Consider the following 57671-nt stretch of genomic DNA (forward strand, 5'->3'; position numbering starts at 1 on the left):
CGACGGTGTTGCCGTCATCGCACTCGTCGACGCCGGCCTGGACGATGCCGTCGCCGCACTCGGCGATCGTGCACGCATTCGTGCAGGCGTCCGTGTTCACGGTGTTGCCGTCGTCGCACTCGTCGACCCCGGCCTGGACGATGCCGTCGCCGCACTCGGCGATGGTGCACGCGTTCGTGCACGCGTCCGTGTCGACGGTGTTGCCATCGTCGCACTCGTCCACGCCAGCCTGCACGAAGCCATCGCCGCACTCGGCGGTCTGACAGGTCGTCAGGCACGCGTCCGTATCGGACGTGTTGGCGTCATCGCACTCCTCCACGCCCGCACGCGTGAAGCCGTCGCCACACTCGGCGGACTGGCACGTGTTCAGACACGCGTCGGTGTTGGAGGTGTTGGCGTCGTCGCACTCCTCGACGCCGGCCTGCGTGAAGCCGTCGCCGCATTCGGCGGTCTGACAGGTCGTCAGGCAGGCGTCGATGTTGGACGTATTGCCGTCATCGCATTCCTCGACGCCGGCCTGCGTGATGCCGTCGCCGCACTCGGCGACACTGCAGGCGTTCGTGCACGCGTCGTTGTTGTTCGTGTTGCCGTCGTCGCACTCCTCGACGCCCTCCCGCACGAAGCCGTCGCCGCAGACCGCGATCGTGCAGTCGTTGGTGCACGCGTCGGTGTTGTCGGTGTTCTGGTCGTCGCACTCCTCGTCGAGCGGACCCTGCGTGACGCCGTCACCGCAGAACTCGACCTGGCACTCGGAGCTGCAGCCGTCGTTGTTGTTCGTGTTGCCGTCGTCGCAGGTCTCGCAGTTCAGCCCGTTGAACAGGATGTCCTGATCCGTGCCCGTGATCGAGGCTCCGACGAGTGGATCGTCGGAGTGCCACACCACCAGCCAGCGGCCGGCGTCGCTTGTCTCGATGTACGGGAACAGGTCCTGCGGCGTGCCGCCCTGCTCGCCGACGTTGACGGTGGCCGGATCGGTCCAGGTGGCGCCGGCATCGTCGCTGGCCGCAGCCACGATGTCCTTGGAGCCGCCCGGCGAGGTGAACGCCTCGGTCTGCCAGGCGGCGCGGAACGTGCCCGCGCCGTCCGCGGCGATCTCGACCGCGCCGTTGCTGCCCACGTCGGTGTCGGCGTCGTTGTTGAGCGGCGCCGCCGGCGTCCAGGTAGCGCCGGCGTCGGTGGACACCGAGTAGAGGATGTCGTTGTCGGAGCCGATGGTGCCGCCGAGCGTGTTCTGCGAGCGCCATGCGACGATCCAGTCGCCGAGTCCGTTGGTTGCAAGCGACGGCTCGTCGTCGAGCTCGGGTGTGCCCGGCGTGGCATCCGTCACGCGCACCTGCGGCGACCAGGCAAAGGTCGGCGCGGTGGCCGTGGCCGCGAAGATCTCGAAGTCGGTGCCCTTGGTTCCGCCGAGGTTGTCGTTGGAGTGCCAGCTGGCGACCCAGACGCCGCTGCCGTCGGTGGCCAGGCTGACCGAGCCTTCCTCGCTCGGGTTGCCGGCCACGACCGGATCGAGCGCGTTGCTGTTGAGCGGCGCCGCCGTCGACCACAGGCCGCCGTCGTTCGAGCTGACGGAGAACGCGATGTCCCGATCGCCGCCGAACTGCGTGGTCGCCCAGCCGACCACGAAGTGCGTCTCGTCGGCCTCGATGTCGGGGAAGCGATCGAACGTCGAGCCGCCGCCGTTGCTGTTGAGCACGGCCGGTGCCGACCAAGTCGCGCCGTCATCCGTAGACACCGCGTAGAAGATGTCGCTCGTCGTCGTGACGCCGCCGATGGTACGGTCCCAAACGGCGATCCAGGTGCCGTCCCCGTCGGTGGCGATGTCCGGACGCTCGTCGCTCGAGTTGCTCGCGTCGCCGGCCGCATTGGTGTTGAGGGCGGCCGGAGTCGACCACGTGAACCCATCGTCCGTCGACACCGAATAGAGGATGTCGAAGTCGGTACCGAAGGCGCCGCTGGCCTGCCAGACGGTGATCCAGGTCCCGCGGCCGTCGTCGACGGTGCGGGGGCGCGCATCGAGGGCCGAATCGGCCGTCATGCTGGCGTTCAGCGGAGCGACCGTTCCGAAGTCCTCGCAGACCTGGACGATCTCGTCGCCGCAGATCGGCAGCGTGCAGGCGTTGGTGCACTCGTCGTCGTCGATGTCGTTGCCGTCGTCGCACTCGTCGACGCCCGCCTGAACGATGCCGTCGCCGCACTCCGCGATCGTGCACGCGTTCGTGCACGCGTCCGTGTTCACCGTGTTGCCGTCGTCGCACTCGTCGACGCCCGCCTGGACGATGCCGTCGCCGCACTCGGCGATCGTGCACGCGTTGGTGCAGGCATCGGTATCGACCGTGTTGCCGTCGTCGCACTCGTCGACGCCGGTCTGGACGATGCCGTCGCCGCACTCGGCGATCGTGCACGCGTTCGTGCAAGCGTCGTTGTCGTTCGTGTTGCCGTCGTCGCACTCGTCGACGCCCGCCTGGACGATGCCGTCGCCGCACTCCGCGATGGTGCACGCATTCGTGCACGCGTCCGTGTTCACCGTGTTGCCGTCGTCGCACTCGTCGACGCCGGCCTGGACGATGCCGTCGCCGCACTCGGCGATCGTGCACGCATTCGTGCAGGCATCGGTATCGACCGTGTTGCCGTCGTCGCATTCGTCGACACCCGCCTGGACGATGCCGTCGCCGCACTCGGCGATCGTGCATGCGTTGGTGCAGGCGTCCGTGTTCACCGTATTGCCGTCATCGCACTCGTCGACGCCGGCCTGGACGATGCCGTCGCCGCACTCGGCGATCGTGCACGCGTTGGTGCAGGCATCGGTATTGACCGTGTTGCCGTCGTCGCACTCGTCCACCCCGGCCTGAACGATGCCGTCACCGCACTCGGCGATCGTGCACGCGTTCGTGCAGGCATCGGTATTGACCGTGTTGCCGTCGTCGCATTCATCCACCCCGGCTTGGACGATGCCGTCGCCGCACTCGGCGATGGTGCACGCATTGGTGCACTCGTCCGTGTTCACCGTGTTGCCGTCGTCGCACTCATCGACGCCGGTCTGGACCACGCCGTCGCCGCACTCGGCGATGTCGCACGTGTTCAGACACGCGTCGTTGTTGTTTGTGTTGCCGTCGTCGCATTCGTCCACGCCCGCCTGCACGAAACCGTCGCCGCACTCGGCGGTCTGGCAGGTGTTCAGGCAGGCGTCGGTGTTGGACGTGTTGGCGTCGTCGCACTCCTCGACGCCCAGCTGCGTGAAGCCGTCACCGCACTCGGCGGTCTGACAGGTGGTCAGGCAGGCATCGGTGTTGGAGGTGTTGCCGTCGTCGCACTCTTCGACGCCGGCCTGCGTGATGCCGTCGCCGCACTCGGCGATGGTGCACGCGTTGGTGCAGGCATCGTTGTCGTTCGTGTTGCCGTCGTCGCATTCCTCGACGCCGTCGCGAACGAAGCCGTCGCCGCACTCGGCGACTTCGCAGTCGTTGGTGCACGCGTCGGTGTTGTCGGTGTTCTGGTCGTCGCACCCCTCGTCGCCGTTGGTCGTGCCGTCGCCGCAGAACTCGATCTGGCAATTCTCGTCGCAGCCGTCGCCGGCGGCCGTGCCGCCATCGTCGCAGGTCTCGCAGGTGATGCCGTTGAAGAGGATGTCCTGGTCGGTGCCGTTGACCGAGGAGCCCACGAGCGGATCGTTCGAATGCCAGGTCACCACGGTGCGGCCCGCGTCGCTGGCGTCGATGTGCGGGAACGCGTCCTGCGCCGTGCCGCCCTGCTCGCCCGCATTGACGACCGCGGGCTCGGTCCAGACCAGGCTGTCGTCGGTGGTTGCCGCGCCGACGATGTCCTTGGCACCGCCCGGAGCCGTGAAGGCCTCGGTCTGCCACACGGCGCGGAAGACGCCGTTGCCGTCGCCGGCCACTTCGACCGAGCCATTGCTGCCGGCGTCGGTGTCGGCGTCGCCGTTGAGGGCGGCCGGCGCCGCCCAGGACGAGCCGTCGGCGGAGGTCGAGAAGAGGATGTCGTTGTCGCTGCCGATGGTGCCGCCGAGGGTGTTCGCCGACCGCCAGGCGATCAGGAACAGGTCGTCGGTCGCCGCGATCGACGGCTCGTCGTCGAGCTCGGGAGTGCCCGGCGTCGCATCGCTCACGCGCACCATCGGGCTCCATGCAGAGGGAGAGCCGGCCGAGGCCGACGCGAAGATCTCGAAGTCGGTGCCCTTGGTGCCGCCCAGGTTGTCGTTCGAATGCCACGTCGCCACCCAGAGGCCGGCGGCGTTGACGGCGATCGAGACCGAGCCTTCCTCGCCCTTGTTCGGCGCAACCACCGGCTCGCCCGCATTGCTGTTGAGCGCTGCCGGCGCCGACCAGGTCTGGCCGTCGTCCGCGGAGAACGAGTACGCGATGTCGCGATCCCCGCCGAACTGCGAGGTGGTCCAGCCTACCGCGAAGAACTCGTCGTTGGCCTCGACGTCGGGGAAGCGGTCGAAGGTCGCGCCGCCGGTGCTGTTGAGCAGCGAGGGAGCGGACCAGGACGCGCCGTTGTCGGTCGAGCGCGAGAAGTAGATCTCGGAGGTCGCGTCGCCATTGGTGCGACGGTCGAAGACCACGACCCAATTGCCGTCCTCGTCGGTGGCGATGTCGGCGCGCTCGTCGTTGGTGGTCACAGGATCGGCGGCGCCGCCGATGGGATCGAGGAGTCCCGCCGGAGACCAGGTCTGGCCGTTGTCGGTGGAGACCGAGAAGAGGATGTCGAAATCGCTGCCGGCAAAGCCCATCGCCTGCCAGACCGTAATCCAGACGCCATGCTGATCGTTGGCGGTCTTCGGGCGCGCGTCCACGCCGCTATCGGTCGTCGCGTTGCTGTTGAGGACGCCGACGGCGCCGAATTCCTCGCAGACCTGGACGAAACCGTCGCCGCACTCGGCCGCCTCGCAGGCGTTGGTGCACTCATCGGTGTTGACCGAGTTGCCGTCGTCGCATTCCTCGACGCCGAACCACGGGAAGCCGTCGCCGCATTCGGCGTCGTTGCACGCGTTGGTGCAGGCGTCGTTGTTGCTGGTGTTGGCGTCGTCGCACTCCTCCACCCCGGCCTGCTCGAAGCCGTCGCCGCATTCCGCGGTCTGGCACGTGTTCAGGCACGCGTCGGTGTTGGAGGTGTTGGCGTCGTCGCACTCCTCGATGCCGGCCTGCGTGAACCCGTCGCCGCATTCGGCGGTCTGGCAGGTGTTCAGGCAGGCGTCCGTGTTCGACGTGTTGGCGTCATCGCACTCCTCGACGCCGGCCTGGGTGAAGCCGTCGCCGCACTCGGCGCTCTGGCAGGTGTTCAGGCAGGCATCGGTGTTGGAGCTGTTGGCGTCGTCGCACTCCTCGCCCGGCTGGGTGAAGCCGTCACCGCACTCGGCGATGGTGCAGGCGTTGGTGCAGAGGTCGTTGTTGCTCGTGTTGCCGTCGTCGCACTCTTCGACGCCCGCGCGCACGATCCCGTCGCCGCACACCGCGTTGTCGCAGGCGTTGGTGCAGGCGTCGTTGTCGTTGGTGTTGCCGTCGTCGCACTCTTCGCCGAACTGGACCTTGCCGTTGCCGCAGATTTCGTTGTCGCAGTCGGCATCGCAGCCGTCGCCGTTGGTGGTGTTGCCATCGTCGCACTGCTCGTCGGTGTCGTTGACGACCTGGTCGCCGCAGAACTCGTCGATGCAGAAGGCGTTGCAGCCGTCGCCCGACATCGTGTTGCCGTCGTCGCACTGCTCGATGCCGTCGATGCCGCCGTCGCCGCAGCTCGAGATGACCGTGATGGTGCAGGTGACGTTGTTGGTGCAGGCGTCCGCAACGGAGCCGGCGGGGGCGGCCACGCCGTCGTCCGGGTGCAGCGTGAGGTTGTAGACGCCGACGTCGGTCAGATCCGGGTCCCAGTCGATGTCGCTGCGCGAGGGGTTGCCGGGCGTGTTCATGAACACCAGGCCCTTGGCCTGCGCACCGCCGTCGGCGATCAGCGTAACGGTCGTGGTCTGCCCGTCCTCGGGGCTGATGTAGTCGAGCGCCAGGTCCACGTCCTGGTCGGGGAAGGAGACGTCCACGGTCACCGAGCAGGTGTTGCCGGCGTTGGGATTGGGCGAGAACAGCGGAATGGGAAGGATGTTGTTGTTGGGGCCGGACTCGGCGCAGAAGCAGGTCCAGAAGCCGTCGAGGAAGTCGACGCCATCGGTGGTGCCGAAGGGGCCGTCGTAGGCGTTGCCGTCCTCGTCGAACTCGCCGATCTGGAACGAATTGAGCGTGTCGCCCTTGTTGCCGCCGACGTTGGCCGGCGCGCCGCCGAAGCCGTTCACGCCGCCGGAGGCGTCGCCGGCGGTCCAGTCCATGTTGTTGAAGATGAAGCAGATGGTGTTGCCGAGGCCCATGGTCGTGTTGGTGCCGTCGGAGATCGCCACCTGGAAGGTGTTGAGCTTGTTGCCGTTCTCGTCGAAGTAGCCGACGTTGTCCCAGGTCGTGACCAGCGCGTTGGGCAGGTGCTTCTGCCAGACGCGGCCGACGTCGCAGGTCTCGTCACCGGTATCGACGTCCGCCCACCACGGAGCGACCATCGTGACCTTGCCGCGGTCGACGCCGGCGAGATCGGGAATCGGGAAGCCCGTGGGCGTGCCGGGGCTGAAGTCCTCGTCGAACGACAGGTTGCCGTTGTTGTTGATCCACGCCGTGACGAAGTCCTTGTTATAGAAGGGGAAATTGAAGTTCAGCGGCACCTGGGCCGAGTCGTCGTCGTTGTTCTGGCCGGCGTCGTGCGCGAAGCCGTCGCCGACTCCGGGGCCGTCGCCGAAGAAATCGACGAGCGCAAAGCCGCCGTCCAGCGGGAAGAGAAGGTTGGTGGGGTCTCCGCTGTCGGGCGCCACCGGACATTGCGGATCCAGCGTCGTGGTGCTCGCGAGCAGCGTCGAGCTCACCGCCACCGGAAACGACGTCGTCGAGGACAGTCCTCTCGTCGTCGCGTTCTTGCTCTCGCCTGCCGGCGCCTGGGTCGGCCATCCGCCGACCAGCTCGCCCTTGTAAGGAATCGGGCGGCCGATCAGATCCCGCTTGTCGATATCGTCCTGCGCTTTGGCAACGCCGGCCAGGACGGAGAGGAACGAAGCGAGCGCAACTACAGACCTGAAATTCATGAAGACCCCCAAGGTCTTGTTTCCGGAAGCGGCCTCCGGACCCGACCAACAAAGCGCGCGGAACCCCCCGCGAGCCAAAACGAGACAGAAGCTCGAATATCGACCGCAGGAGTCGATCCTGTCAAGCAATGGCACGGCCGCGTGTCGGACGCGTCAGGGCTTGAAAAGAGCTGCCTGCAAATCGCCCCTGGTATAAATCGGTACTGGCCGGGCTAATCAAGGCTCACGGCCGGTAACGGCAAAATATTTATGGACTTTTCCTGGACCGGCGCGTGCAGCAATGCACCTTTGGCCGCCGTGCCGGCGCCTGTTCAGGAGGCGACGGTGTCCTCGCCGCCGTCGACGCCGATGACGGCGCCCGATATCCATTGAGCGCCCGGCTCGGCCAGCAGCGCGACCACGGACGCGACGTCCTGCGGCCGGGTCAGGCGGCCCCCGGGATTCAGCCGCCGCGCCGTCTCCATCATCTTCTCGTGGCCGCCGATGCGGCGAAGGGCCGGCGTATCGGTGACCCCTGCCCGAAGCGCGTTGACCGTGATGCGGCGCGGGCCGAGCTCGAGCGCGAGCTGGCGAACGTACGCTTCCAGAGCCGCCTTGGCGGCCGAGACCATCCCGTAGGCTGCCGTGGCGCGCGCGGCTCCGGCCGAGGTCATGGCCAGGATGCGGCTGCCCTCGCCGAGCAGCCCCGCCCACACCAGATCCTGCGTCCAGTAGACCAGCGAGTTGGCCATGACCTCCAAGGTCATGGCGATCTGCGCCGGCCGGGCCGATTCCTTCGGCGACTCACCGACCAGCGGCGATAGCGACCCGAACGCCAGCGAATGGAAGAGAAGGCGAAGATGGCCTGGCCCGCAGCGTTCCTTCAGGGCCGCCACGACCTCGGAGCGGCGCTCGGGATCGGCCGCATTGACGTTGAAGAACAGGGTATCGACTCCGGCCTGCTCGCAGGCCTGGCGAGTCTCCACCGCCGCCGCAACCGTCGAGCGCCGGTCCAGATGCACGCCGCAGACATGATAGCCCTTGGCAGCCATCGTTCTGCACACTGCCGATCCGAAACCGCTCGACGCACCCAGCACGACGATCCAATCTCGCGCCGCATCGGTCATTTTCCCGACGGTAGGTTCGCGGGGACGAAGCCGCAAGCGCAGCCGCTGCGTGGACCTGCGATTGCACGTTTGCTATACCGGCGCCCACTCGCGGTAGCGGTCCCGCCCGCGCCCCTCGACATAGAAGGAGGATTGCATGGCTGAGGAAGAGAAGACTCCGCAACAGGAGCTCAAGGAAAAGACCTGGCAGGCCGCCAACAACATCGTCGTCGCGGCAGCGCTCCTCGGAGGCGGCTACTTCATCGGCTACTGGCAGTACGGTGACGCTCCCGCCCTTCGCGACAAGGTCAAGCAGCAGCAGGACCGCATCGTCGACCTGGAGAACGAGCGCGAGACGGTAAGTACGCGCCTGGCGAAGGAAACGCGCGACAAGGAAGTGTGCGACAAGGAGCTCAAGAGCGCGCGCGACGCTTCCAAGGCCGCCGGTGCCGCGGCCGCCGCGCCCGCTGCGCCGGCCGCCACTCCGCCGCCGGTCGCCATCGAGTAGGCGCGCCTACAGGTAGGGAACGAAGTTCCGCAACGCCTTGAGCAGCGCCTCGACGTTGGGATCGGCGTCGCTCACCTCCAGCATCGCTTCGTAGTACGCCCGGACCCGGGTCGTGTCCTGGCTTTCGATGGGCAGCGAGAGGTGGCCTTCCACCTCTCGCAGCATCGGCTGAATCTCCAGCTTCGATTCGATCGGCATGTCCTCGGACACGGCCACGACCAGCTTGAGCCGCCCGAGGATCTTGGCGGCCATCTCACCATCGGACAGTTTCTGAACCATCGCCTGCCTCGCTTGCCGACGAGCCGCCGCGTCAGCTGCCCCCGTCAGCTGCCCTGGATCTGGCGCTTCCAGTCCAGCACCTTGGCCTTGGCCGCCGCCTCTTCGGCTTCGGGGATGCGACCGGCCCGTTGATAGAACACGGACAGGTTGGTGTAGGCGAGCACGTCCTCGGGATCGAGGTCGATGATGCGCCTGGCGCACTCGATCGCCTGCTCGAACTCGCTGCGCGCCATGTGGACCATCGCCTTGCCCAGAATCGCGTCCTTGTAGGTCGGGTCCAGGGCAATGGCGCGCTCGAAGCGGTCGAGCGCCTCGTCGTGCCGCCCCTCGCCGTGCAGATCGGAGCCTTCGAAAAACAGCTCCTCGACTTCCTCGTCATGCTCGCCCATTCGGCCGCCCAGGCTACTCGCCCTGGGTTTCGGTGCAATGAAGGGCGTTGTTACAGTCCGCGCCGTGATCGAGCGCGTCCGCGACTTCATCGAGGGCTGCATCGGCGGCCAGGACCGGCCAGGGCGGTTCGAGGAGCTGGCGCTCGAGGTGTTCGCGCACCAGTTCGAGCGCGTTCCGCTGTACCGGCGCGTCTGCGAGGGCCGGCGCCTGCGGCCGGGGAAGGTCTCGCACTGGATGGAAGTGCCGGCCATTCCGGCCGATGCCTTCAAGGACGAGCTGGCGCCGGAGGACGACGCCGTACGGATCTTCCTGAGCAGCGGGACCACGCAGGGCGCCGAGCGCCGCAGCCGTCACGCCGTCGGCGCCGCCAGTCTGGAGCTCTACCGTCGCTCGTCCATGGCTCACTTCTCGGCGATGGTGATGCCGGACCGGCCGGGCGAAATGGACGTGCTCATCCTCGGTCCGACCGTCCTCACACATCCGCAGTCCTCGCTCGGCCACATGTTCGAATGGGCGGCGGGGGAGCATGGGGGTGCGGAGGCGCCGATGATGGCGCTGCGTGGCGACGGTCATCTCGACGTCGAAGGGGCCGTGCAGTGGCTCGAGCGTGCGGCCGCCGGCACACGCCCGGTGCTGATCCTCGCGCTGACGTCGGCCATCACGGCCGTGTTCGAAGCGCTGCGCGCGCGGCGCCTCGAGCTGCGTCTTCCGGCCGACAGTCGCCTGGTGGACACCGGCGGGCGCAAGGGCGGCCGCGCGCTGTCGCGCAACGGCATCCTCAAGGCGGCGTGGCGCTTTCTGCACATTCCGGCCTACCTCTGCACGAGCGAGTACGGCATGACGGAGCTGCTTTCGCAGCTCTATGACGATGCGCTGCGCAGCCGCTGGTCGGGACTGCTGACGCCGCGAGCGAAAATGGCGCCTGCGTGGTGCCGGGCCCAGGTCGTGGATCCGGCAACGCTGCTGCCGGTGGCGCCCGGCGAGCGGGGGCTGCTTCGGTACTTCGACCTCGCCAACGTCGAGAGCGTCTCGGCCATCCAGACGCTGGACGTCGGATTCGAGGTCGGCAACGGGATCGAGGTGGCGGGCCGTGCGAGCGCGGCCGAGAGTCGTGGCTGCAGCGCGCTGGTATCGGTGCTACAGGCGGGATCGACGACGTGAAGAGCACTCCCCACATCTCCTTGCCGCAGCCGTCGCCGACGACGATCGGCGGCATCTCGCGCAGCGGCCCCGTAAGCGTTCCCGTCTCCACCGCCGCCGCCATGGAACAGGCCATTCGCGAGGCCAGCCGCGCCAGGGCGCACGTCATCGAGACGATGACGACCGCCGAAATCATCGAGATCCTCGCCGCAGCGGCCAACGCGTGGCGCCAGCCGCACTACGGGCCGCGCGCGCGGCTGCTGTCGCTGCTGGCGCGCGACCTGCGCATGCCGCTGGCACTGCTGGACAAGGGCCTGGAGGCGATCTTCGGTGCCGTCAGCGAGCGCGAGCTGCGCCGCATGGTGGAGAACGAGAGCGAGAACCCGCTCGCGCTGGATGAGCCGGTCGAGTGCGGCCGCGTGGCGCGGCTGCTCGGTCCGCGCATCGTCTTTCACTCGCTGGCGGGAAATGTCCCCGGGCTCTCGATTCCGCCCATCGTCTCGGCGCTGCTGGCGCGATCGATCTGCATCGTGCGCGACAGCGACCGCCAGCCGCACCTGACCGCCGCGTTCCTGTCGACGCTGGCCGACTTCTCGCGCGACCTGGCAGCCATGGTCATCCCTGCGTCCTGGCGCGCCGGCGACATGGGGATGGAGAAGCTCATCTTCGAGCAGGCCCAGCGCGTGGAGCTGACCGGCTCCGACAGCACCATCGCCTCGATGGTCTCGCGCCATCCGCGCCGGCCCATCGTCACGCGCGGCTCGCGCGTCAGCGTCGGCGTGGTGCCGCGCCAGTCGGACACGGACCAGTGGAAGGACGGCTTCGCCACCGACATCGTCATGTACGAAGGCATGGGCTGCCTGACGCCGCACGTGATCTTCGTCGAGGGAGACGAGAAGCGCGGCAAGCGCCTGGCGCGCCTGCTCGGCATCGCGCTGTCGCGCTACGAGGCGCTGTACCCGCGCATCCCGCGCGAGATGGCGCTGGAAGCGCGCCGACGCAGCTTCCTCGACGCCGCCGAGATGATGGCCGCGCGCGACCGTGACGACATCCTGCAGAGAGGCCGCGGCGACGCCTTCGTCGTACACTACCATCGCGATGCACCGGTCGTGATCGGGCCGGGACTGCGCTGCATCGTCGTCGCCACGGTCGAGGACCGCGCCGATCTCTACGATCGCCTGCGCCGCAGCCATGCCCCGCTGGCCGCCGTGGGGCTGGGCCTGGAAACGGATCACCCCGCCTACCCCGACCTCGCTCACAGCCTGGAGAGCCTCGGCGCCACGCTGATCTGTGCGCCCGGCCAGATGCAGGCACCGCCCATCGCCTGGGCGCAGGACGGACACCGCCGCCTGGCGGACCTGCTCGAATGGCGCACCGTCGAAGACGGCCTCGGGTCTTGAATCTGCCGTTTTTCGGCTGACTGCGGACACACCAGCGGCGTCTCGCCGGTCGCGCGATGTGCTGGCGGTCGTACCAGGGTTGACGCGACTCCCGAAGAGACCGCGGTTACAGTTCAAAACGTCCCTTCCTACGACCCGCGCCAACCCATAAGGTCCGGCCGTGTCGGTTCACCGTCTCGGCGCTGCCGTACTGCTGGCTCTTCTGGCTCACGACCCGTCGCCCGCCGCCGCCGCACCCGTCTTTGCCGACTCGGCCGACGACGTCTGCTCGCCGACGGCAGATCCGTGCGTCGTCAGCGAGCCGGTCGACGTCGTCATCAACAGCACGCTCGACTTCGGCCTGCGCGACGTCGTGCTCGAATCGCAGGGACGCTTCGAAACCGAGGGACCAGGGCGCATCACCGTCCGTTGCGGCAGTCTGACCGCCAACGTCGCGGGGAACGCGTTCGTGCTCAGGCCATCGCCGGGCAAGCTGGCGTATTCGCCCGATCTGGTTCTGGAGGCGCGCAAGCAGTGCAACGCCGGCAGCCGACCGTGTCTGGACACGGACGATTGCCAGCTCGGCGCCTGCTCCGCGCGCCGCTGCACACAGAAATCCACGCTGCTTTGCCAGGCCGACACCGACTGCGAGCTCGGTACCTGCATTGCGCCAGGCCAGCCGAACGCGCGCCGGTGCAGCGGCAGGACCTCCGTCCGATGCGACACCAATGCCGACTGCGGCGGCGGCTCATGCCCCGAGCAGCTGACTTGTCAGGGTTCTGCGGCTGCGCCGGTCGCCTGCGCAACGAATGCCGACTGCCACTTCGGCTCGTGCGCGAACGGCTCGGGAACCATCGACATCGCCGGCGGCATTCACGGATGGGGCACCGATGGCACCAATTTGTTGTTCGATGCCGCCGGCGACATTCGGCTGCGCGGAGCGGTGCAGATCGCCGTCGACCCTGCGACGGGCAATGGCGGTCTCGTCAGGCTGACGGCTCCGCTCGGCAGCGTATCCATTCTCGCTCCGCTGCATGCCGAAGGATACTACGGTGGCCTGCTGAACGTGAAGGCGGGGATCGATGCCGAGCTTTCGGGGCCGATCGTGCTCAACGGCGATGACGAAGGCGGCTCCGTCGAGATCGCGAGCGGCCGCGACATCGTCGTCGGCGACGACATCATCGCCAACGGAGCCATCAATGGAGCCAGTGGCGGCTTGATGACGCTGGCAGCAGGGCGGGACGTGCGCGTGACCGGAGGCGGCGACAGCAATCGCACGTTGATTTCGGTCGACGGCGCCGATCCCGACGATGGTTCCTCCGACGGCGAGGCCGGCGAGGTCGAGATCGTGGCTGGGCACGAGATCGCGCTCGAGACGTTCGGTCGCATCACCGGCCACGGCGGCCAGCCTGGCGGCGGAGGCGGATACGTGACGCTGGAAGCGACCGACAGCATCGTCGTTGCCGGCTCGATCATCGTCAGCTCCAACGGCATGCTCGGCTATCCGGGCAAGATCTTCCTGGAAAGCGAGGGCGACATCACGGTCACGCAGACCGGCGTTCTCAATTCCTCCAGCACGCTGCACGCGCCTGCCGGCGAGATCGGTGTAACGGCCGCCGGCACCGCCTCCATCGACGGCTCCCTCCTCAACGGCGGCGCCCAAGGCGTCGACATCAATGTTTCCGCGTGTAGCGTCATCGTGGGTCCAGACGGCAGGCTGCTGCACAAGGCGGAGCAGGGCGACAACAACATACGCGCCGGGACGTCTCTGGTCGTCCACGCCGGGGGATCCATCAAGAGCGGGCACGGGAGCAACACGCTGAGAATGGGGCCGCATGCGAGCCCGCCGACCATCGAGGGCCTGGTGAACCCCGCGTTCGTCGAAGGCGTCTTTGCCGCACCCGTCTGCCCACTGCTGTGCGGCGACGCATCCGAGCCCTGCGACGACGGCGTCGACTGCACCTTCGAAAGCTGCGACGGCGACGTCTGTGTCAGCACGCCCGACGATCAGGTGTGCGACGACGGTGTGTTCTGCAACGGTGAGGAGCACTGCAGCCTGCAGGGGTGTCAGAGCGGCCAGCTGCCCGATTGCTCGCATAGGAACACCGACTGCCAGACCGGCGCCTGCAGCCAGGAGCAGGACCATTGCATCGCTGTGGCCGTAGACGACCTCACGCCCTGCGACGACGGCGACGCATGCACGCTGTCCGACCACTGCCTCGGCGGCACCTGCGCCGGCTCACCGGACGATGACTGCTTCGGCTGCGGAAACGCCGTGGTCGACGAGGGCGAAGACTGCGATGACGGCGACGACGCCTTCGCAAGCGGTGACGCCTGCGCGGCCGACTGCCACGCCGTGCCGTGCGGCTTTCCCTTCGGTGCAGGCCAGACATCGCCGACGGCCGCAGCGGCCCTGTACGTCCTCAAGGCCGCGCTCGGCCTGGTGCCTTGCGCGCTGAGCGTGTGCGACACCAACGGCAGCGGCAGCCTCAGCGCTGCCGATGCGCTCGTGCTGCTGTGGTATGTGGTGGGTCGCGACGTGGCGCTGCAGTGCCCGGTGTGAACTTGCGCTCCTGCACCGATACACCGTGTCCGTGACCGGACGCCGAACTCCCCTGACCGCCGGCGAGCAGTTCGCCGCCTTCCTTCGCCACGTCGCCCAGACCTCGGATTCGCCGCTCGGGCTGGTCATCGAGCGCGCCGATGGCTGCACGTTGCACGCTGCCGGCGGTCGCGAGTTCCTCGACCTGCTGGCGGGCATCGGCGTGGCCGCACTCGGCCACGGCAATCGGCGCGTACTCGACGCCATCGCCGAGCAGGCGGCGAAACATCTCCACATCATGGTCTACGGCGAGATGGTGCAGGAGACACAGGCCGCGCTGGCAAGACGCCTGGCGGGCCTGCTGCCGCGCTCGCTCGACAGCGTCTACTTCACCAGCTCGGGCACGGAGGCCATCGAAGGCGCGCTCAAGCTCGCGCGCAAGGCCACCGGGCGCACGCGACTGCTGTCCTTTCATGGCGGCTTTCATGGCGACACGTTCGGCTCGCTGACGATGGGCGGCAACGCGCTCTACAAGACTCCGTTCGAGCCGCTGCTCGGCGACTGCGCGCAGATCGACTTCAACGACGTGCAGGCTTTGCAATGGATCGACGAGCGCATCGCCGCCGTGCTGGTCGAGCCCGTGCAGGCCGAGGCCGGCGTGGTGCTGCCGGCGCCGGGTTACCTGGCGGCGATGCGCGCGCGCTGCAGCGAAGTCGGCGCGATGCTGATCTTCGACGAGGTCATCACCGGCATGGGGCGCACGGGACGCATGTTCGCGTTCGAGCACGACGGCACGGCCGCGGTACCCGACATCCTCGTGCTGGCCAAGGCTCTGGGCGGCGGCATGCCGCTCGGCGCCTTCATTTCGTCGCGACAGCGCATGTCGTCGCTGGCGCACGATCCGCCGCTGTCGCACGTCACGACTTTCGGCGGCCATCCGGTCAGCTGTGCCGCGGCGCTGGCTGCGCTCGAGGTGATGATCGAGGAAGACCTGCCCGCGCGCGCCGGCCGCCTGGGCACCTGGTTCGGCGAGCGGCTGCGCGCGCGGCTGCGACCGCCGCATGTCGTGGAGGTGCGGCAGGCGGGCCTGCTTCTGGGAATCGAGATGGCGAGCGCCGACATCGCCGCCGAGTTCACGCGGCAGTGCCGCAGCGAAGGACTGCTGCTGGGCTGGACGCTGCATGATGACCGCGTCGTGCGGCTGGCGCCGCCGCTGGTGATCAGCGAGGCCGAGCTCGACGATGCCTCCCTGCGGATGGAGCGGGCGCTGGCGCGCGTAGCCGCCGAAGAAGGCGCCGCCGACCGCGTAACCAATGGTTCGGGCGACAAGGCCCGCTAGTGGAGCGGGCGCGGCCTGCGCGACCCACCGCGCACGTCGCGGCGAAAGCCCAGGCTGGCATCGCGATCAGGCCTCGGACAGCACGGCGGCGTGCACCCACCGCGCCGCTACGCCGACGGCGCCGGCGGTGCCGAGTGCTGCAGCAGATACTCGGTGATGAACTGGTCGATGTCCCCGTCGAGCACGGCGTCGGTGTTGCCGACCTCCACGCCGGTGCGAAGGTCCTTGACCAGGCGATAGGGCGCAAGAACGTACGAGCGGATCTGGCTGCCGAAGGCGACGTCGACCTTCTGCGTGCCGAGCTCGGCCAGCCTCTGCTCCTGCTTTTGCCGCTCCATCTCGTAGAGGCGCGCGCGCAGGATCTTCATCGCCAGCGCCTTGTTCTTGTGCTGGCTGCGCTCGTTCTGGCAACTGACGACGATGCCGGTGGGGATGTGCGTCAGGCGCACCGCCGAGTCGGTCTTGTTGACGTGCTGGCCACCGGCGCCGCCTGCGCGGAACGTGTCGATGCGCAGGTCCTCGTCCTTGATGTCGACCTCGATCGTATCGTCCAGCTCCGGCCACACCATCACCGAGGCGAAGGAGGTGTGCCGGCGCCCGGCATTGTCGAACGGAGAGATTCGCACGAGACGGTGGATGCCCGCCTCGGCGCGCATGTAGCCGTAGGCGTACTCGCCTTCGATCTGAATGGTGGCGGACTTGATGCCGGCGCCTTCGCCGGGCTGCTCGTCGAGCAGCTTGGGCGTGAAGCCGCGCCGCTCGGCCCAGCGAAGGTACATCCGCAGCAGCATCTCGGCCCAGTCCTGCGACTCGGTGCCGCCGGCGCCCGGGCGGATCTCGACGATGGCGTTGGTGATGTCGTACTCCCCGGCGAGCATCTGCTGCAGCTCGATCTCGCCGATCTGCTTCTCGCAGACCGGAAGCTGGCGCTCGAGCTCGGTCAGGGCATCGGCGTCGCCCTCATCGGCCATCTCCAGGTACAGGCCGACGTCACTGACGGAGGTTTCGAGTTTACGGAAATGCTCGATTTTCGAGCTCAGCGTCGAACGCTCGCGCAGGATGGCGCCGGCCTCGTCGCGATTGTTCCACAACGACGGATCCTGACTGCGCTGGTCGAGCTCTTGAAAACGCTTGTCGAGGGCGGCGACGTCAAAGCCGCCGCGCGAGCAGGGCCAGTCGTCCCTGCAGGGCGGTTACACGCTCCCGGATCTCGGGCTCCACACGGGCCATCGAGGGAACATGCCGAAAAACGGGCACGGGCACAATGCGGGCCGCCCGCCTTGCGCGTCGCGCGATGCGGGGTACCCACCCTGGTTCACGTCGCGCACCAGAATGCGGCGACGTATTTCTCTTGCAGTTGCGTCATGACGGGCAATTGAGCGAGCCTTCGTCGAGCAGGCCGACGGCGATGCGCAGCATGAAGAGCGCGTCGCTGGCCTGAACCGTGCCGTTGCCGTTGACGTCGCAGACGCTGAGTGCGCACGAAAGAGCTCCGACGGCCGCGCGCAGCACGAACAGTGCATCGGTGGCCGTGAAGTCCCCGTCGTCGTTCGGATCGCCGCAGTCGGCGCCGGCAAGCGTCGTCGTGGTGACGGGCGAATCGTCGCAGTCGACGCTGATGACGCTCGCCGTCGGCGCCGGGTCGATGTCGTTGCCGGACTTGTCCTTGGCGAAAAAGAGCTCGACGGTGAAATCCGCAGCGGTGGGAAGATCGTTCTCCGGCGCCGCGAAGTTGCAGGCGCCCAGCTCGATGAAGTCCTTGTTTCCGGCGCTCCCTCCGGATCCGGCTTTGCTGCGCGAACCGCGAGCCACCGTGGCAGCAGCAGTCACTTCGGCCTTCGCTTTCTTCGTCTTCCCCGGCTTCTCGGCCGCGCCCGCGGCCGAAGCTTCGCCCGCCGCAGCCTTGCCGCCGCCGGCCGCCGCCGTGGCTGCCGCCTCCTGCGCCGGCCCGAGGACCGTTGTGCTGGTGGTCGTGCTGGTGGACGTCGACGTGCTCGTGGACGTCGAGGTGGACGTGGAGCTGCTCGAGGTCGAACCGAAGATGCGGTCGTCGAAGAATGCGGAGACGAAGCGCTGCAGGTCCTCGAGGACGTCGAAGAAGGACGTGAACCCGAAGTTGCCGGATGGGGTGCACTGCACGTTCTGCTCGGTGCCGACGAAGCGGCCATTCGCCTTCTCGTAGTGCAGCCCTACGTCCACGCTGCTGATTCGTCGCTGGCGCTGGACGCCGAAGAGCACGGTGCAGATCTTCTCGCCCGGCGGCAGCATCGTGCTGGTGACGGCGCCGCCCGCGCCGCCGCCCTCATGGCCGGCCGTGCGCGCGCGGTCGACCGTGGTGATGTGACGCTGCTCGGTCGAGGAAGACGGAGACTCGTTGGGAACTGCGACGATCGACAGGACGACGGTGGAAACGAATGCGGCGATTCGCATGCGGAGGCCCCCTCCTACGATGATGGCCGAAAGCTAACGAGTGGCACGGCGGCAGACAAGGCTCGCTCGCTTGCGGCAAACCGCAATCCGACTGCTGTTTCGGGAAAACGTCGGGCGCGGCCGGCGTTCGGCCGGCGAAGGTGCCGACCGCATAGACCAGGCGGACTTCTCCCACGGGATGCAGGGCAAGCCCGGGGTGTCGCCAGCTCCCGTCAGGCGCGGACGCGGGCGCCGGCGCGGACTCGCATCGCTGCCAGCAAGGCCAGCACCGCCATGCAGGCGTAGAGAAACACGTCTCCGTACTCGCGGTAGAATGACCAGCTCCTGCGCATGAGCACCGTCTCCACCGCCACGTCGGGCTCGAACAGCGGCGTGACCGGCCCGACGTGGCCCTGCGCCGTGATGAACGCCGATATGCCCGTATTGGTCGACCGCACCATCGGCATGCGATTCTCCACCGAACGCAGAGCCGCCATCGCAAGGTGCTGATCGGGAGCGGCGGTGTCGCCGTACCACGCGTCGTTGCTGATGTTGACGAGGAAATCGATGCCTTCGACGGCAAACCGCCGAGTCAGAGCCGGGAAGATGCCCTCGTAGCAGATGAGCGTGCCGAACCGTGCCGGTCGAAGCGATGCATTCTCGGCGCCGTCCACCGACGGCAGGGCCGTGATCGGCGCCGACTCGAAGACGGTATGCTCGGTGCCGCGACCGAACTCGCCGACGGCCTGCACCGCGATGTCCACCCAGCCGAACAGCCCGTGGAGCGGAATGTACTCGCCGAAAGGCACGAGCTGGATCTTGTCGTACGGCCCCTGGACCGAGCCGTCCGCGCGCACCAGCCAGGCCTGGTTGTACGGCGTGGGCTGATCATCGTCGCCGAGTGCCAGTCCTGGCGCGCCGACGAGCATGTCCACACCGCGCCGTCTGGTGAACTCGGCCAGACGCGAGGTGCGTTCGTCGAGGCTGAAGTAGAACGGCAATGCCGCTTCGGGCCAGACGAGCAAGCGCGCGCCCTGGTCGGCCGCCTGCTCGGACAGATCGAGGTAGCGCTGCAGGATCTGGTCCTGGTACTGCACATCCCACTTCTGACTCTGCGCCACATTGCCCTGGACGACGCCCACGCGCAGCGCGCCCTCGTACGGCTGCGCGTCGAGCATGCGGATGCGCAGCGACCCGTATGCGAACAGCAGTGACGGCACGCTGACGGCAACCAGGATCAGCGCCCATGCCGGCGCCGCCGCAGTGAAAGTCGCCAGCAGCTGTCGGGACCGGCGTCGCTGCACGCGCACCCACAGCTCGGCCAGCGCCACGTTCGTCAGAACGATTCCCGCGGAGATCCCGTAGACGCTGGTCCACTCGGCGATCTGGACGATCGGCAGGTAGTCGATCTGCGAGTATCCGAGCGAGTTCCACGGGAAGCCCGCGATGAAGAACGTGCGCATCCACTCGACGACGACCCACACCACCGGCGCCGCCAGCAGGCGGCTGATGCGGGCCGCCGCCAGCCACTCCAGCCCCGCCGCGAAGAACGTGAAGGAGTAGGCCGCAACGGCGGCAAGCAGGAACCAGATGACGGTGGCGAGCGCCGGAGTGATGGTCGTGAAATTGCTGATGGTGTCGGGGATCCAGTAGAGCGTGGCAAGGTAGAAGACGAAGCCGGCGACCCAGCCGAAGCCCGCGGCAGCGCGCACCGACTGCCGGCGCAGCCCGATCAGCAGCGGCACCAGTGCGAACCACGCGACCCAGCCGAGCCACACGCGCGGAAAGGCGAGCGTCAGCAGCGCGCCGCTGGCGGCGGCGAGCGCGATCTTCTGCAGTCGCAGCGACGGCCTCATCCGGTTGCGCAGCCGATGCCGCGATCGTGCAGGGCAAACGCGAGGCGCCGCTCCTCGGCCTGCATCACGCGCGCATCCTCGTCGACCTCGTGATCGAAGCCGAGAAGATGGAGGAGGCCGTGAAGGATGAGGCGCGCCAGCTCCTCTTCGTCGGTCCAGCCGCCGTCGCGGGCCTGCACGCGCAGCTTCTGCGCGGAGACGACGACGTCGCCGAGAAGGCCGCTGGCAAGCGGGAGCCCTTCTCCTTCGAGCTGCGAAAAGGACAGGACGTCGGTGGCTTTGTCTTTGCCGCGCCACTGCGCGTTGAGCTCGCGGATGCGCTCGTCATCGACCAGCACCACCGTGAGCTCGCAATCCGCGCGCTCGAGCAGCTCGAGCAGCGCGGCCGCCACGCGCTCGGCGGCGGCGGCCAGCGATGCGTCCCCGGTCTCGTCGATGATGTCGGCGGGCATGATGCGCGGCGAGCCGGCGACCGCTCAGCGGCGGGGCGCGCGCGCCGGCTTGGAATCCTCGTAGGCGGTGATGATGCGCTTGACCAGCGGGTGGCGCACGACGTCGCGGTCGTCGAACTCGATGAACGAGATCTCTTCGATGGAGCCGAGCACCTGCCAGGCATCGCGCAGGCCCGAGCCCTGCCCGACCGGCAGATCGATCTGCGTGACGTCGCCCGTGACCACCGCCTTGGATTCGAAGCCCAGGCGCGTCAGAAACATCTTCATCTGCTCGCGCGTCGTGTTCTGCGCCTCGTCCAGGATGACGAACGCGCTGTTGAGCGTGCGGCCGCGCATGAACGCCAGCGGCGCCACCTCGATGGTGCCGCGATCGAGCATCGTCTGCGCCTTCTCCAGGCTGACCATGTCGTGCAGCGCATCGTAGAGAGGACGCAGGTACGGGTTGACCTTCTCGGCAAGATCGCCCGGAAGGAACCCCAGCTTCTCTCCGGCTTCCACCGCCGGGCGCGTCAGGATGATGCGCGAGAACTTGCCGCGGAACAGGTCGGCCACCGCCATCGCCATGGCCAGGTACGTCTTGCCCGTGCCGGCAGGGCCGATGGCGAACGTCAGGTCGTGCTTGCGGATGGCCTCGACGTAGCGCCGCTGGTTGACCGTCTTGGGAACGATCTCCTTGCCGCGCGCGGAGACGAAGACCGCGTCCCTGTAGACCTCCTCGAGCGTCGCCGTGCGCGACGCGCCCAGGATCTCGATGGCGCGCTGCACGTCGGAGAGCCCGATCGGATGCCCGCGCGAGAGCATGTCGTAGAGCTCGCGCAGCACGCGCGCGGCCAGCTCGACCTCGTGCTCGTAGCCTTCGATGCGAACACCGCGCTCGGTCATCGCGATGCCGACCTTGAGCGCGCTCTCGATGGCGCGCACGTTCTCGTCGTGGCTGCCGAACAGCTCGTGGAGACGGCGCGGGTCGCCGAACTCGAGGCTAGACGAGGATTTCGTTGGCTTTCTCCAGCAGCGCCGGGATGCCGCCCGGGTTCTTGCCGCCCGCCTGGGCGAAATCGGGCTTGCCGCCGCCGCGGCCGTCCACCAGCGGCGCCAGCTGCTTGATGATTTCGCCGGCGTTGTAGCGCCTCGTCTGATCGGGCGAGACGGCAACGAGCAGCGAGACGCTACCGTCGGTGGCGCCGGTCAGCACCACGACGCTGGCGCCGAGGCGCTCACGCAGGCGGTCGGAGATCGTGCGCAGCCCCTTGCCGTCGATGTCGTCGACGCGTGCGACGACCGCCGAAGCGTAGCCGTCGGCGATCTTGCGCGCCGAGCCGGCAAGCTCGGCGACGACGTCGCGCGAGGTTCCCTGCGCCGCACGCGCCAGCTTCTTCTCGAGCTCGCGCTGCTCGGCCAGCAGCTTCTCAATGCGGCCGATCGCGTCCTCTTCGCGAATGCGCAGCGTGCGCGCGATCTCCTTGAGGATCTCGTCGCGGCGCTGCACCAGCGCGAACGCCTCGCCGCCGGTGGTCGCCTCGACGCGCCGCACGCCCGCGGCCACGCCGGTCTCCGCGGTGACGCGCAGCAACCCGATGTCGCCGGTGCGCGAGACGTGCGTGCCGCCGCACAGCTCCACCGAATAGTCGCCCATTTTCACCACGCGCACGCTGTCGCCGTACTTCTCGCCGAAGAAGGCCAGCGCGCCGGCCTTGAGGGCGTCCTCGTACGGCATCTCGGTCTCGTAGACTTCGAGATTGCTGCGGATGGCCTGGTTGGCCTCCGTCTCGATGTCGGCGAGCTTTTCGTCGGAGACCGGGCCCGAGTGGTTGAAGTCGAAACGGAAGCGCGAGGCTTCCACGAGCGAGCCCTGCTGATGGACGTTGTGCCCCAGATGATGGCGCAGCGCCGCGTGCAGCAGGTGCGTGGCCGAGTGGTTCAGGCGCACGGCCTGGCGGCGCTCGGCATCGATGGTGAGCTGGACTTCGTCGCCGACGGCCACGCGGCCGCGCTCAACGCGGATCAGGTGCACGGTCACGTCGGGCGCCGGCTTTTGCGTATCGAGCACGCGCGCGACCGAGCCGTCGCGAGTCTCGATGGTTCCGGTGTCGCCGATCTGGCCGCCCGACTCGCCGTAGAACGGCGTGAGCGTCGTGGTCAGCTCGCCCTCCTCGCCCTGGGCGAGCGAGCCTACCAGCTGTCCGCCACGCGCAAGGCCGGTCACCTGCGATTCGGTCGTGGTGGCGAAGGGGCCGGCAAACCGGACGCCGCCGCGCTCGCGCGCGGCCGCCACCAGCAGCGTGTAGTCCTTGGGCCCGCCCCTGGCGGCATGCGCGCCGCGGGCACGCTCGCGCTGCTGCTCGAGCGCGGCCTCGAAGCCTTCGCGGTCCACGGCCACGCCGCGCGAGCGCAGGATGTCCTCGGTCATGTCGAGCGGGAAACCGTAGGTGTCGTAGAGACGGAATGCCACGTCGCCGGGAAGCTTCGTCGATGCGCCGAGCCGCCCGACCTCGCTCTCCAGATGCACGAGGCCGCGGTCGAGCGTGTCGGCGAAGCGCTCTTCCTCCTCGCGCACGGTGTCGAGGATCTTCTTGCGGTTCTCGAACAGCTCGCGGTACGCATCGCCCATCGTTTCGACGACGGCGTCGCAGATCTTGTAGAGGAAGGCGTCGGGCAGCCCGAGGTTCTTGCCGTGGCGGGCGGCGCGGCGCAGGAGGCGGCGCAGGACGTAGCCGCGGCCTTCGTTGGAGGGCTCGATGCCGTCGACGATCATGAAGGAGACCGCGCGGCTGTGGTCGGCCAGGACGCGGAACGAGATGTCCTTGTCCGGATCGACGTCGTAGACCCTGCCCGACAGCTCCTCGGCGCGCGTGATCAAAGCGCGCAGCAGCGACCCATCGTAGTTGCCGGCAACGCCTTCCAGCACGGCCGCCACGCGCTCCAGGCCCATGCCGGTGTCTACGTGCTTGGCCGGCAGCTCATGCAGCGCGCCCGATTCATCGCGCGAATACTGGATGAAGACGAGGTTCCAGAGCTCCAGGAAACGCGCGCAGCCTTCGTTGACGTCGCACTTGTGGCCCACCACGTGCTGCATGTCGCACGCGGCGGCGCCGCGATCGATGTGGATCTCCGAGCAGGGGCCGCAGGGGCCCGTATCGCCCATCTCCCAGAAGTTGTCCTTCTCGTCGAAACGGCGCACGCGGTCGTGACCGATGTCGGTGACCGTCTTCCACAGCTCCTCGGCCTCGTCGTCGGTGCGGTAGACGGTGGCGTAGAGCTTGTCCTTGGGCAGCTTCCAGACCTCGGTCAGCAGCTCCCAGGCCCAGAGGATCGCGTCGCGCTTGTAGTAGTCGCCGAAGGACCAGTTGCCGAGCATCTCGAAGAGCGTGTGGTGGTAGGTGTCGCGGCCGACGTCTTCGAGGTCGTTATGCTTGCCCGAGATGCGAAGGCACTTCTGCGAATCGGCCACGCGCGGCGAGGGCGCCTTGGCATTGCCGAGGAAGACATCCTTGAACTGCACCATCCCCGCGTTCGTGAACATGAGCGTGGGGTCGCCGAGCGGCACGATGGGCGCGCTCGGCACGATCAGATGGTTCTTGGACTCGAAGAATTCGAGAAAGCTTTTGCGGACTTCTGCGCCCTTCACAGCCGCTGGGCCATACTAGGAAACGTCCAGCAAGTCACGTACGAGCCCGGACGGGTAGCCGCGCGCAACCATGGTGCGGAAAATGCGCGCGCGTTCTTCTTGCGAGAGCTCGTCGACGCTCGCCGGCAGGCCCTCGTGCGTGGCGTGACGCCGGAGCAACCCCGCAAGAAGGGTCTCGGCGCTCCGTCGCTCCTCGTGCTCGGCCACCGTCTCGGCAACCACATCGGCCGCGATTTTCGGCGCAATCCCGCGAGCGGCAAGCTCGGCGATGATGCGGTGCCGCCCGTTGCCGCCGCGCTCGAAGCGGTTGCGGGTGTAGCGGCGGGCCCACGCATCGTCGTCGATCATGCCCAGCTCGCGCAGGCGGGCAATGGCCGCATCCGTCTCGGCGCTGCCCCACATGCCGTCGAGCTTCTCGCGCAGCGCCGCCTCCGGATAGGAGCGGCGTGCGAGGAAGATGAGCCCAGCCTCCACGGCGTTCGTCGCCTGCGAGGGCGACATCGGCCGGGGCCGTGAGCGCGGCCCGCGAAGCTTCTGCTTGCGTCCATCGCCGCCGGCCATCGTGGGGTCGTGCTTCTGCTTGCGCATGTTGCACTCGGCCGCGGGCGCGTCGAAAGAGCAGCGCTCCTTCGACGAGCCCGCGTATCGCTTTCGGCAACCCTTACTTCGTACCCGAGGCCTTGGCGGCCTTGGCCTTCTTGGCCTCGGCATCCTCGCCATTCTTGTCGGCGCCGCCTTCGACCACGGTCAGGTGCGGGCCGGTGCCGGGAAGGCCGCAGGCCTCACGCACCCTCGCTTCGATCTGCACGCTGATGTCGCGGTGCTCGCGCAGGAACTCGCACGCGTTGTCGCGTCCCTGCCCGATGCGCTCGCCGTTGTACGAGTACCAGGAGCCGCTCTTCTCGACGACGCCCATCTCGGAGCCGAGATCGAGCAGCTCGCCTTCCTTGTTGATGCCGACGCCGTAGAGGATGTCGAACTCGGCCTCGCGGAACGGCGGTGCCACCTTGTTCTTGACCACGCGCACGCGCGTGTGGCTGCCCACCACCTGATCGCCCTGCTTGAGAGACGCCGTGCGGCGGATGTCCAGGCGCACGGAGGCGTAGAACTTCAGGGCATTTCCGCCGGTGGTGGTCTCGGGGTTGCCGAACAGCACGCCGATCTTCATGCGGATCTGGTTGATGAAGATGACGATGGTGTTGGAGCGCGAGATGGTGCCGGTCAGCTTGCGCAGCGCCTGCGACATCAGGCGCGCCTGCAGACCCATCTGCGGTTCGCCCATCTCGCCTTCGATCTCCGCCTTGGGCACCAGTGCCGCCACCGAGTCGATGACCAGAACGTCGATTGCGCCGCTGCGCACCAGCGTCTCGGTGATCTCCAGGGCCTGCTCGCCGTTGTCGGGCTGCGAGATCAGGAGCTCGGAGGTCCGCACGCCGAGCTTGCGGGCGTAGTTGACGTCGAGCGCGTGCTCGGCGTCGACGAAGGCGGCGGTGCCGCCCTTCTTCTGCGCCTGCGCGATCGCCTCCAGCGCCAGCGTGGTCTTGCCGGAGGACTCCGGACCGTAGATCTCGATCACGCGGCCGCACGGAAGACCGCCCACACCGAGCGCGACGTCCAGACCCAGCGAGCCGGTCGGCACCACCTGCACGTCGGCCAGCTTGTCGTCGGCGCCCAGACGCATGAGCGAGCCCTTGCCGAACTGCTTCTCGATCTGGCTGACGGCCAGCTCCAATGCCTTCTTCTTCTCTTCCATCGACATCGTCCTTCCTCTCCTTACCGGGCGCGCCAGCGCCCGATTCCTCACCGGCGCATCGTGTGCGGCCGGGTCGTCTTGCCGATCGCTCCTGCGACCGGAGTCCTCTTCCTACTGCAGCCCGTTGGCGTCTGGGCGGTCCTTTGGCAGCTCGAATGCTGCCAAGCTTTCGTACATCGATCCTCCCGGAGAGAGCCGGCTGCGAACCAGCTCCACGCGATCGATGGTGTCTTCTCCGAAGTCGTGCTCGCGCATGCGATCGAGCAGGTACGCCATCGGCGGCGTCTCGCGCGGCGAGCCCTTGGGCACGCGACGTGGCACCGCGGGCGTGCTGCGTACTCGCCCGAGCGTCAGATGAGGCGTGAATCTGCGCGACTCGCGCGCAAAGCCCAGCGGCTCCAGTGCGTTCTCGACGCCGGCGGCCAGGCGCGCCAGCGAGCCTTCGTCGCGCAGTGCCACCGCGACGACGCGCGGCTGGCTGGCCGGCGGCAGCGTCATCAGCCCGATGGCCGCGACCCGGAACGGCGGCACTTCGAGGAAGACCGGCTCGAGCGCCTTCAGCAGCTCTTCGATGCGGTCGGAGGCGACGTCGCCGAGGAACTTGAGCGTGGCGTGCCAGCTCTCGGGCTGGGTCCAGCTGACGCGCCAGCGGCTTTGCTCGGCGGTGGTCTTGAGCTCCTGCAGGGTCTGCAGAATCCCCTCGGCGATATTGTCGCCGACGCGCACCGCCACGAAGCAGCGGAAGTTTTCGGCGGCTGCGGTCATCCGATGCTTGCTCCGGTGGTGGTGGCGTCGGGAGACGCAGCGCTGGTTGATGTTGCCGGCGGTACGGACGCGTCGCCCTGCGAGCGGCCGCCGCGCCTGACGCGCGAGCTCAGCTGGCCCGGCTCGAGCGGCGGAAGGCCGAGCAGATGGCGGCGGACCCAGTCCAGCGCGACCTGCGTAGTGAGGATCTTGATCCAGTCGCGGCTTCCCCACAGCGCGTAGACCTTCGCGTCCACGTCGTACTCGTTGCCGCCGGTGCGCCATGCCAGTGCCATGGCCACCGTGCCCACGGGCCTGTCGGGCGTGCCGCCGCCGGGGCCGGCGATGCCGCTGGTCGCGACGGCAAGATCGGCGCGGCAGCGCTGCGCCGCGCCGAGCGCCATCTCCGCGACCGTCTCGGCGCTGACGGCGCCGTGCTCCTGCAGAGTCTGTCTGCTCACACCGAGCAGGTGTTCTTTCAGACTGTTGCTGTAGGCGACAAGGCCACCTTTGTAATACGCCGAGCTGCCGGCGACGTCGGTCAGGCGGCTGCCCAGCAGGCCGCCGGTGCAGGACTCGGCGGTGACGATGGTCCTGCCCGCCCTGGTCAGCAGCTCACCAACCACTTCCTCCATGGACGCGTCGCCTTCGGCGTAGATGGCCGCGCCGAGCCGCTCGCGCACGACCGCTGCGAGTCGGTCGAGATTGGCAGTGGCAGTCGATTCGTTTCCGGCGACGCTGACGCGCACCGAGATCTTGGGAAAGCTGGCGCGGAAGGCCAGGCGGCCTTGGCCGGCAGGAATGGCGCCCTCCAGCGCTTCATCGAGCGCCGATTCGGGCAGGCCGAAGGTCTGGAACGTGCGCGAGACGACGACGCGGCCCGGCTCGATCCGCTCGGCCAGCCACGGCATGACCGAGGCCTCGAACATCGCCGTCATCTCCCGCGGAACTCCCGGCAGGACGATGCCGTACGCGGCGCCGCGGTCCGCACGCATTGGAACTCCGGCATCGCCGGTGATGCCGATGCGGAGCCGATAGCCGGGCGCGGTGCCGACGGGATTGTCGATGACGTCGGCGCCGGCCGGGATCATCGCCTGGCGCAGGTTGTTCTCCGGCATCGCGCGGCCGCGGGCGCGGAACATCTCGCGGATGCGCTCGGCCTGCCGCTCGTCCATGGACAGGTCGACCCCGGCCACGCGGGCAACGGTCTGTGTGGTCAGGTCGTCGCTGGTCGGGCCCAGGCCGCCGGTGGAGAGAACGACGTCGGCGCGGGCGATCGCCGACTCCCACGCCCACTGGATCCGGTCCACGTCGTCGCTGACTGCCAGAATGGCCACGACGTCGATGCCGAGGCTCGCGAGGCGGTCGGCGATCCAGGAGGAGTTCGTGTCCACGGTGCGTCCGCCGACGATCTCGTCGCCGGTGGAAAGGATGGCAGCGGTGCGAACGATCTCCGACATGGCTTTCGCCTTTTCTACGCCCAATCTGGAAAGATTGCCAGACCTGCGGGGCGTTCTGCGCTCATCTCATCACAGAATGGGCATGCCGGCCCAGAGGGTCAGCCGCACGGCCGCGTTGGCGTAGACACCGGCCATCACGTCGTCGAGGACGATGCCATAGCCGCCGGGGAGCCGCTCGAGCTGCCGCGCAGGCGGCGGCTTGATCACATCGAAGAGGCGGAACCAGAAGAACGCTGCCGCCAGAGTTCCCCATCCCACGGGGAGGAAGGCCATCGTGACGAAATACCCGACCAGCTCGTCGCACACGACGACGCCCGGGTCCTTGAGGCCGACGCTTTCGCTCATCGCCTCGGCGGCCCAGATCGCACACGTGACGAGCAGCCCGAGCACGACGATGTAGGTGAAGGGGCTCGCCACGGCGATCATGGCGATGAACGGCGCCAGGGGCACGGCCACGAGCGTGCCTGCCGTGCCGGGAGCGAACGGCGAGTAGCCGGCGAAGAGACCGGTCGCGACCAGACGCGTGACGAGGCCCGACTGCTGCTCTTCGGTTGGCGCCAAGCTTCCTCCGGCCGGGAAGCTACGCGCCACCTCTGCGTTGGGCAATTGCTTTGGGCACAGTGGCAGCGAAGGCGTTCCGGCACCTTCTGCGAGCGCTACGCGGCCGGGCAGATCAGGTCGATGTCGGCGCCGACGGCCTTTCGCAGCGTGCGCAGCGCATCCTGCGCGACGACGGTGCCGCTGGCGTCGGTGTCACACGCACACAACGGACAATCGCGCGCGCCGACGGCGCCGCGCAGGATGGCCAGCGCATCGCTGGCAACCGGAGACGACGCTCCCGAAACCGGCGCGCCGCACACGCACTCGATCACCGGCGAGGCGCTGAAGATCTCGTTGTTGCCGTCGTCGTTGTCGCCGGCGTGATCGCAGTCGCTGTCGAGGAAGACCTTGGTGCCGGTCGCATCGATCGCGCTCACGAGGCTGCTGCAGCCGCCGCCGGAGGTGAGCTGCACGGGCTCCTCGCCGCCGGCCGCAGCGACGCGGAACGCCTCCAGGCTGCGGTCGGAGTTGCCGCCCACCAGATTGCAGAAGCTCGAGAACGCGACGAACGCTCCGCCGCCGGCGATCACCGGCTGCACGCTCGCACACGAGGAGCTGCCGCTGTCGTCGGTGAGCTGGACGACGTCGCCGTCCGTGGTCGCCTGCACGCGGAAGATCTCCACGCTGCCGTCGCCGTTGTCGCCTTCGAAGTCGCAGTCCGACTCGAACGCGATGAACGAGCCCGTCTCGTCGATCGACGGTGAGAGACTCGAGCATGCATCGTCGCCGCCCCGGGTGATCTGCTGGACGACGGCGTTGCTGCCCACGGTGAAGATCTCGATGGCGAAGTCGGGATTGGTGCCGGCCAGATCGCAATCGGACTCGAACGCATAGAGCGTGCCGTTGGCGTTGCCCGAAGGGTTGATGCTGTCGCACTCCCCGCTGTGATCGGGCACCTCGCCATCGGGAAAGTCGTCGGTCAGGCGCGTGATGACGCCCGCTTCCGTGACGCGGAAGATCTCGGAGCTGCCGTCCTGGTTGCCCGGATGCGTGGGGCAGTTGCTGTCGAAAGCGACGATGGCGTTGGAGTTGGCCGCGGTGATCGTCGGCGAGAGGTTGTCGCAGAACGTCGAGGTGGTGAGCTGCACGGTCCCGGCTGCGCCCTGCTTCCACAGGAAGATCTCGATGTTGCCGTCGGCGTTGGTGCCGGTGAGGTTGCAGTCGGACTCGAACGCGATGCGCGTGCCCGTGCCGTTGACCACGGGGGAGGTGTTGCTGCAGTCGGCGCTGTCGGTGATCTGGATGATCTGGTTGCTGCTGAACCGGAAGATCTCGCGATTGCCGTCCTCGTTGTCGCCGGCCAGGTCGCAGGTGGACTCGAACACCACCACGGCGCCGGCCGCGCCCGCCGAAGGCATGAAGCTGCCGCAGTCTTCGGCCGTGTCGTCGGTGATCTGGACGAACTCGGTGTCGCCAGCGGCGGAGCCGCTCGTTGCGCAGAGCAGCGCGAACGCGGCCGTGACGGCGAGGTGGGGCATCGAGGTGCGCATTCGGTGTCCTTTGCGAATCGGCCAGTCCGGGTGGCCTTGCCTGCGCGGCCGCGGGCAGCGGGCCCGACCGGGTCGAGCGACTAGAATCCAAGCGTCCGGAGCCGCGCGCAAGCCGGAAAGTTGTCGGGACCGCTGCTGCCGTCGATGGGGCGGCGCGTGCGTCTTCATCCATTGGACCTGAGCGAGGTTTCCCGTACCTTGCGCCGCCGCGCCCGTACCGCGAGCGCGCAGGCCACGCCGCAGGAGTCAGCAGTCATGCAACGAGAGCTCGAAGTCGCCATCGAGGCAGCTCGCGCCGGCGGCGCGGTCGTCCGCAAGTACTACAAGGGTGAGTACGACGTTCACGAGAAGGCTCCCGACAACCCTCTGACCATCGCCGACACCGAGGCCGACGCCATCATCAAGAAGACGGTGCTTTCGGCCTTCCCGGATGACGGCTGGCTCTCCGAGGAGACCGCCGACACCAAGGACCGCCTGACCAGGAGCCGCGTCTGGATCGTCGACCCGCTCGACGGCACCAAGGAATTCACGCAGCACATCCCCGAGTTCTGCGTCTGCGTGGCGTTCGTCGTCGACGGCGTGGTGCAGGTGGGCGTCTCCTACAACCCGGCCGAAGACCTGCTGTTCGCCGCGCGCCGGGGCGGCGGCACCACGCTCAACGGCGAGCCCGTGCGCTGCACGCCCCAGACCGAGGTCTCCAAAGCCGTGGTCCTGGCCAGCCGCAGCGAGGACAAGCGCGGCGAATGGGATGCGTACAAGCCGCTGATGCAGGTGAAGCTGACCGGAAGCGTCGCCTACAAGTTCGCGCTCATCGCCGCCGGGCAGGCGGACGCGACGTTCTCGCTGACGCCGAAGAACGAGTGGGACATCTGCGCCGGCACGATGCTGGTGGAGGAGGCAGGCGGGGTCGTGACCGACCGCTACGGCAAGCCGCTGACGTTCAACAACGAAAAGACGCTGCTGCCGGGCCTGATTGCCGCAAGCTCGACCCTCTACGGGCCGCTGCGGGACATCATCAAGAAGACCAGCGGCGAGTGATCAGGAGCGCGGGTTGGCGGCGCTGGCCACGGCCAAGGTACCGCCGGCACGCTCGGCCGCCGCGTAGGCGGCGTCGATCTTGGTGACGGTGTCGCGGAAGCGCTCGAGAGCCGCGCGGTCCAGAGCCTTGGCCTTGGGCGTCACCGCCGTCATCGGGTCGATGTACTCTCCATTCTTGTACATCGAGAAGTGCAGGTGCGGGCCGGTCGACAGGCCGGTCGTGCCGACGTAGCCGATTACCTGCCCCTTGCTGACCTGGACGCCCGGACGCACGCCGTCCGCGAATCGCGACAGGTGGCTGTAGCTGGAGGCGTAGACGTCGTCGTGCTGCAGCTTCACGTAGCGGCCGTTGCCGCCATGCCACTCGGCCATCTCCACGCGCCCGTCGGCCACCGCATGCACCGGCGTACCGGTGGGCGCCGCGAAATCGACGCCGTTGTGAGGCCGGGCGCGCTTGAGCACCGGGTGGAAGCGAGAGTGCGAGAAGCCTGAGCTAATGCGCACGAAGGAAACCGGGAAGCGCAGGTAGTCGCGGCCGAGCGTCTGGCCGCTGCGCGAGTAGTAGCTGCCGGTCTTGGCGCCCGGTGCCTGGAAGTAGATGCCCTCGTAGGTCTTGCCGCCGTTGTGGATGCGGGCCGACAGCAGCTTGCCGGGCAGGCGCGAGGCGCCGTCGGGGCGCTCGAGCTCCTCGAAGGCGACGCTGAAGTTGGCGCCGGGCTGGATGTCGTTCTCGAAGTTCAGGTCCCAGCCAAGCGCCTCGGCCACGTCCGAGATGATCTCGTCGGGCACGCCGGCACGCGCTGCCGATGAGTAGAAGCTGCCGCGGATGGTGCCCTGCACGACGCGCAGGTGACGGCCGAGTTCGACCGGCTCGCGCGTGGCAACGACGACGCCGTCCTTGCGGCGGGCCACGAGGTTGGTCTGGCTGTCCACTTCCATCTGCAGGCTGACCAGGTCCTGCTTCTCCGTATCTATGGAGAGCACCAGCTTCTGGCCGGGGAAGATGCGCGTCAGGCTGTAGACGCGCTGAGCCGCCTTGATCCACTCGGCGGCCTTTTCGGGGCTGACTCCGTAGCTGGAGATGACGTGCGAGAAGGTCTGACCGCTCTGGAAGTGATGCTCCACTTCCTTGAAGTGAGGCACCGGGGCCAGCGGCGCGGGCGCCGGCGCCGGAACCAGCGGTACCGACTTCAGTGGCGCGTCGAACGCGGCCGCCGGCTGATCAGCGGGCAGGCTGGCGACCTGTACGGACGCGGGCTGCGCGATCTCGGTGGCCGTTTCGGTTTGAGGTGTCTGGGGAAGGAGTCGGGAAGCCTGGAGGAGATGGAAGGGAGTCGGCGCGCTGGCGTATCGGACTTCACTGGTGGCGGATGCCGAGGTCGGATGCGGCCGGTCCTGGCTGGCGACTCGGAAGACGGCGAAGGAAGCCATGCTCACGAGGGCGCCGAGCACCACGAGCCGTGCCGGGCCGAAGTCACCTTTGCGCGGCGCGCGATCCGCCAATCCACCCATCATCCCCACCTCCGATCCGCGCGGACGCCAAGCGTCCTCTTGTCTCGTGTGTCGTCTCGTCGACGGCATCGTTACGTTGCCCCTCAGGTTACCTGATGTCAAAACCCGGCCTGGGCGGTAGGTGCGGCGAGTGCGAAGCGTCGCATCGGGTTGCCCGCTGGGCCTGCATCGTTACTCTGTGCTGCACTTCGCGACCGCCGCCGGCCCCGTACGAACTCCCCACGGGCCAGTCAGGCAATCAACGATGAGCGGCAGGCTAGCGGCACTGGATGTAGGAGACAAGCGAATAGGCGTCGCCGTCAGCGACCCCTTGCGGCTCATCGCCCAGCCGGTGGGAGTCGTCCAACGACGCGGCGCCAAGGCCGACTGCAGCGCGATCCTGGCTCTCCTGGCCGAGCATCAGATTGAAAAAGTCATTGTCGGGCTGCCACTTAGCATGGCAGGGTCGGAAGGCGAGCAGGCCGACCGCGTCCGCCACTTCGCCGAGCGGTTTCAAAATGAGACGGGCCTGGAGGTCGTGTATCAAGACGAGAGGCTTACGACGCTACAAGGGCAGCGCATGCTCGTTCAGGCGGGAGTGAGGCGCGAGCGCCGGCGCCAGGTCGTCGACAAGGTGGCGGCCGCCCTGATCCTGCAGGCCTACCTCGACTCGCAGCCTCGGCCATGAGTCGCGGGCGCCGTTCATTCCGCAAAGCGCCAGCCTGCACGCTGGCGGCTTACCGTTCATGAAGCGCTTCGTGCTGTTCCTTCTTCTGCTGGTGCTCGTCGCCGTCGCGGCGGCCGGCCTCCTCCGGCGCGAGCTCATGGCGCAGGTCACACTCGAAGCGCCCGTGCAGCTCGACGTGTATCCGGGAGAAGCGGCCGATCTGATCGCGCTGCGATTGCAGGCAGCCGGCGTCATCCGAGACCATCGCCTGCTGCTGGCGCTGGCGCGCTGGAAGGAGCTCGACCGCGAGTTCCGTCACGGCCGCCACGAGTTCCAGGGAACGCTCGGGCTCGAAGACGTGCTCCAGGAGCTCGTCCGAACTCCCAAGCCGATTCTCCGGGTGACGATTCCCGAAGGTCTGACCTATGCCGAGATCGGCCGTCTGCTCGAGGCGGCCGGGGCCGTTTCGGCCGCCGACTATGCGGCCGCGGTCTGCGCCCCGGACTACGTCGCCGCCGTCGGCGCCGCCCCCGGAGCCAACTGCGCAGAAGGGTACCTCTTCCCGGACACCTACGATCTCGTTCCGGGAATGACGGCACGCGAAATTGCTGACCTCCAAAATCGCCGTTTTCGGGAAGTGATGGAGCCGGTGCTGGCCGCGGCGAGCGCCGGGAACGTCGCCCGGCAGCTTGCGCAGTCGGGGGGCGAGGCCGAATCCGCCCTGAAATCGCGGCTGCTGACGGTGGCTTCGATCGTGGAGAAGGAGACGGCGGCGCCGCATGAACGGCCGCTGGTGGCCGCGGTGATCCTGAATCGGCTCCGCCTCGGCATGCCGCTGCAGGTCGATCCCACCGTCATCTATGGCTGGCTGGCCGCGGGGCAGCCGTGGGACGGGAACCTGACCAGGAGGCACCTGGACCATCCCAACCCCTACAACACCTACGCGCAGCGCGGGCTGCCGCCGGGCCCGATCTGCAACCCCGGCCTAGCCTCGCTCCAAGCGGCCACCTCACCCGCAGAAGTCCCGTACTTGTACTTCGTGGCGCGAGGCGACGGGTCCCATGAATTCTCTGCGGATCTGGACTCTCACAACGTAGCGGTGAAAAAATTCCAACTTCGTTAGTTACAACACTTGAGGTTCGCTCTCCTTTCGCTTAATGTGTCTCTGGGGAGAGGCTTTAGGAGGCTGGAAGATGGCGACGCTCACGAAGCGACAGAAAGAGATCTTCGACTACATCGAAGAAAGCATCCGGGAGAAGGGCTACGCCCCGACTCTCGAAGAAGTCGGAGCGCAGTTCGATTTGCGCTCCATGGCAACCGTTCACAAGCACCTCTCCAACTTGGAAGCCAAGGGCCTCATTCGCCGGAAGTGGAACCACAGCCGCGCCATCGAGATCGTCGATGAGCGCCGCCGCTCGCGGGCGGTGCGGCTTCCGCTTCTGGGCTCGGTGGCTGCCGGCCCGCCCAACGAGCAGGTCGAGACCGACCAGACGATCGAGGTTCCCGAGACGCTCGTGCGCAAGCGCGACACCTACGCCCTGAAAGTCACGGGCAACTCGATGGTCGACGAGGGCATCCTCGACGGGGATGTGATCGTGGTCGAACAGAGGCCCGATCCATCCAACGGTGACGTGGTCGTGGCCAGCATCGACGGCGAGGCCACGGTCAAGCGCTACTATCGAGAGGGTGACGGCAGCATCCGGCTGCAGCCCTCGAACCCGGACTTCAAGCCCATCTTCGTTCGAGACGGGAACCTCGAGATCCGCGGCGCCGTGGTGGGGCTCGTTCGACGGTACGCGTGATGGAAAAGGTGGCGGTCGCCTTCTCCTGACCTGACAAAGCTCGGCGCATGGGTCATCCGAAGGTGCCTGGCACCTTCGGCGACCCATGCGTCCATCCTTCTCCATCTACGTCCACCTTCCGTACTGCGTACGGAAGTGCCCCTACTGCGACTTCAACACCTACGCGGTGGCCCGCTTTCCCGAGGAGCGCTACGTGGCGGCGCTGCGGCGCGAGGCCGAGCACGCCTCCGACGACCCCTGCTGGAGCGGCCGGCGCGTGGCCACGGTCTTTTTCGGCGGCGGCACGCCGTCGCTGTTCTCGCCGCAGTCGCTCGGCTCGCTGCTCGAGGACTTCGATCGCATGTGGGGCCTGGAGGCCGATGCCGAGATCACCATGGAAGCCAATCCCGGCAGCTTCGAGGGTAGTGCGGCCGCCAGGCTCGGCGGCTTTCGCGCCTGCGGCATAGACCGCATCAGCTTCGGTGCTCAGAGCTTCGAGCCGCGCCATCTGATGACGCTCGGCCGCATCCACTCGCCGCAGGACACGGTCGATGCCGTGGCCGCGGCGCGCCAGGCCGGTTTCCAAAACCTTTCGTGCGACCTGATCTTCGCGATCCCCGGCCAGACCGTTGCCGACTGGGCAGCCGATCTGCGGCGCCTGGTCGAGCTCGGGCCCGACCACGTCTCGGCCTACAACCTGACCTACGAGGATGGCACGCCCATGACCGGCCTGAAGAAGGCGGGGCTGCTCGTGCCGGCCGAAGAGGAGACCGAGCTCGAGATGTTTCGTCTCGCGCGCTGCGAGCTGGCCGCCGCCGGCTATGCCCAGTACGAGGTCTCCAACTTCGCGCGGCCTCGGCGCCAGGCGCGGCACAACCTGGCGTACTGGACCTGGCGCGACTATCTCGGCCTTGGCGCCGGGGCGCACGGCTTCGCGGCGGGCGACGGGCGCGGGCATCGCGACTGGGGCCGGCGCTACGCGAACAAGCGCATCCCCGAGGCGTACATGTCCGCCGGCCGCGGCTGCTGGCACGCCAGCGCGGAAGAGCTGACGCGGGACATGGCGGTGGCCGAGTATCTGATGGTCGGCCTGCGCCTGAGCTGCGGAATCGACGAAGACGATCTGCGCCAGCGCTTCGGCGTCACGCTCGAGGCGGCGGCGCCGCGGACGGGAGAGATGATCGAGGGCGGGCTGCTGGTGCGGGAGGGATCGGCCGTGCGCCTGACCGAGCGCGGCCTGGAGATCGCCGACGCGGTCATCTCGCGGTTGGCCGCGTCATGATCCGAAAAGTCCTGCTGGCGATGAGCTTCGCCGGAGCCTTGGTGGTCGTCGCCGAGCTGGCGCTGCAGAAGCTGGCGCCGCCGCCCAACAACGCCACCGCGACCATTCACGCGCCCAAGGCCCGGCATTACGGCTGGGCCTGGCCCCCCGAGCGCGAGTTCGTGGCCACCGATCCGGACACCGGCGAGCGCTTCCGCGTGCGCACCAACCGCGAGGGCTGGAAGGACGTCGATCACCAGCGCGAAAAGCCGCCGGGCGTGGTGCGCGTGCTCGTGTTGGGCGACTCCCATACCTGGGGCTTCGTTCCGCTCGAGCAGCTCTACACGCGGCGCCTGGAAGCGCTGCTCGCCGAGCGCGGACTGTCCCAGGTCGAGGTCATCACGCTGGCGGTCGGCGGCTGGGGAACCGATCAGCAGCTGGAGGCGCTGACGGTGGAGGGCCTGTCCTACGATCCCGACATCGTCATCTACCAGTTCTGCGGCAACGACGTCCTCAACAACGTCTCGCCCAACGGCTTCATCTCCGAAGACCGGATGGAGTGGTACAAGACGTTCCGGTACGAACTCGAGGGCGATCGCTTGCGGCGCGTCGAGCTGACGCCGCGCTCGGTGATTCCGCTCGAGGACCGCCTGCGCAACGCGGTGAACAGGACTGCGCTCGGCTACTACGCCGGCAACGTGTGGACGCGTCTGCGACGCGGCGGTGCCAGGCAGTCGCGCGATTATGCCAAGGCGCCGCCTCTTCCCGGTCAGTCGCCGCTCCTGGACGCGGGCGACCCTTTCTTCCTCTATGGCAGCGACAAGGGCAGCGAGGCGCTGCAGGAGGCGTGGCGCCTGCTGGAAGCGCTGCTGGTGGAGATGAAGAAGCGCACGCAAGCTGCAGGCGCCGAGCTGTACGTGTTCTCCGAGGAGGGCGAGGCGGGCAAGCGCGAGCACAATCTGGCCACGCGCCGCCTGCGCACCGACAAGCACGGCGACTTCGTCATGCGCGACAGCCTGCGCCTGGACGTGCGCTGGAGCGCGCCGCTGGATCGTCTGCGCGAGATCTGTGGCCGCGCCGGCATCCCGCTCATCGAGCCCAGGCGCACGTACACGCGCTTTCGCGTCGACCCGCATCCCAACCGCCAAGGCAACGAGGCGATGGCGCACGACATAGCCGATGCGCTGATGCCGCGGTTGTCGGCGATCGCGCGGTAGGCGAATCGAGCAAGTCGATGGGGGGGGGTAGATTACCAGACCGACGAGATGTGCTTGTAGCGGCGGATCTTCTCGTCCTTCGTCACCAACGTCGCGCCCAGAACCATGGCCGTGGCGACGATCATGCGGTCTGCCGGGTCGTTGTGAAACGTGCCCGGCAACGTTACGGACTTCAGCGCAATGTTATTGTCCACAGGAACGAACTGAACAGCGGGCAACGCCTCGGTCTTCGCAATCCACTCAGCCACGTCCATCGTCAGCCGCAGGCGACCGCTCTTGACGAGAAGTGCGACCTCCCACGTGCTGATCGACGAGACGAAAAGTCTGCCCTGCGCGCCTTCATCGTGAAGGCGTTTCGTGAGGCGTTTTGGAATGGCGTCCGATTCCGACACCCACCAGACCCATGCGTGAGTGTCGAGCACAGTCACTGCAGGGACTCCCAATCATCCACACCGATCGGATCGGTGGGATCGGAATAGGCAATGACGCTTCCCTTCAGTGATTGCGTCGCCACCTTCGGCTCGTCGCGATAGGGCACGATCTTCAGCACCGGCTTGCCACGATCGGTAACGATCAGCTCCTGGCCCGTTTTCTCTACTTGCCGAAAGTACTGAAGCGCCTTCGCCTTGAGCTCGGATTTTGGAACGCTCGCCATAGTAGTCACGTAACATGGTCACTTGCCGGGAACAACGCCGTGCATGGAATGACCGAATCAGCGGTCAGCGACGGAAAGGTAACCGTAGCGCGCCAGCCACGGCGCCGTCAGGCCGGTGACGAGCGCGCGGTTGGGCAGCGGCATGCGTTCCAGCCACTCGTTGTCCGGAACGATGGGGATGCGGCCGCTGCGAAAGCGCGACGGGTTGCCGGACTGCGTGTGCGTCTCGCCGAGCTCGACAGTGTGGGCATCGACGAACGGCTCGGCGGGTGACGGTTCGCCCAGCCATTCGACGATGTCGGTGATGACGGCGGCCGGCTGCGAGGCGAAATCCTCGTACCGCACGCGCCGGTATGCCGCAGCACGAAGCTTGAGCAGCTCGGCGGTGGCGTTGCGGTAGTTCCACTGCATGGCGGCGCTGGCCGACTTGTACTGGCGCATGTACTGATCCTCGCCAGGCGCTTCGGGCTTGAGGATCTTCTTGCTCCAGGAGTAGGCGGTGGCGCGGCTGTCGCGGATCAGGTGCAGCACGTAGACGGGCGCGGCCTGCGCCGCGATCAGCGCGAAGCCGTAGCCGGCAAACTTCGAGGAGTTCACGATCACGCGCGCGCCGGAGACCGAGGCGATGGCGTCGTGCAGGGAGCGCAGCGCGATGGCGTAGGCGACCGCGCGCGCCGAAAACGGCTCGACGTGGCTGCGCCACAGCCACTGCGGCGCATAGCGGCTGCGATCGAGCTGCTCGGAAAGCTCGAGAAGGCGATGGGCGTTCTCGGGCGTCATGCCGCCGAAGGCACGCTCGGCCACCAGCTTCCAGAACCAGCAGTTGCGGAAGGGCTCGCCGCAGTTGCACAGCTCGTTTCGCAGAACGCCCTTGAGCCAGATGAAGCGCAGCTCGCCGGTGGAGACGAAGCCGGGGACGTGTCCGAGAATGCGATCGATGATGGTGCCGCCGTTGCGGCCGATTCCTGCGATGTAGAGGATCTTGTAGCTGCTCTCGCCCATGTTCAGGCGAGAGGCGTCGCGGCATCACCGGGCGTCGGTGTGCGCGCGATGGTCGGAAGATGGCTGGATGGGCGAATGCCCCGATCGAAGGCGATCCGGAGGCGGCGTCGCGAGGTGGCCGAGCGGATGACCATGTCCATCAGTTAGCAGCGCCGCGACCGGCAAGCGAGAGGCCCCCCATCAGCGTGCGAGCTGTGTGTACACCCGTGCGGCAGCCTCGCGAAGCGAGGCGAGGTCGGGCGCCTGATACGCCGCGGTCAGCTCCTCCTTCAGCCGGCTGCGAAACCGCGAGGGCCTGGCGACGGCCCGTTCCCGGATCTCGCTGCTGCCGGAATCCTCGCGCTCCATCTGCTCGACCCGCTTCTGCACGATGGCCTCGGCCTGCGCGGTCGCCTCGTACCTTGCGAACGTGGTGCCGAAGCGCGCGTTGACGCCGTCGATGACGCTGCCGAAGCGATGCAGAACGTCGTCGAACGTGGCAACGACGAACGCGGATCGCAGCGGCAGCAGCGCCTCATGGAATTCCACGTACCAGCGAAGCGCCCGCTCGACGGTCAGATACTGCTCGCGAATGACGACCGAGAGCACCGGATCGGGCACGGGCCGGATCAGCAGCAGGGCCGGCAGACCGTACCGATGCGCCAGCGCGAGCTGCGCCGGCGCGTGCAGATGGCGGGCGATGCGCGGCGGCGACGGCTGCGCGTAGGCGAAGGCGGCAACGGCGTAGGTGTTGGCGGAGCGCGGAAAGCCTTCGATGACGATGTCGGTGCCGGGGCCGGCCACGAGCTCGCGATGCCCGCGCAGCGCCATCTGTGCAGCGAAGATGCCGGGAACGCGGTCGAGCGCCACGCGCACCTCGAACCTTGCGCGCTGCCACAGCGTGCGCGGATCGGCGTCCATCGACGCCCTACATGCTGCTCTTGCGCGCGACCTGCTCGTTGATCCAGGCGTAGGTCGTAGCGAGTCCCTGCGCCAGGCGCGTCTGCGGCTCCCAGCCGAGAACCTGACGGCACAGGCTGTTGTCCGAGTTGCGGCCGCGCACGCCCATGGGCCCTTCGACGTGTCGGATGTCGATCTTCTTTCCGGCGACTCCCGACACGATCGCGACCAGCTCGTTGATGCTGACCATCTCGTCGCTGCCGAGGTTGAGCGGCTCGGCGAAGTCGGAGTCCATCAGGCGGCGGATGCCTTCGATGCAGTCGTCGATGTAGCAGAACGAGCGCGTCTGTTCGCCGTCGCCCCAGACCTCGATCGTGCCGCCGTCGTGGGCTTCGGCCACCTTCCGGCAGATCGCTGCCGGAGCCTTCTCGCGACCGCCTTCCCAGGTGCCGAGCGGCCCGTAGATGTTGTGGAAGCGGACGATGCGCGTGGCGATGCCGTAGTCCTCGCGATAGTGCGTGCACAGCCGCTCGGTCACCAGCTTCTCCCAGCCGTACGCGTCCTGAGGGTCGGCAGGATAGGCATCGCTCTCCTTGAGCGGCACCACGGCGGCATCCGTCTGCAGGCCCTGCGGGTAGACGCAGGCGCTCGAGGTGTAGAGGTAGCGCCGGACGCCGTTCTCGCGCGCCGCGTCCAGCGTGTGGATGTTGATGAGCGAGTTGTTGTGGAGGATCTGGGCGTGATTGGCCGAGATGAAACCCATGCCGCCCATGTCGGCCGCCAGCGCGTAGACGTGCTCGACGCCGCGCGTGGCGCGCAGGCAGTTTTCCCATCGCCGCAGGTCGAGAAGCTCGAACTCGTCGGCAGCCGTGGCCTCGAACTCCGGGGCCTTGATGTCGACGCCGCGAACCCAGAAGCCCTCGCGCTTGAGACGCTTGATCAGATGATGGCCGATGAAACCGCCGCCGCCGGTGACTAGAACCTTGGTCATTGCTCCTGCTCGTGCGGCGGGGCCGCGTCTTGCTTCACCCGTTCCAGGTCGAGTTCGGCCATGAACCGCGCCAAGCCCGCAAACGTCACGTCGGGAGCCCCCCCTAGCACCTGACGCCCCATGGTGCAGTCGCCAACGGGCAGATCCCCGCTGGCGGGAGGCCTGCGCGAGGCGTCGCTGAGGTTGCGGTAGTGCAGGCGGCAGCGCGTGTGATGCGGGATGGTCGCCTCGTCCCGATGGTCGATGCGGTTGCGTCCCATCGAGCTGGTGCGGCGCACGGAGCCGCTCATTTCAAGGCCCTTTTCGAAAACGAGCCCCGCAAGACAGGAGCCGTTCTGGCCGGTTACACCGGCGATGAATGAGCGTCTCGCAGGCATGAAGGGACGGGGGCGGGATAGGAGGAGGGAGGGGCGGTGTCAAGTTTTGTGGTCAATTGCGCACGGGGCACTGCAGCGGGACGCACGGACACAGCGAGGGAATGGACGAACGTCTTCTACCGTGCCGCTAGGTTCCTCTTCGCAGTCCGACGAGCTGCCGCACGGGATATATCGCCTGTTCCCAGAAGCTGACGACCCACGACGATGGCGAGCGCAGCGAAGCAGGCCGGAAGTCCACGCCGTCGACGCCGGTGGCAGGATACTCGTCGTAGTTCGGATGCAGCGTTCCGAACATCCGATCCCATATGCTCAGAACGACACCGAAGTTACGGTCGCGGTGCTGCAGCTCGATCGAATGATGGATGCGGTGGGATTGCGGCGTGACCAGAACGTACTTGAGCGGCCCGAAATTGGTTCGCACATTTGCGTGAATGAGTCGCGTGTACCAGAGCTGGAGCGTCGCAATAGTGACCGTCAGCGGATGGTCGAGAGGGAACAGGAAGAGAGGAACGAACGTGATGGAGGTCGCCACCAGATACTCCACCCAGTGCTGACGGTTGTCGGTGAAAAGATTCATCTGCCGCTGCGAATGATGGATGACGTGAAAGTGCCACAGGGCTGGGACGTGGTGGCGCACGAAGTGATGAATCCAGGCAAGGAAATCCGAGAGCAGGAATGCCACCAACGCCGTCACCGCCACCGGCCAGGCATCACTTGCCGTGAACGCGAAGCCGCCTGTGACACGATCGTAGATCGTCTTCAGCAGTCCCATGTAAGCAGGCAATACCGCGAGCTTGAAGAGCCCGTCCAGGTTGAACCAGACAAAGTCCTGCGCGAAACCGGCCGAGAAGACCCGCTGCTCCTTAATGGCCGGCCTGACGCGTTCGAGGAGCAGGACCACGGCGACCAACCCGAAGAAAGAGGGCTCGCCGTAGACCCGAAGCGCCGCGCGGTACATCGCGACAACCTCGACGGGGACGGCGGAAGTGACCCAGCCGACGAAGGTTTCGATCACGTGCAGCTCCCTCCGCGCACGCCACCCGTCCGCCGTGGGTCGGGCGGTACGTGCGGCTTTGCGTGTAGCACATCGGCTATCCCGCCTCGAATGTCGCGCGATCTCGAGACACTGCCGTCAGCGACGCCCGGTCTTCCACGATGAACGATTGACCGTGCCAACCGAACTGAATGTAGGCGAGGAAGTTCCAGCGGGGATTTCCGGCGAGGAACTCGAGCAGCGCCATGCGCTCGCCCGAAGCGCCGGCGAGGGAATGGCAGAAGTAGTCGTCGAAGGCGACGATCATGCCCGGCCGGAGTCGGGGCTCCAGGAACCGCAGAACGATCGCGGTGCTCGAATGCAGATCGCAGTCGATGTAGGCCAGCGCGATCCGCTCGGGTGATCCGCCCGGTGCAGCCTGACCTATGGTCTCTTCGTAGAAGCCGGGGACCACTTCATAGGCGTGGCGCGGTACGCCGCGGGCCGCGCACAGCCGATGAAACTCCTCGAGCTCCGTACGCATCCTGCCTGCTTTCCACCCTGGGTGGTCGTCCTTGTTCCCGCCCGGTGCGGGCAGTCCCTGAAACGAATCGTACGCCCAGAGCCTCGCCGGTAAGCCGTGCTTGCGCAGGTGGTGGTAGGCCATCGCGAATGTGCGGCTACCGTGACACCCAAACTCCACGTAGTCGCCATCTATTCCGTTGAACGCCAGGTAGTGCGCTGCATCGTAGAAGAACTGCTCGCGGTGCAGCACTTCCTGAAGCGTCGTTCGAAGGAGGAGACGGCGGCATACGCGAGCGGCGGCCAGTTCCAGGCGGTGGCGTAGGGCACTTTTCACATTGCCAGTCCTCGCGGCGTCCCCGGACCAGGAGAAGCCGAGGTCCGTGCCTGTAACCTACGAGCACGCGAAGCTCCACCGGTTCCCGCTCCGGATGTGTCTTGTCCAAGCCGCCGCCATCCAATAGGAGAGAGGCGTGCTTTGCGGGCGAAGGGTCGGCTGGCTGACCGGCGGCCTACTCATTGCTACGGTCGGTTTCGCACCGCTGGACGCGCGTGGCGCCGACGACGACGCCCTCGTCGAACGCTCGCGGGTCAACGTCGGCGATCCAGCAAGATTGCGTGCAGCCATGCTGAAAGCTCGTCGCGGCGAGCCGGTGACAGTGGCAACCATCGGCGGCTCCATTACAGCTGGCGGCGGTGCCACCTCTCCAGAACGCGTCTATGGCCGCATCGTTGCCGACTGGTGGCAGCAAGCTTTCCCCGAATCGTCGGTCAAATTCGTCAACGCGGGCGTGGGCGCCACCGGAACGCATTATGCCGTTCTCCGCGCGAAGCGGGACCTGCTCTCCCACGATCCAGACCTCGTGATCATCGAATTCGCCATCAACGACGGCGACCACGTCTGGTCTCGGTATCCGATGGAAGGCCTGGTGCGACAGATCCTGCGTCACGACGAAGGTGTGGCGGCGATGATGCTGTTCATGATGCGTAAAGATACCAGCAATGCACAAGCATGGCATGCCGAGGTGGGCGCGCATTACCGTCTTCCGATGGTGAGCTATGCTGATGCCTTTCGACCCGAGCTCGAAAATGGGCACATACAATGGGAAGAGATCGCTTCTGACGTTGCGCATCCGAACGATACGGGCCACGCCTACGCGGCATCCTTCATCATCGCCGTTCTGAGCGAGGTCGCAGCCGGCCTGCCGGCTACAGACATCTTTCCTGAAGTGAACCCCGTACCGCCGCCGCTGTTCACCGACACGTACGAAAGAACGGTACTGTTCGATGCTGCAGCGTTGACGCCAGAAGCTAACGACGGCTGGTGGTACGACGCAGATGCGGATGCATGGGTAACCGACGAGCCCGGCAGCCGCGTCGAGTTCGAGATCGAAGGCAACGTCGTAGCCGTCGTCCAGCATGCGCGAAAGGGTCCCATGGGAATGGCCGTCGCGACCATCGATGGCGACGCTCCAATGGTGCTCGATGGCTGGACTCCAATGACCTGGGGCCGTTTCCTGCGCGTCGAGCTCTTCCCCTGGGTCAGCAATGCTGCCGCGCACCGGGTGCGGTTCGAACTGCTATCGACCACGAATCCAGGCAGCACAGGCCACGAGTTCCGCATTAAATCCCTGGGCGCGGCGGGGCACCCCGTACGCGACTGCGCCGACGCGATCGACGATGATGTCATCACCGCAGGCGATGCCCTCCTGATCCTTGCGTCGGCCGTCGGCAGCGACGTTCGGTGCCCGCCATGGGTGTGCGATGTCAGTGGCGATGCACGAATCACGGCCAGAGATACGTTTGCCGTGCTGTCTGCCGCAGTCGCCTTACCTGTTCGTCTGGGATGTGCGCCTCCGCGCGGTGTCATGATTCGCCTGGAGTCGGCGGAATCCTTGGCGACTGCGGCATTCCGTATCGACTACACCAGCACACACGGGGAGCTGGCCGAGCACGATCATGCGCTGCAATGCGAGGGGCTGCGGCCGCAGGCGGCGTTCACCTTCACTGAGTCAGGCGCAGGCACGCTGGACCTGAGTTTCACGTCAGACGGCCAAAGCATCGACGGGCCCGCTTCGCTGGCATGGTGTGCTTTCGACGCGGCGACGCCGGTCGTGCCGGGCGACGTCACCGTCCAGATTCTCGATGCCGAGACTCGAGATGGAGCCAAGCCATGGGGCGTTCGAATTTCCGCGATGGTGTGGTGATGGATTGATCGGCAGTGCGACTGTTGCCGCGCTGCTCTTGGTCGTTCAACCGTGCAGCCGCCGCTGCTGCATGAGCTGACGCACGAACAGCGCTACGAAGCGCGGATTGTGCTGAACGTAGCGCCGCCACAGCCGGCGCGGCTCGCACAGCAGACGGAACAACCAGCCGAGACCGAGCTGCTGCATCCACATCGGCGCCTCTCGCTTGTGGCCGGAGACGAAATCGAACGCGGCCCCGACGCCGAGCATGACAATATCGAGTCTGGATCGATGCTGGGCCATCCAGCGTTCCTGCCGGGGGCAGCCGAGCCCGACGAAAAGGATACGCGCGCCGGAGCTACGGATGTCCGCGACGACCGCAGCGTCCTCTTCCGCCGTCAGTGGGCGAAACGGCGGGCAATAGCTATACGCGATTTGAAGCCCCGGCGCGCGACGGCGCAACTCTGCAAGCAGATCGCGCATGACATCGTCTTCGCCGCCGTAGAAGCCGACGGGCACACCCCGGCGAGCCGCCTGCTCGCACAGAAAGGGCAGCAGCCACGGTCCGTGTACGCGCGTGGCGTCCCGCAGGCCGAGCAGACGCAGACACCACACGAGCGGAACGCCATCGGCAGTCACCAGGTCGGCGCCGTTGACGACGTCCTGAAAGGCGGGATCATCGTACCCTTCCATCACCATGTGGACGGTACACACGCAGACGTATCGGCCGATGCGCTCGTCGGCCCAGGAAAAGGCGAGCTCGGCCACGTTCTCGCTGGTGACCGCATCCACGCGTGTCCCGACGATCACACGTGTCGCGTACGGCACGGCGGCGGCCTTGGTCGCCGTGGCCATCGTCAGTACGCGCCGTCCGATTTTGCCAACGCGCCGAAGGTGCGCAAAAGGATCTGCAGGTCCAGCCACAGCGACCAGTTGCGAACGTAGTACTCGTCCAGCCGCATCCGCTGAATCAGCGTCAGCTCATTACGCCCGCTGACCTGCCACAAGCCGGTGATGCCGGGCCAAGCAAGAAGAATCGTGCGAAATTTGTCCTCGAGGCCATGCAGTTCGTGCTGGATGTACGGTCTCGGACCTACCAGGCTCATGTCGCCGAGCAGTACGTTACCGAGTTGCGGAAGCTCGTCCAGACTCAGCCGCCGCAGATAGCGGCCGACCCGCGTGACACGTGGATCACGCGTCTTGAGCTTCTTGAAATGCCGCCATTCCTCGCGGGCTACGGCGTCATCCCGGAGGTGGTCGTCCAACCGCTGGTCGGCATCGGTGAACATCGTTCGAAACTTGAAACAGCGGAACAGGCGCCCATGTCGTCCCACCCGCTCCTGCACGTAGAACGCGGGTCCCCTGCTGTCCAACCGGATCAGCAGTGCGATCAACAGTAGGATCGGAGCAGCGGGCACCAGCAATACGGTGGCTCCAAGGATATCCGTTATGCGCTTGATGATCAGGTTGCTCGGCCGCGCCAAGTTCGATCGCATCGAGATCAGGAGATTGGCGCCGATGGTCTCGGTCTCGATGTCGATGACCGCCATTCCGATGGACGCCGGCATCACTCGAAGCGAGTCCACGCGCCCCTCGCACAGCGACACGATCCGGGACAGCAAGTCCCCGCTGGCATCGGGAATCGCGATGACGACGTCCCGGACGCTCAGTGTGTCGAGGAGGCCCGGCAGCGCGTCGTACGGCCCGAGAACCGGCAGCGATCGGTCGGCCGGCGCCACCGCCCGGCGGATGTCGTCGGCAACGAAGGCGACGGGCTCGTAGCCCAGCGTGATGTCATTCTTGAGCCCGTTCGCCACGTCGACGGCCGCGTCGCCGGTGCCCACTACGAGCACCTTGCGACACCAGAGGCCGGCACGCGCCAGCCCCTTTTTCAGGCAGTATCGTGACAGCGTCAGGGCCGGCAGGGAGACGATCCAGAGACTGCCGATGAGGGTTCTGGCCACCTCGCGCTCCACGTTCTCGGTGAAGCCAAGGACCACGACCATGACGGTGCCCCATGTGCTGGCACGGACGACGGCACGCACCTCATCCCAGAAGTTGCTGTGACGCGAGTACAGGCGCGCCGCCGCCAGTGCGACCAGCCACGGCGCAAAGAAGTACAAGCCTCGGAAGTAGAAACTCAGCTCGTACAGATGCGGTAGCGACGGAAAGAGCAGCGGCAGCGCAACCGTTCGGACCGACCACACCAGGAGCAGACACGCGCACAGCGTCAGCCAGTCGGCAGCCACCAGGCTCAGTCCCACCAGGATCTGCCGCGATTCCTCGAGCAGTCCGCGACGGGAGGACAGCTTGGCGATCTCGATCGAAAGATCGCGGGATTGCGTCTCGGTGGATGCCGTGGCCATCTTCCCGTCCGTCCGTTCAGGCAGCCACGCAGCTACGGCAGACGGGACCTGCCGCAGCGTCGGCAATGACGACGAGGAAATGGAAGACGTGACGGAGCACCACTCCGCGTACTCTAGCGAGGGATCGGCGGATGACCAACCACCGACGCCTGCGTCGGCGCTTCCTCGACCGCATCGATGGATCGCCGCCGGCGCCGCGTTGCACCTGGCGTGCCTTCACCTGGACGCCGCCTCGCCGGGCGATCCGTCGCCTGCAACGATCGGCGTCCGCAACCTCCTGCTCGTGGTGGTCCTGCCGACGCTGCTCGCCGCCGCGACCGTGCGGGCGGGGAGGCCACGGGCGGCGCTACGCGCGCCCGTTACGGCCTTCGGAGTATTGGGTGCACTTGCTGCCCTCGGCGCCGTGCGAAGCCCCTACCCCGTCGCGGCCTTGGAGCAGGTCGGCTACCTGTGGAGCTACGGCTGCCTGTTCACGATGTATCGATCGCTCGGATCGATGCGGCGCCCAGCCCCATGCCTGGGCGCCATCTGGCTGGCAGTGGTCGGCGTGGCGATCGCGTCATTCCACACGTTCGTTGCTGGAAACCCCTATGGAGCCGTCACCAGACGCCTGACCAGTTACGTGGCACCACAAGCGTTCGGCCTCGCGCTTCCCATCGCGTTTTCGCTCACGCTGATCGGCGCAGAGCGCGGCTGGCTCGCAGCCTACAGTGCGAGCCTTGCCGCGGGCTCGACGGCGGTTGCAGCCGTCGCGAATGGCAGCCGTCAGGCCTTCGTGGCCATCATCGGCATATGGATCGTTGCGGCAGCTCCTCGAAACGGCAGGTGGCTGCCTCCGGCGCCATTCCTCACTCTGGCAGTCGCCGCCTTGTCCCTCGTACTGCTTTGGACCGTTGCACCTTCAGGAGTGCGCACGTTCATGCGTGAGCACCATCCGATCGACCTGCTGTTGTTCGGCAAGAGCTTCGCGGAGACCGGTGATGCCGGGACGTTCCGTGACCGGCTGCAGATTTACCGCGCTCTACTGGAACGGACGTCGAACGCGGAATGGGCCGAGCTGGCGATCGGCCACGGCACCTCCAGCTCCGCTGTCGTGATTGCGGATGGCGATGTCCGCTATCGCGACTACGACGCCGCGCGGCTCGACCCGAACCGCACCGCTCATAACGAGTTCATTCGCGCAATGTACGAGTGGGGCCTGGTCGGAGCGTTGGCTCTTGCCGTGGTCGTGGCTGCACCGCTGCTTGATCTGAGACGGCAATGGCGCCGCACGCGCGCGCCGGCGGATCTATGCCTCCTGGCTGTCGCCACCATCGCCCTGCTGTTCTATTCGCTGCTCGGCAATACGTTGTCGGCCGCTTCGGGTCCGCTCGGTGCCGCGCTCGCGCTGCTCTATGCGGAGATCGATCTGCGCTGCGGGGAGCGAAGCGCGTGAGGGTACTGCTGGTTCACAACTTCTACCGCCAGCCGGGCGGTGAGGATTATGCCTTCCACGCCGAGGCCACCGTGCTCTCGCGCAACGGCCACGAGGTGAGAACGTTCGAGCGCGCCAGCGCCGACGCCACCGAGTCCCTGTCGGGCGTGCTACGGACCGCGATGGCTACCGCGTGGGCCTCGGAGACGGCAGCGGCGCTCGAGTGCGAGATGCGCGGGTTTCGACCGGACGTGGTGCACTTCCACAACACCTTTCCGTTGATCTCACCGTCGGCCTATTACACCTGCAGACGCGCCGGCGTCCCGGTTGTCCAGACGCTGCACAACTACCGACTGCTATGCGCCAAGGCGGAATTGTTCCGTGACGGCGCGGTCTGCGAGGATTGCCTCCACGGGTCTTCCTTCTCGGCATTGCGCCATCGCTGTTACCGCGGTTCGCTGCCGGGAACCGCCGCCGTGGCCGGAATGCTGTCGCTGCATCACGCCATTGGGACGTGGCGCCAGACGGTCGACCGGTATGTCGCGCTGACCGAGTTCGCCCGCGCCAAGTTCATCGAAGGCGGATTGCAGGCCGACCGCATCGTGGTCAAGCCCAACTTCCTGACCAATGCGCCGCCCGTTCGCGCCGGAGACGGCGACTACGCGCTGTTCGTCGGGCGACTGACGGAAGAGAAGGGCATCACCACGCTCATGGATGCATGGGAGAGGATCTCCATCCCGTTGCGTATCGTCGGTAGTGGGCCCTGGGAAGCACGACTACGCGCCTGGGCCGCCAGCCGGCCGCACGTGTCCGTCGAGGGCTGGGTGCCGCCCTCAGAAGTCGCTCGCCACCTGGCGGCCGCGCGCTTCCTTGTGATGCCTTCGCTCTGGTACGAAGGCTTCCCCATTGTTCTGCTGGAGGCGATGGCCGCCGGCGTACCGGTACTGGCGTCGCGTCACGGATCGCTGGCGGAGTTGGCCGTCCAGACGCGAGGTTGCGTGACGGTGGCACCGGGCGATGCGCCGGCGCTTGCGGCCGCATCGCTGCGCTTGTGGGAAGACGCACCGCTCAACCGTTCGCTGTCCCTGCGGGGCCGCCAGGCCTTCGAGGCGTCGTACGACTCCGACGCCGGCTACCGGCGACTTCTCGAGGTGTACGAAGGCGTCGTGGAGACCAGCCCGTCCAGGCATCCGCACCCGTCCAGCGTGTGGGTGGAGAATACGCCCGTGGCTGACCTGAATCTGCGCGAGACCGTGGACCTGATTGGAAGGTGGCTCGACGATGACGTTGCCCGCCGCGTGGCCACCGCCAACCTCGATTTTCTCCGGCTGGCCGCGCGCGACCGCGAACTCGCACGTGCACTGCGCACTGCCGACCTCGTGACTGCGGACGGCACGCCCCTGCTGTGGCTCGCGCGCATGCAGGGCGATCGACTGCGCAGCCGCGTTGCAGGTGCCGATCTGATCCTGCCGCTCGCGGAGGAAGCTTGCCGCCGGGGAAGATCCATCTATCTGCTCGGCGGCAAGCCCGGTGCGGCGACGCGAGTGGCTGCGCTGCTGAGCGCGCGCTTTCGCGGCCTTCGCATCGCTGGCGCCGCAGCCCCCACCGTCGATCTCGACGACCCGGAAAGCTGCGCCGCCATCGTGCGCGCTATCGCCGACGTCAGGCCCGACCTCCTCCTGGTCGCTCTCGGCTGCCCGAAACAGGATCTGTTTCTGATGCGCCATCTCAACGACCTGCATTGCAAGGTCGGCATCGGTGTGGGCGCAAGCCTCGACTTCCTGGCCGGCAGCGTGCGCCGCGCGCCAGCCGCGCTCCAGCGTCTTGGTCTGGAGTGGGCGTTCCGCATGTTGCAGGAGCCGCGCAGGCTCGGCTCCCGCTATGCTCGCGACCTCGCGTTCCTCGTCCTCGCAGCACTGCGAACTCGTCGGTCGGCACGCCTCCGCCGCGGCGCATCAAGCCCGCCGTGACGCCAGCCGTGCTCGTAGCGCACGCAAGACTACGCGTTCGTCCTCATCGAGACCCAGTGCGAGGCACACACCGACGAACGTGATACCGACGGTGAGGGCGGTGATCGCCATCGCCACCAGCGTTGCTGCGGGCGGCATCGCCAATACGCAGGCATGGCCCGCGATCAGCGATGCCACGCCGCCAAGCACGGGTCGCAACGTACGGCGATCCACGGGCCAGACGTGCAGCAACCGGTTGACGGCGATCGCAGCAAGAGTGCTGACGGTCGCGATCGTCAACGTGTTCGCGATCGCCGCCCCGACGAGACCGAGACGTTGCACCAATATGGTACCGACCACGGCATTCAGGGTGAGACCGCACGTCGTGAAGGCCAGCCACCAGGTCTGCTTGCCGCTCGTGATGAGGAGCAGCACGAGGTTTCCCGAGACCACCAGAAGGAGCTGCGAAGTCGCCAGGAAGCGCAACACCCACGCCCCTTGCGCATAAGCATCGCCGAAGGTCGTGCCGAGCAGCGCTCCCGGCATCACGAGGAAGAATACGTAGACCGGAAGACTCAGATAGAGGCCCCACCGAGTACTCCGCCACATGAGCTGCTGCAGCGCCGCATGGTCGCCAGTGGCGACGAAGCGCGCCGCCATCGGAGCGAAGATCGACGTGAACGAGCCGACGACGATGGTGAAAGCGATCGAGACCTGACTAGCCGCCTGATACAGGCCCATCTCATGCGGTGGCCGAAAGTAGCCGACGATCAAGCGATCGAGCATCGTCCCTACGATTCCGAAAGTGACAGCCAGCGACGACGGCGCAGCGAATCGAACGAGCTCGCCGATGTTCCAACGCGGACGCGAGCCGGTTCTCATCTGCGGAAACAGGACGAGGAGGAAGGGAACCGTCAGCACGCAAGCACCGGTGAACGAGAAAAATACTGCGTACACGGCAGCATCCAGTGCATTGGTGCCCGCGCCTACTGCGACCAGGAACGCCACCAGCGACAACAGCGGCTGTGTGACGTCCTCCGCGATGGCGCCAAACTGCATCCGTTGAGAGATACGCGTCGAGTCGACGAGTATGCGCAGCATCGCAAAGACCGGAACGATCTTCGCGAACGAGCGCAGCTGCTCTCCGCTGAGCGATCCATGCAGCACGCGGGTGCTGATGGTGTCGGCGAACGCGGCCAGTAGCGTCGCCAGAGCGAGCGAAGATACGAGCGTCAGCGCGATCGCCTCGAAGACGACGGCGCGAAAGCGCGAATCATCGATCCTCCAGTATTTGGATCCGAAGACGACGATGCCGCGGTGGAGACCGAGAGGTGCGATCGTGCCCAGGACGCGAACGGTCACGAGCCCGAGCGCCAGTCGGCCGAAGTCATGCATTCCCAGATATCTCGCGAATACGATCTGGGCAGCCACCTGGATCAGACGGCCGAGGACCTTACCGAGGAACGACGTCCCCGCTCCGCCGGCCAGACGTAGCGTCTGGCTGTCCGCGCGGGCCGACGGATTCGCCGGAGGAGGTGTCGGTGCATGCTCTTCCTCGATCGACATCATCCTGCCTTGCAATCCGCCAGTGAAAAGAGGATTCGTCGGCGCTCGCCACGAGTCGGCGGTTCCTTTTAAAGCACACACGGCGTCGTTGCGAGAGTGCTTCGAGAACATGAAGTCAGGCCGGCTCTTCTCTATCGTCACCGTCACCAGGAACGACCTCGCCGGCTTGCATGCGACCGCAGCCAGTATCCGCGAGCAGACGTCCCGAGACTACGAGTGGATTGTCATCGACGGTGCGTCCAGCGATGAAACGCCGCGATGGCTGGCAGACAACGCCGGGAACGGAGACGTTGTCGTCTCAGAGCCCGATCGCGGGACGTACGATGCGATGAACAAGGGTCTGGACCGCGCAACCGGCCGATACGTGGTCTTCCTCAACAGCGGCGACACGCTGGCATCGCCCGATACGCTGGGCGCCGTCGGTGCTGCGGTCTGCGCGGCTGAAGTCGAGCCGGACCTTGTCTACGGCGATTCGATCGACGTCCCGGCCGGCGGCAATGAGCTCTATCGCAGGTCCCGGCGGCATGTCTTCCTGCCGTACGGGATGTTCACGTCGCACCAGGCGATGTACTTCCGGCGCGCCCGCCGACCCGAGCTGCGCTACGATCTGCAGTACCCGCGGTCGGCGGACTTCGCCTTCGTTTGCAGCTTTCTCCGCGCCGACGCGGCCGGGCAGGCACGTTGCCTGTACCTGCCGCGGCCCCTGTGCCGCTTCTCGCTGGGCGGCCAGCATTTCACGAATCGCGAGCAGGCCATGCTCGAGGACTTCCGCATCCGTCGTCGGGTGCTCGGACAGCCGCTGGCGATGGCGGCGGCCCTTTACGCGCTTCACCGGCTTCACCACGCCACCAAACTGGCGGCCCCTTGGCTCACCAGGCGGCTTCGCTACGACACCGCCGCCGGTGGACCGTCGCGCGTGCGCTGATCGTGGCCTCCGTCGCGGTCATCGTACCGGCCCGCAATGCCGAGCGATGGGTCCGGCGCCTGATGGCGTCGATCCGTCTCCAGACGTTCAGCGACCTCGAAGTCGTCGTCGTCGACGACGCCTCGACCGACGATACCGCCGGCAGCTTCGAGCGATACGCGGGTGCAATACCGTTGCGGATCCTGCGGAATGCGGTGCGAACAGGCGTGGCCGCGGCGCGCAATCTGGCGATCCGCTCGGCGGACTGCCGGTGGATCGCGATCGTGGATGCCGACGACTGGATTCATCCTGAACGGATCCAGCATCTGACCGGCATCGCGCAGGCGACGGGGGCACAATGGGTGGCCGATCAGCAGCTCTGGGTCTGCGGCGATCCGCCGCGGCCGGTGCGTCGCCTTCTGGACGGTCGCGGAATGCCGCTGGAGCAATCGGAATTCGCGCAACGACTGCTGTTGCATTGCGGCGTCCAGGGCCGGGACTGCGGCAACCTGGCAACGCTACAGCCGCTGGTCGAGCGCGCGGCGATCGACCGGCACGCCCTTTGGTACGACGAGTCCCTCCGGTGGTGCGAGGACCTGGAATGGTCGCTGCGTTGCACCATGGCTGGCCTGCGGTTGGGATGGTGTTCGGATGCAGACTACTACTACTGTCAGACGGGAGCGCCCTTCCTGCATTACGGTGACAGGTCCGATCTCATGACGAGCGCACACGAGGCGATCCAGGCCAGCATGTCCGGCGAGCCGTCGCTTCAGCCCGCGCTCAAGCGCCGAACGCGCGACGTCCGACGATCGACGGCATTCCTGAAGGCGGTCCCGCGAGGCGCTCCGGAACTGCTGCGCCTGCCTCCCGCGACGCTCGCGTCGAATCTGTGGTGGCGCGTTCGCAACAAGGCGCGTCTGTTGGCACTGCGTCCTTCCGCAGTGGACCGAAGCCGTTTCGACCGCGCGTGGCGCGACGTTCGGATGGAGATGGAGTCGTGACCAGCAAAACCGCTCACGCCGCGCTCGTGCAAATACCGCCGCGGGCGCTCCCGCCACTTCGGCGATCGTGCATCCAAGCTCTGCAGACCCTGCCTCTGCCGGTCTGGCGCATTTACAACCGCAGCATCCGGACCCTCGGCCGGCACCGCACGGCCGTCACCTGGTTCTCCGCCCGCATGGACGTGGACATCAGCGATTTCATCGGGATGTTCATCTACCACTTCGGTGTGTGGGAACCGCACGTTTCCGCCGCGATCGCCGCCAGGCTCGGACCCGGCGACGTCTTCTGCGACGTAGGTGCCAACATCGGCTACCACAGCCTGCTCGCATCGCGGGCCGTCGGCGATACGGGACAGGTGGTGGCCATCGAAGCTTCACCGTCCATCGCGCAGCAACTGGAGCACAACCTGCGGCTCAACGCGGCAGGCAATGTGCGCGTCGTGCAAGCAGCGGCGTCGGATCGCCGGGGCAGGGTAACCCTCTTTCGAGGCGAGCAGGGCAACAGCGGGAAAACGACGACCGTTGCAGGGCACGGGCAAGAGCAAGAGGCCGACGTCCGATGCGCGCCGCTTCACGAGCTCCTGACGGCAGAAGAACTCGCGCGTCTGCGCCTGATCAAGATCGATGTCGAGGGAGCCGAAGGTGCGATCATAAACGATTTCCTCGACAATCGTGCCTGCTACGCCGACGACGTCGATCTCATCGTCGAGATTTCCGGCGGCCAGGAACACGTCGCTCGAGTGGTCGGACGATTCCGTAGCATCGGCTACGAGCCGTACCTGCTTCGCAACGACTACGACGTCGCCAGCTACCTGCGCTTCCAGCGCGTTGAGCCGCCCCTCCCGTGGACCATCCCTCATGGCGGGCAACAGGACATCCTGCTCACCCGCCGCGGTCGTTAGCTCCGCCGTCAATCGATCTTGGGTATCGGCAGCGTCCCGCGCCGACGCCACAGGTCACGCACCGTCGTCGACGCGAGGAGCGGGCCCAGGAACGACAGTACCAATGCGCTCGCGTCCGCACCGACGCCGTCCCATCGGAGCTTCAGCCGATCCAGCTCCGCCAGCGTCGCGGCCTGGTCCAGGCCGAAAGTCGCGCACGTCTCGCGACCCAGTCGCCGCAGGTACCGCCGGGCGAAATGCCGCCGGACGGGCGTGTTCAGCACCTCGTGCCAGCGATTCACGGATGATTGCACGACAGAGGAGCCGCTGAGATTGGCGGACTTGTCGCCCAACCGGCCCGAGTCGGCAGCTACCGCGTCGCCATCAAGCATGCGCACGTCGTACTCCAGTCCGAGGTGCTCGCACACCCGGCGACATATTCCTTCCGGGTCCGATACGAGATGCTCGTAGCGTACCGTCAGGAATCGGTCGGGACGTTGCGTCAGCGCTTCATGGATTGCGCAAGGGCCGCGATAGAGGTCCAGGAGCGCGTTGTGGAGCCACAACCGGTCGCCTCCCCAGGTCGTGATGACGGACGAAAGAACGTCGAGCGGGTTGCGCAGGAGAACGATGGCTTTCGCATCCGGAAAGACCCGGAGGACGAAGTCGATGATGAGGAAGTAGCGTGGCGTCTTGTCGAGGAAGTAGGCCGTTTCGCCGCCGGCTGCCCGCCGATAGACGTCCAACGTGAAGCCTCGCACCGCGTCCTCGAAGTCGCGCGCACCGTTCGGCATTCGAGCGGCGAGGTCCTCAATGGCGATGCACGCCCCGCGCTGGGAATACTCCGCATAGCTGCGGATGCCGCTCCCGGCCACCATGCCCGCCAGCGGCAGCAGGATCCACGGCTCGCTCGCCGTCGCGATGCTCGGATGTCCGGCGAGCAGCCGCTGGAGCAGCGTCGATCCGCTGCGCGGGAGCGAAAAAAGGTACAGGGGTGTCACACTCAACGCCCATTACCGCTGGCCGCCTCCATTGCAATCGGCCTGCCCTTCGCACAGGCTCGAAGTTCGGCACGACGGTCGGCCATGGATGAAATTCGTCAAGGAGCCGCGAACAGCCAGCGCCCGGTCGGTAGAACCAGCGCGTTCGTTCCGCTTGCGCTGGCCCTGCTTCACCTCACGGTGAAGGTAATCTCGTACCTGCCGTCGCATCTGATCCGGAACGCGCTGCTCCGGACTCTCGGCATGCGATTGGGGAGCGGCAGCACGCTTTACAGCGGATTCGAGCTGCGTTCGCCGTGGAAGATCCAAATCGGCGATGACACGGTGGTGGGGCACCGTGCAACATTGGACGGACGGCGAGGCCTTCGGATCGGCGCCCACGTCAACTTCAGCTCCGAAGTCATGGTGTGGACGCTCCAGCACGATTACCGGGATCCTTTCTTCACCGTCAGCGGTGCGTCCGTGGTGATCGAGGACTATGCGTGGCTCGGCCCGCGCGTGATCGTGCTGCCCGGCGTCACGATCGGCAAAGGAGCGGTCATCGCAGCGGGAGCAGTCGTAACCGCGGACGTTGCCCCGTATGCAGTCATGGCAGGAGTGCCCGCGCGCCAGATCGGCACTCGCCCGGCGGATCTGCGCTACACGCTGAGCCATTCAATCGCGCCATTCATTTGAGCGCCGGCACACCACCTCCCGGCTCCAGCACCGGAGGCCAGCGGCGGCGGTCCCCGTGCACGACGCGCTTGTCACGCATTGCGACCTGTCGCTCGGGCGCCCGGATCCGCCAATCGACCACGAGGCACGCGACCGAGAACCAGAACGGCAGCGCGAGCTTCGCCTGGTTGAGGACCGGGTTGAACGTCAGCTCGAAGAGGAACGACGCGACGAAGACGGTGGCGGCCAATTCCATGCGCGCCGTGCGCGCAACGTAGTCGGGCAGACTCAGGATCGCATGCTTCAAGGCGACGATGCAGGGCAGGAGAAACAGGATCAGACCCAACGTGCCTCCGAACGCCATCACGTCGAACGTGTCGGAATGGCTGGGGAGCACACTGAGGCCCACCCGCATGATTGGAGAGCCTACAAAAAGCTGACCCCACAGCGGACTCGACTGGAACAGTTCCCATCGCTCGCTGTACGTCACCAGTCGGACGCCGGGGCTGCCGCTGGGTAGAAGCGCCTGATAGACGATCGCCGCGGTCGCCACCGAGGCGAACGTCGCGCAGGCGACCGTGGCTACCCACAACCGTCTGGCGGCCGCAGCGGGTTGCCGCATCCGCCGGCGCGAGCGTAGCTCGACGATGAACATGGCGCCGATACCGATGAGCGCGAACGCAAAGCCGGTCAGCTTGATCGTCGCGGCCGCGGC

Annotated in this window: 47 protein-coding genes and 1 pseudogene (1 of these 48 running past the window's edge); 18 read left to right on the forward strand and 30 right to left on the reverse strand. The window is 67.0% G+C overall.

Features of this window, described 5'->3' with window-relative positions:
- Together VEC57_03365 and VEC57_03370 are read right to left on the reverse strand one after the other, a co-directional pair.
- On the reverse strand, positions 1–7129 hold a 7129-nt coding region (locus VEC57_03365; GenBank protein ID HYB98153.1), incomplete at its 3' end, for a DUF4215 domain-containing protein.
- A gap of 311 nt (positions 7130–7440) precedes the next feature.
- The gene (locus VEC57_03370; protein HYB98154.1) at positions 7441–8235 is read right to left on the reverse strand and encodes an SDR family oxidoreductase; all 795 of its coding nucleotides are present in this window, start codon (positions 8233–8235) and stop codon (positions 7441–7443) included.
- A gap of 136 nt (positions 8236–8371) precedes the next feature.
- Here VEC57_03370 and VEC57_03375 point away from each other — a divergent pair, with 136 nt between their 5' ends.
- On the forward strand, positions 8372–8722 hold the full coding sequence (locus VEC57_03375) for a hypothetical protein (protein HYB98155.1): 351 nt from the start codon (positions 8372–8374) through the stop codon (positions 8720–8722).
- A gap of 6 nt (positions 8723–8728) precedes the next feature.
- On the opposite strand, the gene VEC57_03380 is transcribed toward VEC57_03375, so the two are convergent.
- Positions 8729–9001 (reverse strand): hypothetical protein, encoded by a 273-nt coding sequence (locus tag VEC57_03380; protein ID HYB98156.1) that lies wholly within the window; start codon positions 8999–9001, stop codon positions 8729–8731.
- A 44-nt stretch (positions 9002–9045) separates the two neighbouring features.
- Positions 9046–9390 carry a tetratricopeptide repeat protein gene (locus VEC57_03385; protein ID HYB98157.1) on the reverse strand — a complete coding sequence of 115 codons (345 nt, stop codon included), beginning with the start codon at positions 9388–9390 and terminating at the stop codon, positions 9046–9048.
- Between the two features lie 64 nt (positions 9391–9454).
- On the opposite strand from VEC57_03385, the gene VEC57_03390 reads away from it, so the two are divergent.
- The 4 genes from VEC57_03390 (at position 9455) to VEC57_03405 (ending at position 15791) form a co-directional block, all read left to right on the forward strand.
- Positions 9455–10552, forward strand: a complete 1098-nt coding sequence (locus VEC57_03390) for a hypothetical protein (protein ID HYB98158.1) — start codon at positions 9455–9457, stop codon at positions 10550–10552.
- A complete protein-coding gene (locus VEC57_03395; GenBank protein HYB98159.1) occupies positions 10549–11931 on the forward strand; it encodes an acyl-CoA reductase in 1383 nt (460 codons plus the stop codon). Before VEC57_03390 ends, VEC57_03395 begins: the two co-directional genes overlap by 4 nt.
- A gap of 160 nt (positions 11932–12091) precedes the next feature.
- The gene (locus VEC57_03400) at positions 12092–14473 is read left to right on the forward strand and encodes a hypothetical protein (protein ID HYB98160.1); all 2382 of its coding nucleotides are present in this window, start codon (positions 12092–12094) and stop codon (positions 14471–14473) included.
- Between the two features lie 31 nt (positions 14474–14504).
- On the forward strand, positions 14505–15791 hold the full coding sequence (locus VEC57_03405) for an aspartate aminotransferase family protein (GenBank protein ID HYB98161.1): 1287 nt from the start codon (positions 14505–14507) through the stop codon (positions 15789–15791).
- Between the two features lie 107 nt (positions 15792–15898).
- On the opposite strand, the pseudogene prfB reads toward VEC57_03405, so the two are convergent.
- From prfB to VEC57_03465, 12 genes and pseudogenes are all read right to left on the reverse strand, one after another.
- Positions 15899–16933, reverse strand: a pseudogene (gene prfB, locus VEC57_03410) (peptide chain release factor 2).
- Positions 16934–17153: 220 nt separating this feature from the next.
- On the reverse strand, positions 17154–18221 hold the full coding sequence (locus VEC57_03415; GenBank protein ID HYB98162.1) for a dockerin type I repeat-containing protein: 1068 nt from the start codon (positions 18219–18221) through the stop codon (positions 17154–17156).
- A gap of 212 nt (positions 18222–18433) precedes the next feature.
- Positions 18434–20056 (reverse strand): apolipoprotein N-acyltransferase, encoded by a 1623-nt coding sequence (gene lnt, locus VEC57_03420; GenBank protein HYB98163.1) that lies wholly within the window; start codon positions 20054–20056, stop codon positions 18434–18436.
- Positions 20053–20508 carry an rRNA maturation RNase YbeY gene (gene ybeY, locus VEC57_03425; GenBank protein HYB98164.1) on the reverse strand — a complete coding sequence of 152 codons (456 nt, stop codon included), beginning with the start codon at positions 20506–20508 and terminating at the stop codon, positions 20053–20055. Before ybeY ends, lnt begins: the two co-directional genes overlap by 4 nt.
- A gap of 24 nt (positions 20509–20532) precedes the next feature.
- On the reverse strand, positions 20533–21429 hold the full coding sequence (locus tag VEC57_03430; GenBank protein HYB98165.1) for a PhoH family protein: 897 nt from the start codon (positions 21427–21429) through the stop codon (positions 20533–20535).
- Positions 21430–21487: 58 nt separating this feature from the next.
- Positions 21488–24133 (reverse strand): alanine--tRNA ligase, encoded by a 2646-nt coding sequence (gene alaS, locus VEC57_03435; GenBank protein HYB98166.1) that lies wholly within the window; start codon positions 24131–24133, stop codon positions 21488–21490.
- A gap of 15 nt (positions 24134–24148) precedes the next feature.
- Positions 24149–24721: a regulatory protein RecX gene (locus VEC57_03440; protein HYB98167.1), complete on the reverse strand. Its 573-nt coding sequence runs from the start codon at positions 24719–24721 to the stop codon at positions 24149–24151.
- Between the two features lie 73 nt (positions 24722–24794).
- On the reverse strand, positions 24795–25892 hold the full coding sequence (gene recA, locus VEC57_03445) for a recombinase RecA (GenBank protein ID HYB98168.1): 1098 nt from the start codon (positions 25890–25892) through the stop codon (positions 24795–24797).
- 105 nt (positions 25893–25997) lie between these two features.
- Positions 25998–26651, reverse strand: a complete 654-nt coding sequence (gene thpR / locus VEC57_03450; GenBank protein HYB98169.1) for an RNA 2',3'-cyclic phosphodiesterase — start codon at positions 26649–26651, stop codon at positions 25998–26000.
- Positions 26648–28090 (reverse strand): competence/damage-inducible protein A, encoded by a 1443-nt coding sequence (locus VEC57_03455; GenBank protein HYB98170.1) that lies wholly within the window; start codon positions 28088–28090, stop codon positions 26648–26650. The genes thpR and VEC57_03455 overlap by 4 nt, the downstream gene beginning before the upstream one ends.
- A gap of 69 nt (positions 28091–28159) precedes the next feature.
- A complete protein-coding gene (locus VEC57_03460; GenBank protein HYB98171.1) occupies positions 28160–28651 on the reverse strand; it encodes a phosphatidylglycerophosphatase A in 492 nt (163 codons plus the stop codon).
- A 95-nt stretch (positions 28652–28746) separates the two neighbouring features.
- A complete protein-coding gene (locus VEC57_03465) occupies positions 28747–30180 on the reverse strand; it encodes a hypothetical protein (protein ID HYB98172.1) in 1434 nt (477 codons plus the stop codon).
- Between the two features lie 255 nt (positions 30181–30435).
- Here VEC57_03465 and VEC57_03470 point away from each other — a divergent pair, with 255 nt between their 5' ends.
- Positions 30436–31218 (forward strand): 3'(2'),5'-bisphosphate nucleotidase CysQ, encoded by a 783-nt coding sequence (locus VEC57_03470; protein ID HYB98173.1) that lies wholly within the window; start codon positions 30436–30438, stop codon positions 31216–31218.
- Here the strand turns inward: VEC57_03470 and VEC57_03475 are convergent, their stop codons facing one another.
- On the reverse strand, positions 31219–32733 hold the full coding sequence (locus VEC57_03475; GenBank protein ID HYB98174.1) for a peptidoglycan DD-metalloendopeptidase family protein: 1515 nt from the start codon (positions 32731–32733) through the stop codon (positions 31219–31221).
- A 241-nt stretch (positions 32734–32974) separates the two neighbouring features.
- Between VEC57_03475 and ruvX the strand changes: the two genes are divergently transcribed.
- The 5 genes from ruvX to VEC57_03500 all read left to right on the forward strand — a co-directional run bounded on the left by ruvX (position 32975) and on the right by VEC57_03500 (position 37635).
- The gene (gene ruvX / locus VEC57_03480) at positions 32975–33397 is read left to right on the forward strand and encodes a Holliday junction resolvase RuvX (protein ID HYB98175.1); all 423 of its coding nucleotides are present in this window, start codon (positions 32975–32977) and stop codon (positions 33395–33397) included.
- 58 nt (positions 33398–33455) lie between these two features.
- A complete protein-coding gene (mltG, locus tag VEC57_03485; GenBank protein HYB98176.1) occupies positions 33456–34499 on the forward strand; it encodes an endolytic transglycosylase MltG in 1044 nt (347 codons plus the stop codon).
- A 70-nt stretch (positions 34500–34569) separates the two neighbouring features.
- Positions 34570–35178 carry a transcriptional repressor LexA gene (lexA, locus tag VEC57_03490; protein HYB98177.1) on the forward strand — a complete coding sequence of 203 codons (609 nt, stop codon included), beginning with the start codon at positions 34570–34572 and terminating at the stop codon, positions 35176–35178.
- A gap of 85 nt (positions 35179–35263) precedes the next feature.
- Entirely contained in the window at positions 35264–36439 is a 1176-nt protein-coding gene (hemW, locus tag VEC57_03495) for a radical SAM family heme chaperone HemW (protein ID HYB98178.1), read from the forward strand.
- Positions 36436–37635: an SGNH/GDSL hydrolase family protein gene (locus VEC57_03500; protein ID HYB98179.1), complete on the forward strand. Its 1200-nt coding sequence runs from the start codon at positions 36436–36438 to the stop codon at positions 37633–37635. The genes hemW and VEC57_03500 overlap by 4 nt, the downstream gene beginning before the upstream one ends.
- A 32-nt stretch (positions 37636–37667) precedes the next feature.
- Here the strand turns inward: VEC57_03500 and VEC57_03505 are convergent, their stop codons facing one another.
- The 8 genes from VEC57_03505 to VEC57_03540 form a co-directional block, all read right to left on the reverse strand.
- Entirely contained in the window at positions 37668–38063 is a 396-nt protein-coding gene (locus VEC57_03505) for a type II toxin-antitoxin system VapC family toxin (protein ID HYB98180.1), read from the reverse strand.
- Complete coding sequence (locus VEC57_03510) at positions 38060–38290, reverse strand: type II toxin-antitoxin system Phd/YefM family antitoxin (GenBank protein HYB98181.1); 231 nt, start codon at positions 38288–38290, stop codon at positions 38060–38062. The genes VEC57_03505 and VEC57_03510 overlap by 4 nt, the downstream gene beginning before the upstream one ends.
- A gap of 57 nt (positions 38291–38347) precedes the next feature.
- On the reverse strand, positions 38348–39292 hold the full coding sequence (locus VEC57_03515) for a sulfotransferase (GenBank protein ID HYB98182.1): 945 nt from the start codon (positions 39290–39292) through the stop codon (positions 38348–38350).
- A gap of 180 nt (positions 39293–39472) precedes the next feature.
- On the reverse strand, positions 39473–40192 hold the full coding sequence (locus VEC57_03520) for a hypothetical protein (protein ID HYB98183.1): 720 nt from the start codon (positions 40190–40192) through the stop codon (positions 39473–39475).
- A 7-nt stretch (positions 40193–40199) separates the two neighbouring features.
- Complete coding sequence (locus VEC57_03525) at positions 40200–41162, reverse strand: NAD-dependent epimerase/dehydratase family protein (GenBank protein ID HYB98184.1); 963 nt, start codon at positions 41160–41162, stop codon at positions 40200–40202.
- Entirely contained in the window at positions 41159–41539 is a 381-nt protein-coding gene (locus VEC57_03530) for a GDP-mannose 4,6-dehydratase (protein ID HYB98185.1), read from the reverse strand. The genes VEC57_03525 and VEC57_03530 overlap by 4 nt, the downstream gene beginning before the upstream one ends.
- Before the next feature lie 127 nt (positions 41540–41666).
- Positions 41667–42554 carry a sterol desaturase family protein gene (locus tag VEC57_03535; protein ID HYB98186.1) on the reverse strand — a complete coding sequence of 296 codons (888 nt, stop codon included), beginning with the start codon at positions 42552–42554 and terminating at the stop codon, positions 41667–41669.
- Between the two features lie 76 nt (positions 42555–42630).
- Positions 42631–43287: a TylF/MycF/NovP-related O-methyltransferase gene (locus tag VEC57_03540; protein HYB98187.1), complete on the reverse strand. Its 657-nt coding sequence runs from the start codon at positions 43285–43287 to the stop codon at positions 42631–42633.
- 220 nt (positions 43288–43507) lie between these two features.
- Here VEC57_03540 and VEC57_03545 point away from each other — a divergent pair, with 220 nt between their 5' ends.
- The gene (locus tag VEC57_03545) at positions 43508–45241 is read left to right on the forward strand and encodes an SGNH/GDSL hydrolase family protein (protein ID HYB98188.1); all 1734 of its coding nucleotides are present in this window, start codon (positions 43508–43510) and stop codon (positions 45239–45241) included.
- A gap of 45 nt (positions 45242–45286) precedes the next feature.
- Here the strand turns inward: VEC57_03545 and VEC57_03550 are convergent, their stop codons facing one another.
- Together VEC57_03550 and VEC57_03555 are read right to left on the reverse strand one after the other, a co-directional pair.
- Positions 45287–46075, reverse strand: coding sequence for a WecB/TagA/CpsF family glycosyltransferase (locus tag VEC57_03550; protein HYB98189.1), 789 nt, complete (start codon positions 46073–46075; stop codon positions 45287–45289).
- 2 nt (positions 46076–46077) lie between these two features.
- Complete coding sequence (locus VEC57_03555) at positions 46078–47652, reverse strand: sugar transferase (GenBank protein HYB98190.1); 1575 nt, start codon at positions 47650–47652, stop codon at positions 46078–46080.
- 217 nt (positions 47653–47869) lie between these two features.
- On the opposite strand from VEC57_03555, the gene VEC57_03560 reads away from it, so the two are divergent.
- The gene (locus VEC57_03560; protein HYB98191.1) at positions 47870–49021 is read left to right on the forward strand and encodes an O-antigen ligase family protein; all 1152 of its coding nucleotides are present in this window, start codon (positions 47870–47872) and stop codon (positions 49019–49021) included.
- A gap of 71 nt (positions 49022–49092) precedes the next feature.
- Positions 49093–50970, forward strand: coding sequence for a WecB/TagA/CpsF family glycosyltransferase (locus tag VEC57_03565; GenBank protein HYB98192.1), 1878 nt, complete (start codon positions 49093–49095; stop codon positions 50968–50970).
- Here the strand turns inward: VEC57_03565 and VEC57_03570 are convergent.
- Positions 50956–52626 carry an oligosaccharide flippase family protein gene (locus VEC57_03570; GenBank protein HYB98193.1) on the reverse strand — a complete coding sequence of 557 codons (1671 nt, stop codon included), beginning with the start codon at positions 52624–52626 and terminating at the stop codon, positions 50956–50958. The genes VEC57_03565 and VEC57_03570 overlap by 15 nt on opposite strands.
- On the opposite strand from VEC57_03570, the gene VEC57_03575 reads away from it, so the two are divergent.
- Genes VEC57_03575 through VEC57_03585 form a run of 3 tightly spaced genes read left to right on the forward strand, consistent with a single transcriptional unit; the run spans position 52625 to position 55322 of the window.
- Positions 52625–53440 (forward strand): glycosyltransferase family 2 protein, encoded by an 816-nt coding sequence (locus tag VEC57_03575; protein HYB98194.1) that lies wholly within the window; start codon positions 52625–52627, stop codon positions 53438–53440. The genes VEC57_03570 and VEC57_03575 overlap by 2 nt on opposite strands.
- A 2-nt stretch (positions 53441–53442) precedes the next feature.
- Entirely contained in the window at positions 53443–54420 is a 978-nt protein-coding gene (locus VEC57_03580) for a glycosyltransferase family 2 protein (GenBank protein HYB98195.1), read from the forward strand.
- Positions 54309–55322 (forward strand): FkbM family methyltransferase, encoded by a 1014-nt coding sequence (locus VEC57_03585; GenBank protein ID HYB98196.1) that lies wholly within the window; start codon positions 54309–54311, stop codon positions 55320–55322. The genes VEC57_03580 and VEC57_03585 overlap by 112 nt, the downstream gene beginning before the upstream one ends.
- Before the next feature lie 8 nt (positions 55323–55330).
- On the opposite strand, the gene VEC57_03590 is transcribed toward VEC57_03585, so the two are convergent.
- Positions 55331–56302 (reverse strand): sulfotransferase, encoded by a 972-nt coding sequence (locus VEC57_03590; GenBank protein HYB98197.1) that lies wholly within the window; start codon positions 56300–56302, stop codon positions 55331–55333.
- A gap of 84 nt (positions 56303–56386) precedes the next feature.
- On the opposite strand from VEC57_03590, the gene VEC57_03595 reads away from it, so the two are divergent.
- On the forward strand, positions 56387–56977 hold the full coding sequence (locus VEC57_03595) for an acyltransferase (GenBank protein ID HYB98198.1): 591 nt from the start codon (positions 56387–56389) through the stop codon (positions 56975–56977).
- Here the strand turns inward: VEC57_03595 and VEC57_03600 are convergent.
- Positions 56970–57671: the 3' end of a hypothetical protein gene (locus VEC57_03600; GenBank protein HYB98199.1), read on the reverse strand. 771 nt of this gene lie beyond the right edge of the window; 702 of the gene's 1473 nt are visible here — the last part of the coding sequence; the start codon falls outside the window, past its right edge; the stop codon is at positions 56970–56972. The genes VEC57_03595 and VEC57_03600 overlap by 8 nt on opposite strands.

The sequence above is a fragment of the Candidatus Limnocylindrales bacterium genome (assembly GCA_035626395.1).
GTDB lineage: Bacteria > Desulfobacterota > Binatia > UBA1149 > CAITLU01 > DASPNH01.

Bases quoted from the DNA above. Each gene is read 5' to 3' on its own strand.
- VEC57_03370 (HYB98154.1), bottom strand. From the start codon at position 8,235: ATGACCGATGCGGCGCGAGATTGGATCGTCGTGCTGGGTGCGTCGAGC.
- VEC57_03375 (HYB98155.1), top strand. From the start codon at position 8,372: ATGGCTGAGGAAGAGAAGACTCCGCAACAGGAGCTCAAGGAAAAGACC.
- VEC57_03380 (HYB98156.1), bottom strand. From the start codon at position 9,001: ATGGTTCAGAAACTGTCCGATGGTGAGATGGCCGCCAAGATCCTCGGG.
- VEC57_03385 (HYB98157.1), bottom strand. From the start codon at position 9,390: ATGGGCGAGCATGACGAGGAAGTCGAGGAGCTGTTTTTCGAAGGCTCC.
- VEC57_03415 (HYB98162.1), bottom strand. From the start codon at position 18,221: ATGCGAATCGCCGCATTCGTTTCCACCGTCGTCCTGTCGATCGTCGCA.
- lnt (HYB98163.1), bottom strand. From the start codon at position 20,056: ATGAGGCCGTCGCTGCGACTGCAGAAGATCGCGCTCGCCGCCGCCAGC.
- ybeY (HYB98164.1), bottom strand. From the start codon at position 20,508: ATGCCCGCCGACATCATCGACGAGACCGGGGACGCATCGCTGGCCGCC.
- VEC57_03440 (HYB98167.1), bottom strand. From the start codon at position 24,721: ATGCGCAAGCAGAAGCACGACCCCACGATGGCCGGCGGCGATGGACGC.
- recA (HYB98168.1), bottom strand. From the start codon at position 25,892: ATGTCGATGGAAGAGAAGAAGAAGGCATTGGAGCTGGCCGTCAGCCAG.
- thpR (HYB98169.1), bottom strand. From the start codon at position 26,651: ATGACCGCAGCCGCCGAAAACTTCCGCTGCTTCGTGGCGGTGCGCGTC.
- VEC57_03455 (HYB98170.1), bottom strand. From the start codon at position 28,090: ATGTCGGAGATCGTTCGCACCGCTGCCATCCTTTCCACCGGCGACGAG.
- VEC57_03465 (HYB98172.1), bottom strand. From the start codon at position 30,180: ATGCGCACCTCGATGCCCCACCTCGCCGTCACGGCCGCGTTCGCGCTG.
- VEC57_03470 (HYB98173.1), top strand. From the start codon at position 30,436: ATGCAACGAGAGCTCGAAGTCGCCATCGAGGCAGCTCGCGCCGGCGGC.
- VEC57_03475 (HYB98174.1), bottom strand. From the start codon at position 32,733: ATGATGGGTGGATTGGCGGATCGCGCGCCGCGCAAAGGTGACTTCGGC.
- ruvX (HYB98175.1), top strand. From the start codon at position 32,975: ATGAGCGGCAGGCTAGCGGCACTGGATGTAGGAGACAAGCGAATAGGC.
- mltG (HYB98176.1), top strand. From the start codon at position 33,456: ATGAAGCGCTTCGTGCTGTTCCTTCTTCTGCTGGTGCTCGTCGCCGTC.
- lexA (HYB98177.1), top strand. From the start codon at position 34,570: ATGGCGACGCTCACGAAGCGACAGAAAGAGATCTTCGACTACATCGAA.
- hemW (HYB98178.1), top strand. From the start codon at position 35,264: ATGCGTCCATCCTTCTCCATCTACGTCCACCTTCCGTACTGCGTACGG.
- VEC57_03500 (HYB98179.1), top strand. From the start codon at position 36,436: ATGATCCGAAAAGTCCTGCTGGCGATGAGCTTCGCCGGAGCCTTGGTG.
- VEC57_03510 (HYB98181.1), bottom strand. From the start codon at position 38,290: ATGGCGAGCGTTCCAAAATCCGAGCTCAAGGCGAAGGCGCTTCAGTAC.
- VEC57_03515 (HYB98182.1), bottom strand. From the start codon at position 39,292: ATGGGCGAGAGCAGCTACAAGATCCTCTACATCGCAGGAATCGGCCGC.
- VEC57_03520 (HYB98183.1), bottom strand. From the start codon at position 40,192: ATGGACGCCGATCCGCGCACGCTGTGGCAGCGCGCAAGGTTCGAGGTG.
- VEC57_03525 (HYB98184.1), bottom strand. From the start codon at position 41,162: ATGACCAAGGTTCTAGTCACCGGCGGCGGCGGTTTCATCGGCCATCAT.
- VEC57_03530 (HYB98185.1), bottom strand. From the start codon at position 41,539: ATGCCTGCGAGACGCTCATTCATCGCCGGTGTAACCGGCCAGAACGGC.
- VEC57_03550 (HYB98189.1), bottom strand. From the start codon at position 46,075: ATGGCCACGGCGACCAAGGCCGCCGCCGTGCCGTACGCGACACGTGTG.
- VEC57_03575 (HYB98194.1), top strand. From the start codon at position 52,625: ATGAAGTCAGGCCGGCTCTTCTCTATCGTCACCGTCACCAGGAACGAC.
- VEC57_03570 (HYB98193.1), bottom strand. From the start codon at position 52,626: ATGTTCTCGAAGCACTCTCGCAACGACGCCGTGTGTGCTTTAAAAGGA.
- VEC57_03595 (HYB98198.1), top strand. From the start codon at position 56,387: ATGGATGAAATTCGTCAAGGAGCCGCGAACAGCCAGCGCCCGGTCGGT.